General features: G+C 56.6%; 54 protein-coding genes and 1 other annotated feature (2 of these 55 only partly in view). Of the genes, 20 read left to right on the top strand and 34 right to left on the bottom strand.

The window, feature by feature from the left end:
• Positions 1 to 464, bottom strand: the 5' portion of a protein-coding gene (locus QRN85_RS02950; protein ID WP_502870756.1) for a sigma-70 family RNA polymerase sigma factor. It extends 46 nt beyond the left edge of the window; 464 of the gene's 510 nt are visible here — the first part of the coding sequence; its start codon is at positions 462 to 464; its stop codon lies beyond the left edge, outside the window.
• 425 nt (positions 465 to 889) lie between these two features.
• On the opposite strand from QRN85_RS02950, the gene QRN85_RS02945 reads away from it, so the two are divergent.
• From QRN85_RS02945 to QRN85_RS02925, 5 genes are all read left to right on the top strand, one after another.
• The gene (locus QRN85_RS02945) at positions 890 to 2,062 is read left to right on the top strand and encodes an ABC transporter substrate-binding protein (RefSeq protein ID WP_113091770.1); all 1,173 of its coding nucleotides are present in this window, start codon (positions 890 to 892) and stop codon (positions 2,060 to 2,062) included.
• 90 nt (positions 2,063 to 2,152) lie between these two features.
• Positions 2,153 to 3,016: a branched-chain amino acid ABC transporter permease gene (locus tag QRN85_RS02940; protein WP_113091771.1), complete on the top strand. Its 864-nt coding sequence runs from the start codon at positions 2,153 to 2,155 to the stop codon at positions 3,014 to 3,016.
• A gap of 1 nt (position 3,017) precedes the next feature.
• Positions 3,018 to 4,025 (top strand): branched-chain amino acid ABC transporter permease, encoded by a 1,008-nt coding sequence (locus tag QRN85_RS02935; RefSeq protein ID WP_284757168.1) that lies wholly within the window; start codon positions 3,018 to 3,020, stop codon positions 4,023 to 4,025.
• Positions 4,022 to 4,786: an ABC transporter ATP-binding protein gene (locus QRN85_RS02930; RefSeq protein ID WP_284757167.1), complete on the top strand. Its 765-nt coding sequence runs from the start codon at positions 4,022 to 4,024 to the stop codon at positions 4,784 to 4,786. Before QRN85_RS02935 ends, QRN85_RS02930 begins: the two co-directional genes overlap by 4 nt.
• Positions 4,767 to 5,483 carry an ABC transporter ATP-binding protein gene (locus tag QRN85_RS02925; protein WP_284757166.1) on the top strand — a complete coding sequence of 239 codons (717 nt, stop codon included), beginning with the start codon at positions 4,767 to 4,769 and terminating at the stop codon, positions 5,481 to 5,483. Before QRN85_RS02930 ends, QRN85_RS02925 begins: the two co-directional genes overlap by 20 nt.
• Positions 5,484 to 5,669: 186 nt before the next feature.
• Here QRN85_RS02925 and QRN85_RS02920 read toward each other — a convergent pair whose 3' ends face one another.
• On the bottom strand, positions 5,670 to 6,665 hold the full coding sequence (locus tag QRN85_RS02920) for a LacI family DNA-binding transcriptional regulator (protein ID WP_284757165.1): 996 nt from the start codon (positions 6,663 to 6,665) through the stop codon (positions 5,670 to 5,672).
• A 182-nt stretch (positions 6,666 to 6,847) separates the two neighbouring features.
• On the opposite strand from QRN85_RS02920, the gene QRN85_RS02915 reads away from it, so the two are divergent.
• From QRN85_RS02915 to QRN85_RS02895, 5 genes are all read left to right on the top strand, one after another.
• Positions 6,848 to 7,780: a sugar ABC transporter substrate-binding protein gene (locus QRN85_RS02915; RefSeq protein WP_284757164.1), complete on the top strand. Its 933-nt coding sequence runs from the start codon at positions 6,848 to 6,850 to the stop codon at positions 7,778 to 7,780.
• 124 nt (positions 7,781 to 7,904) lie between these two features.
• Positions 7,905 to 9,416, top strand: coding sequence for a sugar ABC transporter ATP-binding protein (locus QRN85_RS02910; protein ID WP_284757250.1), 1,512 nt, complete (start codon positions 7,905 to 7,907; stop codon positions 9,414 to 9,416).
• Positions 9,417 to 9,466: 50 nt separating this feature from the next.
• Entirely contained in the window at positions 9,467 to 10,429 is a 963-nt protein-coding gene (locus QRN85_RS02905) for an ABC transporter permease (protein ID WP_113098132.1), read from the top strand.
• 187 nt (positions 10,430 to 10,616) lie between these two features.
• Entirely contained in the window at positions 10,617 to 10,958 is a 342-nt protein-coding gene (locus tag QRN85_RS02900) for a hypothetical protein (protein ID WP_062587938.1), read from the top strand.
• Positions 10,958 to 11,218 (top strand): hypothetical protein, encoded by a 261-nt coding sequence (locus QRN85_RS02895; protein WP_113217966.1) that lies wholly within the window; start codon positions 10,958 to 10,960, stop codon positions 11,216 to 11,218. Before QRN85_RS02900 ends, QRN85_RS02895 begins: the two co-directional genes overlap by 1 nt.
• Positions 11,219 to 11,309: 91 nt before the next feature.
• On the opposite strand, the gene QRN85_RS02890 is transcribed toward QRN85_RS02895, so the two are convergent.
• The 7 genes from QRN85_RS02890 to QRN85_RS02860 all read right to left on the bottom strand — a co-directional run bounded on the left by QRN85_RS02890 (position 11,310) and on the right by QRN85_RS02860 (position 18,449).
• Positions 11,310 to 12,743: an NAD(P)(+) transhydrogenase (Re/Si-specific) subunit beta gene (locus QRN85_RS02890; RefSeq protein WP_113170145.1), complete on the bottom strand. Its 1,434-nt coding sequence runs from the start codon at positions 12,741 to 12,743 to the stop codon at positions 11,310 to 11,312.
• A 22-nt stretch (positions 12,744 to 12,765) separates the two neighbouring features.
• A complete protein-coding gene (locus QRN85_RS02885; protein WP_284757163.1) occupies positions 12,766 to 14,340 on the bottom strand; it encodes a Re/Si-specific NAD(P)(+) transhydrogenase subunit alpha in 1,575 nt (524 codons plus the stop codon).
• 135 nt (positions 14,341 to 14,475) lie between these two features.
• Entirely contained in the window at positions 14,476 to 15,207 is a 732-nt protein-coding gene (locus QRN85_RS02880) for an amino acid ABC transporter ATP-binding protein (RefSeq protein WP_284757162.1), read from the bottom strand.
• Positions 15,188 to 15,841 carry an amino acid ABC transporter permease gene (locus tag QRN85_RS02875; RefSeq protein WP_062587948.1) on the bottom strand — a complete coding sequence of 218 codons (654 nt, stop codon included), beginning with the start codon at positions 15,839 to 15,841 and terminating at the stop codon, positions 15,188 to 15,190. Before QRN85_RS02875 ends, QRN85_RS02880 begins: the two co-directional genes overlap by 20 nt.
• Positions 15,841 to 16,545, bottom strand: a complete 705-nt coding sequence (locus tag QRN85_RS02870; RefSeq protein WP_113098035.1) for an amino acid ABC transporter permease — start codon at positions 16,543 to 16,545, stop codon at positions 15,841 to 15,843. Before QRN85_RS02870 ends, QRN85_RS02875 begins: the two co-directional genes overlap by 1 nt.
• 70 nt (positions 16,546 to 16,615) lie before the next feature.
• Positions 16,616 to 17,419, bottom strand: a complete 804-nt coding sequence (locus tag QRN85_RS02865) for a transporter substrate-binding domain-containing protein (protein WP_113098034.1) — start codon at positions 17,417 to 17,419, stop codon at positions 16,616 to 16,618.
• Between the two features lie 37 nt (positions 17,420 to 17,456).
• The gene (locus QRN85_RS02860; RefSeq protein WP_284757161.1) at positions 17,457 to 18,449 is read right to left on the bottom strand and encodes a 2-hydroxyacid dehydrogenase; all 993 of its coding nucleotides are present in this window, start codon (positions 18,447 to 18,449) and stop codon (positions 17,457 to 17,459) included.
• Between the two features lie 346 nt (positions 18,450 to 18,795).
• Here QRN85_RS02860 and QRN85_RS02855 point away from each other — a divergent pair, with 346 nt between their 5' ends.
• From QRN85_RS02855 to QRN85_RS02840, 4 genes are read left to right on the top strand one after another with little or no spacing between them, the layout of a single operon-like run.
• Positions 18,796 to 19,998: a mandelate racemase/muconate lactonizing enzyme family protein gene (locus tag QRN85_RS02855; RefSeq protein ID WP_113098032.1), complete on the top strand. Its 1,203-nt coding sequence runs from the start codon at positions 18,796 to 18,798 to the stop codon at positions 19,996 to 19,998.
• A 10-nt stretch (positions 19,999 to 20,008) separates the two neighbouring features.
• Positions 20,009 to 20,779 (top strand): SDR family oxidoreductase, encoded by a 771-nt coding sequence (locus QRN85_RS02850; protein WP_284757160.1) that lies wholly within the window; start codon positions 20,009 to 20,011, stop codon positions 20,777 to 20,779.
• Between the two features lie 34 nt (positions 20,780 to 20,813).
• Positions 20,814 to 21,860, top strand: a complete 1,047-nt coding sequence (locus QRN85_RS02845) for an L-idonate 5-dehydrogenase (protein WP_284757159.1) — start codon at positions 20,814 to 20,816, stop codon at positions 21,858 to 21,860.
• Positions 21,857 to 22,336 carry an ureidoglycolate lyase gene (locus QRN85_RS02840; protein WP_284757158.1) on the top strand — a complete coding sequence of 160 codons (480 nt, stop codon included), beginning with the start codon at positions 21,857 to 21,859 and terminating at the stop codon, positions 22,334 to 22,336. Before QRN85_RS02845 ends, QRN85_RS02840 begins: the two co-directional genes overlap by 4 nt.
• A gap of 71 nt (positions 22,337 to 22,407) precedes the next feature.
• Here the strand turns inward: QRN85_RS02840 and QRN85_RS02835 are convergent, their stop codons facing one another.
• Together QRN85_RS02835 and rhtA are read right to left on the bottom strand one after the other, a co-directional pair.
• Entirely contained in the window at positions 22,408 to 23,508 is a 1,101-nt protein-coding gene (locus tag QRN85_RS02835; RefSeq protein WP_284757157.1) for a GNAT family N-acetyltransferase, read from the bottom strand.
• Positions 23,508 to 25,778, bottom strand: coding sequence for a TonB-dependent siderophore receptor RhtA (rhtA, locus tag QRN85_RS02830; protein WP_284757156.1), 2,271 nt, complete (start codon positions 25,776 to 25,778; stop codon positions 23,508 to 23,510). Before rhtA ends, QRN85_RS02835 begins: the two co-directional genes overlap by 1 nt.
• 160 nt (positions 25,779 to 25,938) lie before the next feature.
• On the opposite strand from rhtA, the gene rhrA reads away from it, so the two are divergent.
• Positions 25,939 to 26,895 carry a rhizobactin biosynthesis transcriptional regulator RhrA gene (gene rhrA / locus QRN85_RS02825; RefSeq protein ID WP_162723345.1) on the top strand — a complete coding sequence of 319 codons (957 nt, stop codon included), beginning with the start codon at positions 25,939 to 25,941 and terminating at the stop codon, positions 26,893 to 26,895.
• A 40-nt stretch (positions 26,896 to 26,935) separates the two neighbouring features.
• On the opposite strand, the gene QRN85_RS02820 is transcribed toward rhrA, so the two are convergent.
• From QRN85_RS02820 to QRN85_RS02790, 7 genes are read right to left on the bottom strand one after another with little or no spacing between them, the layout of a single operon-like run.
• Entirely contained in the window at positions 26,936 to 28,741 is a 1,806-nt protein-coding gene (locus tag QRN85_RS02820) for an IucA/IucC family protein (protein ID WP_284757155.1), read from the bottom strand.
• A complete protein-coding gene (gene rhbE / locus QRN85_RS02815; RefSeq protein ID WP_284757154.1) occupies positions 28,725 to 30,089 on the bottom strand; it encodes a rhizobactin siderophore biosynthesis protein RhbE in 1,365 nt (454 codons plus the stop codon). The genes QRN85_RS02820 and rhbE overlap by 17 nt, the downstream gene beginning before the upstream one ends.
• A 2-nt stretch (positions 30,090 to 30,091) precedes the next feature.
• Positions 30,092 to 30,682, bottom strand: coding sequence for a rhizobactin siderophore biosynthesis protein RhbD (rhbD, locus tag QRN85_RS02810; protein ID WP_284757153.1), 591 nt, complete (start codon positions 30,680 to 30,682; stop codon positions 30,092 to 30,094).
• Positions 30,675 to 32,429, bottom strand: coding sequence for an IucA/IucC family protein (locus QRN85_RS02805; RefSeq protein WP_284757152.1), 1,755 nt, complete (start codon positions 32,427 to 32,429; stop codon positions 30,675 to 30,677). Before QRN85_RS02805 ends, rhbD begins: the two co-directional genes overlap by 8 nt.
• The gene (locus QRN85_RS02800; RefSeq protein WP_284757151.1) at positions 32,416 to 33,900 is read right to left on the bottom strand and encodes a pyridoxal phosphate-dependent decarboxylase family protein; all 1,485 of its coding nucleotides are present in this window, start codon (positions 33,898 to 33,900) and stop codon (positions 32,416 to 32,418) included. The genes QRN85_RS02805 and QRN85_RS02800 overlap by 14 nt, the downstream gene beginning before the upstream one ends.
• Positions 33,897 to 35,303, bottom strand: coding sequence for a diaminobutyrate--2-oxoglutarate transaminase (rhbA, locus tag QRN85_RS02795; protein WP_284757150.1), 1,407 nt, complete (start codon positions 35,301 to 35,303; stop codon positions 33,897 to 33,899). Before rhbA ends, QRN85_RS02800 begins: the two co-directional genes overlap by 4 nt.
• Complete coding sequence (locus QRN85_RS02790; protein ID WP_502870747.1) at positions 35,296 to 36,561, bottom strand: RhtX/FptX family siderophore transporter; 1,266 nt, start codon at positions 36,559 to 36,561, stop codon at positions 35,296 to 35,298. Before QRN85_RS02790 ends, rhbA begins: the two co-directional genes overlap by 8 nt.
• A gap of 330 nt (positions 36,562 to 36,891) precedes the next feature.
• Here QRN85_RS02790 and QRN85_RS02785 point away from each other — a divergent pair, with 330 nt between their 5' ends.
• Both QRN85_RS02785 and QRN85_RS02780 read left to right on the top strand, forming a co-directional pair.
• Positions 36,892 to 37,824, top strand: coding sequence for a 3-hydroxyacyl-CoA dehydrogenase NAD-binding domain-containing protein (locus QRN85_RS02785; RefSeq protein ID WP_113221021.1), 933 nt, complete (start codon positions 36,892 to 36,894; stop codon positions 37,822 to 37,824).
• A 60-nt stretch (positions 37,825 to 37,884) separates the two neighbouring features.
• Positions 37,885 to 38,652 (top strand): GntR family transcriptional regulator, encoded by a 768-nt coding sequence (locus tag QRN85_RS02780; protein WP_082469713.1) that lies wholly within the window; start codon positions 37,885 to 37,887, stop codon positions 38,650 to 38,652.
• Here the strand turns inward: QRN85_RS02780 and QRN85_RS02775 are convergent.
• The 15 genes from QRN85_RS02775 to QRN85_RS02705 all read right to left on the bottom strand — a co-directional run bounded on the left by QRN85_RS02775 (position 38,638) and on the right by QRN85_RS02705 (position 53,329).
• The gene (locus QRN85_RS02775; RefSeq protein ID WP_284757149.1) at positions 38,638 to 40,062 is read right to left on the bottom strand and encodes an MmgE/PrpD family protein; all 1,425 of its coding nucleotides are present in this window, start codon (positions 40,060 to 40,062) and stop codon (positions 38,638 to 38,640) included. The genes QRN85_RS02780 and QRN85_RS02775 overlap by 15 nt on opposite strands.
• Position 40,063: 1 nt before the next feature.
• On the bottom strand, positions 40,064 to 40,840 hold the full coding sequence (locus QRN85_RS02770; RefSeq protein ID WP_113091797.1) for an aspartate/glutamate racemase family protein: 777 nt from the start codon (positions 40,838 to 40,840) through the stop codon (positions 40,064 to 40,066).
• Positions 40,837 to 41,610: an aspartate/glutamate racemase family protein gene (locus tag QRN85_RS02765; RefSeq protein ID WP_284757148.1), complete on the bottom strand. Its 774-nt coding sequence runs from the start codon at positions 41,608 to 41,610 to the stop codon at positions 40,837 to 40,839. The genes QRN85_RS02770 and QRN85_RS02765 overlap by 4 nt, the downstream gene beginning before the upstream one ends.
• 31 nt (positions 41,611 to 41,641) lie before the next feature.
• Positions 41,642 to 43,048: an FAD-dependent oxidoreductase gene (locus tag QRN85_RS02760; protein ID WP_284757147.1), complete on the bottom strand. Its 1,407-nt coding sequence runs from the start codon at positions 43,046 to 43,048 to the stop codon at positions 41,642 to 41,644.
• 62 nt (positions 43,049 to 43,110) lie between these two features.
• Entirely contained in the window at positions 43,111 to 44,004 is an 894-nt protein-coding gene (locus tag QRN85_RS02755) for an isocitrate lyase/PEP mutase family protein (RefSeq protein WP_284757146.1), read from the bottom strand.
• A 61-nt stretch (positions 44,005 to 44,065) separates the two neighbouring features.
• A complete protein-coding gene (locus QRN85_RS02750; RefSeq protein ID WP_062587975.1) occupies positions 44,066 to 44,767 on the bottom strand; it encodes an ABC transporter ATP-binding protein in 702 nt (233 codons plus the stop codon).
• Positions 44,760 to 45,500, bottom strand: a complete 741-nt coding sequence (locus QRN85_RS02745; protein WP_113091802.1) for an ABC transporter ATP-binding protein — start codon at positions 45,498 to 45,500, stop codon at positions 44,760 to 44,762. The genes QRN85_RS02750 and QRN85_RS02745 overlap by 8 nt, the downstream gene beginning before the upstream one ends.
• Positions 45,493 to 46,470 (bottom strand): branched-chain amino acid ABC transporter permease, encoded by a 978-nt coding sequence (locus QRN85_RS02740; RefSeq protein ID WP_062587979.1) that lies wholly within the window; start codon positions 46,468 to 46,470, stop codon positions 45,493 to 45,495. Before QRN85_RS02740 ends, QRN85_RS02745 begins: the two co-directional genes overlap by 8 nt.
• On the bottom strand, positions 46,467 to 47,336 hold the full coding sequence (locus QRN85_RS02735; RefSeq protein ID WP_062587980.1) for a branched-chain amino acid ABC transporter permease: 870 nt from the start codon (positions 47,334 to 47,336) through the stop codon (positions 46,467 to 46,469). The genes QRN85_RS02740 and QRN85_RS02735 overlap by 4 nt, the downstream gene beginning before the upstream one ends.
• A 69-nt stretch (positions 47,337 to 47,405) precedes the next feature.
• Positions 47,406 to 48,623, bottom strand: coding sequence for an ABC transporter substrate-binding protein (locus QRN85_RS02730; protein WP_284757145.1), 1,218 nt, complete (start codon positions 48,621 to 48,623; stop codon positions 47,406 to 47,408).
• A 55-nt stretch (positions 48,624 to 48,678) separates the two neighbouring features.
• Positions 48,679 to 49,296 carry a 3-isopropylmalate dehydratase small subunit gene (gene leuD, locus QRN85_RS02725; protein ID WP_284757144.1) on the bottom strand — a complete coding sequence of 206 codons (618 nt, stop codon included), beginning with the start codon at positions 49,294 to 49,296 and terminating at the stop codon, positions 48,679 to 48,681.
• A 7-nt stretch (positions 49,297 to 49,303) separates the two neighbouring features.
• On the bottom strand, positions 49,304 to 50,710 hold the full coding sequence (gene leuC / locus QRN85_RS02720) for a 3-isopropylmalate dehydratase large subunit (RefSeq protein WP_284757143.1): 1,407 nt from the start codon (positions 50,708 to 50,710) through the stop codon (positions 49,304 to 49,306).
• Positions 50,711 to 50,779: 69 nt separating this feature from the next.
• Entirely contained in the window at positions 50,780 to 51,703 is a 924-nt protein-coding gene (locus QRN85_RS02715; protein WP_284757142.1) for a polysaccharide deacetylase family protein, read from the bottom strand.
• Positions 51,703 to 52,650, bottom strand: coding sequence for a polysaccharide deacetylase family protein (locus tag QRN85_RS02710; RefSeq protein ID WP_200939077.1), 948 nt, complete (start codon positions 52,648 to 52,650; stop codon positions 51,703 to 51,705). The genes QRN85_RS02715 and QRN85_RS02710 overlap by 1 nt, the downstream gene beginning before the upstream one ends.
• Position 52,651: 1 nt before the next feature.
• Positions 52,652 to 53,329 (bottom strand): isochorismatase family protein, encoded by a 678-nt coding sequence (locus QRN85_RS02705; protein WP_062587989.1) that lies wholly within the window; start codon positions 53,327 to 53,329, stop codon positions 52,652 to 52,654.
• A gap of 234 nt (positions 53,330 to 53,563) precedes the next feature.
• On the opposite strand from QRN85_RS02705, the gene QRN85_RS02700 reads away from it, so the two are divergent.
• On the top strand, positions 53,564 to 54,100 hold the full coding sequence (locus QRN85_RS02700; protein WP_284757141.1) for a carboxymuconolactone decarboxylase family protein: 537 nt from the start codon (positions 53,564 to 53,566) through the stop codon (positions 54,098 to 54,100).
• A 53-nt stretch (positions 54,101 to 54,153) separates the two neighbouring features.
• Here the strand turns inward: QRN85_RS02700 and QRN85_RS02695 are convergent, their stop codons facing one another.
• Positions 54,154 to 55,620, bottom strand: coding sequence for a SulP family inorganic anion transporter (locus QRN85_RS02695; protein WP_284757140.1), 1,467 nt, complete (start codon positions 55,618 to 55,620; stop codon positions 54,154 to 54,156).
• A 68-nt stretch (positions 55,621 to 55,688) separates the two neighbouring features.
• Positions 55,689 to 55,744 (bottom strand) — a sequence feature (sul1 is cis-regulatory element that is thought to sense ions involved in sulfur or methionine metabolism; They are found in Alphaproteobacteria).
• 140 nt (positions 55,745 to 55,884) lie between these two features.
• Between QRN85_RS02695 and QRN85_RS02690 the strand changes: the two genes are divergently transcribed.
• Positions 55,885 to 56,127, top strand: a complete 243-nt coding sequence (locus tag QRN85_RS02690) for a hypothetical protein (protein WP_112962254.1) — start codon at positions 55,885 to 55,887, stop codon at positions 56,125 to 56,127.
• Between the two features lie 97 nt (positions 56,128 to 56,224).
• Positions 56,225 to 56,527, top strand: the 5' portion of a protein-coding gene (locus QRN85_RS02685) for a PAS domain-containing protein (protein WP_113091807.1). Its footprint extends 57 nt past the window's final position; 303 of the gene's 360 nt are visible here — the first part of the coding sequence; its start codon is at positions 56,225 to 56,227; its stop codon lies beyond the right edge, outside the window.

Below are 56,527 nucleotides of genomic sequence, written 5' to 3'. Positions count from 1 at the left end.
GCTTTGATGATATGCTTCTCCACCATGTTTCGAGATATGCCGAGCCGCACTGCGATCTCGCCATTGGGAAAGCCATGAATACGACTGAGGATGAAGACTTCCTGGCACCGCTTCGGCAGAGCACTGATTTCCTGTGCCATCACGGCCAGATGCTGTCGCCCCGTGACGATTTGTTCCTGATTAGGACTGTCACAGGCAACCTCAAGCCCGGCTTCCAGCGAAACCAGTAGGGGCCGTTCGCGCACCTGTTTGATGATCGTGAGCCGCGCGACCGATTTTGCGATCTGAAACAGGTAGGCCTTCGGATTTTCAATCGATGTTGTCTGGGACACCTGTAAAACGCGCAACGCAGTTTCCTGCATCGCGTCTGCGGCATCTTCACGATTTCTAAGGCGACTTCGGAAGAACCGTAACAGGCGGTCACTCTCCTGCGTTCTTAAAAGGTGCAATAATGCCGTACTCATAAACGAACAACATCCAACAGCTTCTTCATAAACCGCCCCAGCTTTCCTGCGATGGTCGATAACCAATTTAATATGACTTTATAACTCATGTTAACGGAACGCAATGCGTGAACACCAGATCAAAACAACGCCAGTCTGGACTGAGGGTCGTTATTCTGGGATGCTGTGGCGAAAATGCACGTGCGCAAATCGCTCTCGATCTTCCAAATGGTTTGAACTTATTAAACCGCCTCGGCTCTGCCAGAGCCCCATCTCATGAGGGTAGCGGAAGGAGGTGAAGCGAGCACCCGTAAACATAACCAATAAGTTATATATTCGCGCGTTTATTTCATTTTAAGAATGACACCCCCGGTGACAAACTCGCCATATTAGCATTACGTGCTACTGACCGGCGAGGGAGTGCGCCGACAAAGGGAGAGAAAAACATGAAGAAGCTGCTTTTGGCCGCTGCCGCCGCGCTCGTTTTTGGCACGGTTGCTCAGGCCGATACGATAAAGGTTGGTGTCGTCGGGCCATTCTCCGGTCCTTTTGCTCTGCAGGGCAAGAATTTCAAGGCGGGTATCGACGCCTACATGACGACCAATGGCAACAAGGTTGGCAGCGACACGATCGAGATCATCTATCGCGACTTGCCGGCCGCCGACCCGGCGCAATCCAAGGCGCTAGCGCAAGAACTGGTCGTCAAGGAGAAGGTCCAGTATCTCGCGGGCTTCTATTTCACGCCCGACGCCATGGCCGTAACCCCTATCCTGAAACAGGCCAACACGCCGCTCATCGTCATGAATGCGGCGACATCCGCCATCGTTACCAAGAGCCCGCTAGTGGTTCGCACCTCGTTTACCACATGGCAGACGTCAACGCCCATCGCAAAGGTGGCCTATGACCGGGGGGTAAAGAAAGTCATTTCCGTCGTCAGCGACTACGGCCCGGGAGTCGATGCTGAAAATGCCTTTAAGGCGGGCTTCGAAAAAGCCGGCGGCGAAGTTGTCGAAGCGATCCGTATGCCGCTTTCGACGAATGATTTCAGCCCGATCATGCAACGGATCAAGGACTCCGGCGCTCAGGGCGTCTTTGCTTTTCTTCCATCGGGCCCAACCACACTTGGTTTTGTGAAAGCCTACAATGAAAACGGCCTGAAGAACGCAGGTATTCAGGTCTTCGCACCTGGCGACCTGACACAGGAATCCGACCTTCCAGCCCTTGGCGATGCCGCACTGGGAATGCTGACCAGCTTCCATTACGCGGTTTCGCACGAATCGGCTGAAAACAAGGCCTTTGTCGAGGCTGCGAGCAAAGCAATCGGCAACCCAGCCGAACTGACCTTTCCGGCAGTGGGCGCCTATGATGGGATGCATGTCATCTACAAGATGATCGAAGCCACGGGCGGCAAGCAGGATGCCGAGAAGGCAGTCGAAGCCGTGAAGGGTCTGTCTTGGACAAGCCCACGCGGACCCGTTTCCATCGATCCGGAAAGCCGTCACATCACGCAGAACATCTATCTGCGCGAGGTTGCCAAGGATCCAGCTGGCAAGTTCTACAACAAGGAAATTCAGACCTTCGAGAAGCAGGGCGATCCGGGTCTCGCAGCAGCAAAATAAAGCAGCATTTTGCTCGTCTCAACCGCCTGAAGCACGGCAGTATTCAGGCGGTTTCTCCATCTAGAATTCCTTAAAGCATTGGTTCAACTCATGCAGACTGTCTTCAGCATCGCGGTCGATGCCCTCGCCTACGGCATGGTGCTGTTCGTCATTTCGATCGGGCTTTCGGTAACCATGGGCCTGATGCGCGTGGTGAACCTGGCACATGGCGCATTTGCGATGATTGGTGGCTACATCGCCTCTTACGCCACGCGTGACCTGGGGCTTGGCTACGGCGTTGGCGTGTTGGCCGCTGTCGTGGGCACCATCATCATCGCGGTGCCGATAGAGCGATTTCTCTATCGCCGCATCTACGGAGCGCCCGAGCTGACGCATGTGCTGATGACGATTGGCATCACTTTCTGTGTCATCGGCATTGCCAACTACGTCATGGGTCCCACTCTCAAGACCATCCCCCTGCCTGCAGAATTGCAAGGCTCTGCCGACCTTGTATTTCGGACTATTCCCATGCATCGGCTATTTGCGATCGCCTCGGGCATCGTGGTGGCGGTATGCCTGTGGTTCACCATCGAGAGAACTGGCTTTGGCGTAAAACTGCGTGCCTCTGTCGATAACGCCGCTATGGCAGCCGCCTTGGGCGTGCGGACTGAAATCATCTATGCACTCAGCTTCGCAGTCGCCGTTGGTCTCGCCGCATTTGGCGGGGTCGTCGGCGCTGAATTGCTGCCCGTAGAGCCATATTACGCGCTTCGCTATATGGTCACTTTTCTCGTCGTCGTTTCAGTCGGCGGCGCAGGCTCCATTCCCGGCGCACTGATTGCCTGTCTGGTGCTGGGTGGCATCGATACGACGGGACGCTATCTCATGCCCGAGTTTGGAGAATTTTTCTTCTACCTCGCCGTCATCGCGCTCATCTGCGTATTCCCGCGCGGTTTTGCTGGAAGGAAGAATTAGCATGAGCACAAGTCAATCAGTACAGCACCACGCGCCGTTGGCCGCGCCTCACCGCTCCGTCAGCAAGGATTTCGCCGGGGTTGCTGTCATTATCGCGATTGCCATTCTCGGATACTTCGTCTTTCCAGACAATCTCGCCTTGCTCACCCGCATCATCGGCATTGCCCTGCTGGTCCTGTCACTCGATCTGGTGACCGGTTACTGCGGTGTGGCGACGCTGGGGCACGCGGCGCTGTTCGGCTCAGGCGCTTACGCTGCCGGTATCGTATCTGCTCATTACGGTGTAACCGACCCATTGCTGATGGCGCTGGTAGGAATAATTGGAGGTGCCGTTGCCGGACTGGTGTGCGGCATTGTCATCCTGCGGGCGCACGGCCTGCCGCAACTGGTGCTGTCCATTGCTCTCATCCATCTCTTTCATGAATTTGCCAACAAGGCTTCATCCTGGACAGGAGGCAGCGACGGCCTGAGCGGCATTTCGGCAGACCCCGTGTTCGGCTATTTCGAGTTCGATCTCTACGGCCAGACGGCTTATGTTTTCGGAGTCTGTCTCTTGGTGCTCATCTTTATTCTGTTGCGCTTTCTGGTGCGCTCTCCATTCGGGATGCTCTGCCGTGGGATCAAGGAAGACCCCATTCGCATCAAGGCCATGGGTGCCTCGCCGAAAGCGGCCTTGATAAAGATGTATGTCATTTCAGGCGCCGTGGCGGGAGTGGGCGGAGCACTCAACGCAATCTCTACGCAGGTCGTCGGCCTGGACAGCCTCTCATTTACACTGTCTGCCGAAAGCCTCGTCATGTTGGTACTTGGTGGCACCGGGTCATTGTTCGGCGCCCTCGCAGGCACCGTCATCTTCATGCTGTTTGAAGATTATGTTTCTGCCGCCAACCCGTTTCACTGGCTGACGATGGTAGGCGTTCTGCTCATCGCAGTCGTGCTGTTTGCCCCCAAAGGCCTTTACGGTACCTCGGCCAATTTCTTCAAACAGCGCAGGGAGATACCGCGATGAGCCCGGCCTTCGAAGTCGTCAATCTCAAGAAATCCTTTGGCGGCCTTGCCGTCACCAATGACGTCTCGATCAGCATGGACCCCGGCGATCGCGTTGCTCTGATTGGCCCGAATGGCGCTGGCAAGACGACCTTCGTCAACCTTGTGACTGGCAATCTTTCGCCTGATTCCGGCGATGTTCGCATCGGTGGCGAAACGGTTACGCGCATTGACGCAGCCGGACGGGTCAAGCGCGGTCTTGTACGGTCGTTTCAGGTAACCCGCCTGTTTCAGGAGATGACACCGGCTGAGCATGTCGGCCTCGCCATCCTGCAACGACAAGGCAGGTCGGGAAGGATGTTCGGCAATTTCCTGACGATGCCAGACATCATGACCGAGGTCGAGCAGATGCTGACCACGCTTGGATTGGAAGAACTGATGCATCGCCGCGTGAGCGAGATTGCCTACGGGCAGCAAAGGCTTCTGGAAATCGCTGTTGCAATGGCACTCAAACCAAAGGTGCTGCTTCTCGATGAGCCTGCGGCAGGCGTTCCGCAAAGTGACACCGGCCGGATTGAAAAGGCGCTCGCCGACCTCCCGTCAGATCTCGCAGTGCTGATGATCGAGCACGACATGGATCTCGTCTTCCGCTTTGCAAAGCGGGTTATCGTGCTGGCGGCAGGCACCATCATCTTCGATGGCCTGCCTGTCGATGTTACCAAGGATGCGCGCGTGCGCGAAGCCTATCTGGGGAGCTACGCCAATGCCAGCCATGCCGCTTGAGGTGCAGAACCTGTCTGCCGGTTATGGCCCAACGCAGGTTCTCGACAAGGTTTCATTTTCAGTCGCAACTGGCGGCCGTCTGGCCGTACTTGGACGTAACGGTATGGGCAAGACGACTTTGCTTGCCACCCTGGCAGGGCAGACCCGGCATTACGATGGAAGCATCCGCATCGGCACCAACGATGTGACCGGCCTGGCGAGTGCGGCAAGGGCACATTCCGGACTGGGCTATGTTCCCCAGGCGCGGTGTATCTTTCAGACACTGACTGTGGAGGAGAACCTGTTGGTTGGACTGAAAAACCGGCCCAGGACCGCCATTGAAGAGGCCTTTCAGATGTTTCCGAGACTGAAGGAACGCCGCCGCAACTTCGGAAATCAACTGTCTGGCGGCGAGCAGCAAATGCTCTCAACTGCGCGAAGCATTCTGGGCCGCCCGGCCATTCTTCTGCTCGACGAACCGCTTGAGGGGCTTGCTCCCGTCATCTGCGAGGAGCTTATGATTGCCTTTACGGAATTGGCAAAGACAGGTGACATGACAATTCTTCTCGTTGAGCAGCGTATTCAAAGCGCACTCGACTTCGCCGATCAAGTCATAATCCTCGAGCGCGGCCGCGTTGCCTGGAGCGGCACGCCAAAAGCCCTATCGAGCGACCATGAGGTTGTCGACCGTCTGCTTGGCGTTGGCGGACTGCACTAGCTGAGTGGGTCATAACAGCGCTGCCAAACACGGGTTGTGGCTAAGAAATTGTCGTCACCATAAGGCGCTTTGAGGTTCCGATCTCATGGCGGCAATCACCGTCGAGGCAAAGTCCGGCGCCAGAGTGTCTTGATGCAAACGTTTCAGCGCCCACGCAACGCGGCCGTTTTGGAAAGCTGGCCGCGCTCAGGATAAAAACGCCGTTGATTCTCTTGTTATGATGCTGGGAGGAAGCAGAATGGGGCCGTCGATTGATCGCTGCTCCAGCACTGCGCGCACGGCGATTTCCGCGATTTGCTGAACAGGCTGGCGGATTGTTGTCAAGCGAGGCAAAACAAGGGACGCGAGTGGTATATCATCAAAACCAACAATGGAGAGGTCTTCCGGCACACGGATACCCATGTCGCGTGAACATCTGAGCAACCCGATTGCCTGTTGGTCGTTGGCGGTCGCGATTGCTGTCGGTCTCATCTCTTCCGGAACGGAGAGCAGACGCCTACCCATCTCTTCGCCGGATTTATAATCAAAATGGCCTTCTACCGACGTAAACTGAATCTCTCCGCCAAGCCGGGTTTGCGCCGAAACAATTTCATCGCAGAAACCTTGAAGTCGCTGAAGCGAAACCTCTGTGGTGCTTGGGCCAGCGATGTAGCCGATGCGTCGGTGGCCGAGTTCCAGCAGGTGTTCGGCAGCCAGGCGTCCTCCCTCAACATTGTCCACCGATACGAGGGAATAGCCTGCAAGCGGGCGGTCGACTGTGACGCAGGCCACACCTTTCGATAGTCGCTCACCTGCAAAACTGTTGCTGACGGGAGCAATTACAATTCCCGCTGGGACGCGCCCAAGCAGGCTCTGAACCTGGGTCTTTTCAGCTTCCGGGTCATCATGGGTATTGGCAAGCAACACAGAATAGCCTGCCGCTGATGCTAGGACTTCGAGATGTTTTGCGAGATCAGCAAAGAATGGATTGGTGATATCGGGAATCACCAGTGCGATGATATCGGATTTGTTCAGCCGCAGGCTGCGCCCAAGACTGCTGGGACTGTAACCAAGTCGCGCGATCGACTCTTCAACGCGCTGCCTGATGCCTTCGTTGACGGTGGCGTTCTTTGATAGGACACGCGACACCGTGCCAATCGATACACCCGCATCACGTGCCACGTCTTTAACAGTCGGCTTCAAGCTTCACTCCTATGTACCGACAGACCGCTGCAGCGGGTGAAGACTTTATCAATTAATTCCTTATGAAACGTTTCATATTGACGTGTCAAAAATTTGGCATTACCAAAATCCTACGTTGTCATAGAGCCTATGAAACGTTTCACCGATGGCTGGAGGGCTATCGGATCAACGGAGGAATGTTCATGAAAATTTTCGCTATTGCATCGATTCTCACACTTTCACTGACGACAGCCCTGCCCACAATCGCAACGGCTGCAGACAAACCTGTGGTTGGTCTTGTCATGAAGTCACTGGCCAATGACTTTTTTAAGAACATGCTTGAGGGCGCTGAAGCACATGCCAAGAAGCGCGGCGATTATGAACTCAAAGCGATCGGAATGCAGAACGAGACAGATTTCGAAAGTCAGGTAAACGGCGTCGAAAACTTTATCACCCAAGGTGTCGATGCCATCGTTATTGCTCCTGCCGACTCTCGCGCAATGGTCGCTCCTCTGAAACGCGCTATGGATGCCGGTATCACCGTCGTAAACTTTGACGTCGCTCTAGACGAACAGGCTAAGAAGGATGCCGGTGTGAACCTCGCATTTGTCGGTCCTGACAACCGCGCCGGCGCCAAGATGGTCGGCGATGCGCTTGCTAAGGATCTTGGCGAGGGCGCAAAGGTCGTCATCATCGAAGGAAACCCTGGTGCGGACAACGCAGCCCAGCGCAAGCTAGGTTTCGACGATGCCATTGCAGCTGGCAAGCTGAAGCTTCTGGATTCGCGCACAGCCCACTGGGAAACCGAAGAAGCCAATTCGGTCTTCTCGAACATGCTGACTGCACACCCTGATATTCAGGGCGTTCTCGCTGCCAATGACTCCATGGCAATCGGCGTCATCAAGGCTCTGGATGCTGCTGGCCGCAAGGACATCAAGGTCGTCGGTTTCGACAACGTTCCGGCTGTTGCTCCTCTCTTGAAGGATGGCAAGCTGCTCGGCACAGTCGATCAGTTCGGCTCGCAGATGGCGGCGAACGCCATTGACAAGGCACTTTCCGTCGTCGCCGGTGGACCGAAGCTTGAAGGCTGGATCAAGACCGACATCGAATTGGTTACAAAAGCCAACGTGAAGTAACACACCCCCATACACCGCCGCGCCGGACACACCCGGTGCGGCAATTTCCGGAGGGTCTTCTGTGACAATCTCACAATCCGGCGTTACTTTGCTCGCCTCACAAGAGGGTGCAGAGCAAAAGCCAATGCTTGAACTGCACGATATCAAAAAAAGCTTCGGCGGCACCATTGCGCTTAATGGCGTGAACCTTTCGGTCAACGCTGCAGAAGTCCATGGCCTCATTGGCGAAAATGGCGCGGGTAAGTCCACGCTCATCAAGACTCTTTGCGGGATCGTGAAGCCCGACTCGGGCGCAATCAGGCTAGCGGGAGAGATCTATGCCCCGCAGACGCCAAGAGACGCGAAAGCCAACGGCTTGCAGGTCGTCCATCAGGAATTCAATCTGCTTCCTTTTCTTTCCGTGTCAGAGAATATTTTCATAGAACATTTGCCGCGCAACGCTTTCGGTGTGGTGAAGCGACGGGAAATGAATGAACGGGCGCGCGCCGCGCTCGATGCAATCGGGCTTAGCGATATCGACGTGCGCTGGCCTGTTGAACGGCTTGGCATCGCGCACCGCCAGTTGGTGGAGGTCGCCCGTGCTTTGATGACGGACAGCAGGGTTCTCATCCTGGATGAGCCGACCGCGACCCTGACGTCGCGAGAAACCGAGCGACTTTTCTCAATCATCGAAGGGCTACGCGTCCGTGGCGTTTCCATCATCTTCGTATCTCACCATCTCGATGAAATTTCCCGTATCTGTGACCGGGTGACTGTGCTCAGAAACGGAATGACGGTGTTTTCAAGTGCGATTGCCGATACCGACCAGAACGAGCTGGTCCGCAGTATGGTTGGAAAGCAATTGCAAAGAGAGATGGCGAGCGATGTCACATCCAGCGCCAAAAGCAATGTGGTCCTCTCCCTTGATAAATTCCGCCACGCCCAGTCTCCGCACGAGGATGGCATATCCTTCGACTTGCATCAGGGAGAGATTCTGGGGATTGCAGGCCTTGTAGGCTCCGGCCGAACGGAACTTCTGCGGGGTATCGCAGCCGCGGAATTGCCTATATCCGGGCAGCTCACCCGTGATGAGAGAGTTGTGGCGTTTCGCTCGCCGAAGGATGCGATCGAGGCAGGCATCGGCTTCGTTACGGAAGACAGAAAAGATCAGGGCTTGATTCTCTCCATGGCAATCAGCGCCAACGTAACGCTGGCTTCGCTTGGTGAAGTGTCGAAATTCGGTCTGCTCGACAAAAATGCTGAGGTCGACGTGACACGTGAGCTGGGGTCAGATCTGCGCCTCAAATATGGTGGCCCCGCAGATAATGTTCTGACCTTGTCAGGCGGTAACCAGCAGAAGGTCGTTCTGGCTAAGTGGCTGGCACGCAGTCCTCGCGTGCTGCTTTTGGATGAACCGACCCGTGGCGTCGACGTTGGCGCTAAGGCGGAAATCTACGCCCTTATCCGCCGTCTCGCAGAAGATGGCCTGGCTCTTCTGGTCGTATCTTCCGAACTTCCCGAATTAATGACGCTATGCGACCGCATCCTCGTGATGTCTCAGCACCGCGTCGTCGGCGAAGTGGCGCGACCGGAATTTTCCGAAGAAAAAATATTGACTTACGCCTATCAGGGCGAACGGCGAAAGGCGGAGCATTGAAAATGGACGCAGCTGGAAACACGCCCTCTGCAGGGAACAAAGAGAAGCCCATGGGGAAATTTTCAATGAAGCTTGTGCTGCGAGACGCCGGGATCGGCATAGCCCTACTTGTCCTGATCGCTATCTTTTCATTCAGCACGCAGCATTTTCTCAGTCCCAATAACATTTCGAATATTCTCACCCAGATAACCATCAATCTGATCCTCGCCATCGGCATGACCTTTGTTATCCTGATCGGCGGCATAGATCTGTCTGTTGGCTCCATGCTCGCTTTGTGCGCGGTGGTTGGCGGAACTGTTCTGACAATTCCAGATCTCGACGTCTGGCAAGCCGTGGGCCTCGCCACGCTTGCAGCCATGGGCACCGGTGTCGTCTGCGGCTTCATGAATGGCTGGATCAGTGCCTTCTGGGGGCTTCCGTCCTTCATCGTGACCTTGGGCATGCTCAACATTGCCCGTGGCGCAGCACTGGAAGTGACGGACGCACGCACGATCTATTCGTTCCCGCAGGCATTTAACGCCTTTGGGTCGAAGATGTTTTACGGCGTTCCCGTTGTTTTTCTGATCGCGCTCGCTTTGGTCGTCGTTGCTTGGTTCGTCCTATCAAAAACCGTTTTCGGCAGACTTCTCTACGGGATCGGCAACAATGAAGAGGCTGTGCGCCTCGCCGGCCATTCGCTCATGGTCTACAAGGTTGCAGCCTTTACGATTGCCGGTGCGCTGGTCGGTATCGCTTCGATGGTCTATATGGCGCGCCTGAATATCGCCAGCCCGATCATCGGCATCGGCTTTGAGTTGAATGCCATTGCCGCAGTAATTATAGGCGGAACGAGCCTGAGCGGAGGCAGAGGAACGGTCATCGGCACCTTGCTCGGGGCAGCGATTATTGGCGTCCTTGCAAACGGTCTCATCCTGTTTGGCCTAAGCGATTTCATGCGGCAGATGATTACCGGCGTCGTTATCATCCTCGCTGTCATTATCGATAAATACCGCGAACGTATCACTGCCATGTAACTCAAACTTCAAACGGTGAGCCTGATATAGAGGGCATACCGTTTCAGTCTGCGCAGCCGCAAGATGTCGCGGTCGCGCAGAGCCCCCCCCCCCGAAACTTGCAGTTTCATTCGGCATTCGTTGATCAATCTTGCCTTGGGTGATAACTGATTGGGCCACGCAACGAAACAGCAGCCAGAGTTTCCCCATGATGAGCGAAGACCAGCAGGTTTCAGGCAGACAGATTGCGGCGGCACGGGTGCTTCTTGGCATGGAGCAGGCGACGCTTGCCGCGTCGTCACAAGTTCCTGTCGAAGCCGTCATGGACATTGAAGATTTACGCCAGGGTGGGCATGAACATCTGCGGGCTGTAATCAGTTTTTTGCAGTCTTCTGGCATTTCCTTCATTGACGACAACAAGACGTCTGCGGCTGGTGGGCCAGGCGTAAGGCTGTTGAAGTCACCAGACGAATTCGATACCGATCAGTCTCAGACTGTTCAATATCCCGAACATTTGGCGCCGGATGCGCCGACAGGTGCAGGTGGCTGATGCCAAAGAAACAAAAGATCGAGCACTCGGAATTTTCAGGCGAGTTCGAAGATGACGGCGTTACCGTGCTTGTCGATATCTTCCGGCCTGCCGGGACGCAGCAGGATTGGCAGATGGAGGTCGTCAGCGAGGATGACGACGTGACCTCATGGGACGAACCTTTTGCGACCGACAAGGACGCATGGGAAGAATTTCTCGCCACTGTCGAAAAAGACGGGATACGCACGTTCCTCGAGGGCGAGGAACCGGCGGTTCACTGAAGCGCTCCGCGATTGCTTTTAACGAAATGAGGCCAGACGGGACATCCTGTCTGGCCTCACTGTTATTTGTCGATTTCCCGCCTTCGCGACCTCAGTCGATCTTGGCCAGAAGCTCCGAGACCGACTTTTTGGCGTCGCCGTAGAACATGCGCGTATTGTCCTTGTAGAACAACGGGTTTTCGATGCCGGAATAGCCTGTACCCTGCCCTCTCTTGGACACGAAGACCTGACGCGCCTTCCAGACCTCAAGCACCGGCATCCCAGCGATTGGTGAGTTGGGGTCTTCCTGCGCCGCCGGATTTACGATGTCGTTCGATCCAATAACTATCACAACGTCGGTTTCCGGGAAGTCCTCGTTGATTTCATCCATTTCGAGAACGATGTCGTAGGGCACACGGGCTTCTGCCAAGAGAACATTCATGTGACCGGGGAGACGCCCTGCGACCGGATGGATGGCGAAGCGGACGTTCTTGTTGGCTGCGCGCAGCTTGCGTGTCAGCTCCGAAACAGCCTGCTGGGCCTGCGCAACCGCCATGCCGTAACCGGGCACGATGATGATGCTGTCAGCATCATTGAGCGCAGCCGCCACGCCATCGGCATCAATAGACAGCTGTTCACCGGAAATCTCCATGGCTGGACCTGTCGTGCCACCGAAACCGCCAAGAATGACCGAGATGAAGGAGCGGTTCATGGCCTTGCACATGATATAGGACAGGATGGCACCAGACGAACCAACCAGCGCGCCGGTGACGATCAGCAGGTCATTACCGAGCGTAAAGCCAATCGCGGCAGCTGCCCATCCTGAATAGGAATTGAGCATGGATACGACGACAGGCATATCCGCGCCGCCAATACCCATGATGAGATGGTAGCCAATGAAGAAGGCAAGCAGCGTCATCAGGATGAGCGTCCACGCGCCCGCGCCGTTCAAATACATGAGCATCAGGATCAGCGACAGGATCAAGGCGCCCGCATTGAGAAAGTGCCCGCCGGGCAGCTTCTTCGCCTTGCCGTCCAGCCGCCCGGCAAGTTTGCCGAATGCGACCACGGAGCCGGTGAAAGTGACGGCACCAATGAAGACGCCGAGGAAGACCTCAACCTTCATGATGGCGAGTTCGACAGGTGTCTTGTGGGCAAGAATGCCTGCAAAGCCCACAAGGCCCGCGCGCTCGATGGCATCCATTCCAGCAACGCGCCATGCTTCGATATGCGCGTTGAAGCCGATAAACACGGCTGCGAGGCCGACGAAAGAATGGAGCGCAGCGACAAGCTGCGGCATTTCCGTCATCTGCACGCGACGCGCCAGATAGGTCCCGAGAGCCGCGCCAGCTGCAATCATCAGGATGATGATAAACAGGTTTTCAACGCCGGGGCCAAAAATGGTGGCGATGACCGCGAGCGCCATGCCGACAATGCCATACCAGATGGCGCGGCGCGCGCTTTCCTGACCGGAAAGACCGCCTAGTGAAAGAATGAAAAGGACAGCCGCGGAAATATAGGCCGCCGAAACGATACCAGTTGTCATGATGATGCTCCCCCTAAAATGCTCAAGACTTCTGGAACATGGCGAGCATACGCCGTGTCACGAGGAAGCCACCGACGATGTTGATCGTCGCGACAAGCACCGAGAGTGCTGCAAGGATCACCACAAGCCAATTTCCCGATCCGACCTGAAGGAGCGCACCAAGGATGACGATTCCAGAGATGGCATTCGTCACCGCCATCAAGGGCGTGTGCAGCGAATGCGAAACATTCCAGATGACCTGGAAACCGATGAAGCAGGACAGGACGAACACGACGAAGTGGCTCATGAAGCTTGCAGGTGCAACAGCACCGACCAGCAGCAGCAAGCCCGTGCCCACGGCAAGCAATATGCCCTGATTGCGCGATTGCGTCTTGAACGCAGCAAGTTCCTGAGCGCGTTTTTCCTCCGGCGTTGGCTCCTTGGCCTTTGCCTTCGGTTTTGCGGCGGCAATGGCCTGCACCTTCGGAGGCGGTGGCGGGAAGGTTATGTCTCCAGCATAGGCAATCGTCGCGCCCCGGATAACATCATCCTCCATATTGTGAACGATCTGCCCATCTTTCGCTGGCGTCAGATCGGCAATCATATGGCGGATATTGGTGGAGTAGAGCGTCGATGCCTGTGATGCCATACGGCTTGGAAAGTCAGTGTAACCAATGACGATCACACCATTGTCCGAAACAATCCGCTGATCGGTAACCGTCAGATCGCAATTGCCACCGCGTTCTGCGGCTAGGTCGACAATGACCGAACCGGGCTTCATCATCGCAACCATATCGGCGAGCCAGAGTTTCGGCGCATCGCGACCGGGTATCAGGGCCGTAGTGATGACAATGTCGATCTGCGGGGCAAGCTCACGAAACCGCGCCAATTGCTTCTCGCGAAACTCCGGTGAAGATGGGGCGGCATAACCTCCCGTCGCAGCGCCGTCCTGGTGCTGGTCGCTGAAATCGAGATAGACGAATTCGGCGCCCATGCTCTCGATCTGCTCGGCGACTTCCGGGCGCACGTCGAATGCGTAGGTGATCGCTCCAAGAGACGTGGCAGTACCGATTGCGGCAAGACCGGCAACGCCCGCGCCGATGACCAGCAGTTTTGCCGGAGGCACCTTTCCCGCTGCCGTAACCTGACCCGTGAAGAAGCGGCCAAAATTGTTGCCAGCCTCTATGACCGCGCGGTAACCGGCGATGTTGGCCATGGAAGACAAAGCGTCCATTTTCTGCGCGCGCGAAATACGCGGCACCATATCCATGGCGATGACATTGGCGCCGGTGCTCTTCGCCGCTTCAAGGAGTTCCTTGTTCTGGGCTGGATAAAAGAACGATATCAGCGTCTTGGAAGCATCCAGCCGGTTGAGCTCCTCGGCCTCCGGCGGGCGGACTTTTGCAATGATGTCAGCTTCTGCGAATAATTTCTCGGCAGTTTCAACGACGGTTACGCCAGCGTTTCTGAAGGCTTCATCGGAAAAGCCTGCACTGATACCTGCGCCGGATTCGACCAGGCACTGGTGACCCAGTTTCTGCAACTGCAGGGCACTGTCAGGCGTTAATGCGCACCGGGCTTCCCCCGGATATTGTTCTTTCGGTGATCCAATTTTCATTTCTAAACCTTGGTAAAATGCCACTCAAAAAGACGCACGAAGAAGAGCGGCCCAGACAATACTGATGCCGCAATCAATCTTGTCTTTCCGAAATCGTCAACCACACCTTGCCGTCACATTGGCAGTGTCGCTACGTTATTTGACACCATTTGAGAGGAATGCCTGCAACTCCGCTGTCTGTGGATTCTCGAACAGCTCTTTGGAAGGTCCCATTTCCCAGATCTTGCCGTGATGCATGAAGACGGTGACATTCGCCACGCTGCGGGCAAAGCTCATTTCGTGGGTAACGAGCAACATCGTCATCCCTTCCCTCGCGAGCTGTTCCATGACCAGAAGAACTTCTCCCGTCAATTCCGGATCGAGAGCGGAGGTCACTTCATCGAACAACATGACTTTTGGCCGCATGGCCAGCGAGCGCGCTATGGCGACGCGCTGCTGTTGCCCGCCAGACAGCATATCGGGAAAGGCATCGAACTTTTCTGCCAGACCGACCTGGGCCAGCACCTTGCGCGCCAGCGCCTCGGCCTCACCATGAGACACGCCCTGCGTTATCCGCGGCGAAAGCATGATGTTCTGCCCGACATTGAGATGCGGGAACAGATTATAGCTCTGGAAAACGATACCGACGTCCTTGCGCAATTCCTGCAGCTTTGCCGGATTTTGCTCGACCCGATGGCCAGCGACCGTAATCGCTCCCGACTGGAATTGCTCCAGACCGTTGATACAGCGAAGCATGGTGCTCTTACCTGAACCGCTTCGCCCGATGATGGCGACCACCTGCCCTGCTTCGACGGTAAGAGAAACACCTTTCAGGACTTCGAGCGCGCCATAGCGCTTATGGACTTGGTCAATGGCTACGACCGACATGGAGAACCCTTTCAAGATGGCGACTTAGACGCGACAGCGGAAAGCAGATTGCGAAATAGAGGATGGCAACGACGAGAAAGACCTGGAACGGCTTGAAGGTCGCGTTGTTGACGAGCTGGCCGGCGCGAGAGAGTTCGACGAAACCGACGACGGAGACAATCGAGGTATTCTTCACGAGCTGAACGAGGAAGCCGACCGTCGGCGGCAGCGAAATGCGCAGGGCCTGCGGCAGGATGATGTATCGGTACTGCTGGAACCTCGACAGTGCCAGCGAGGCGGAGGCCTCCCATTGCTGCGAAGGAACCGCCTGGATCGATCCACGCCAGATTTCGGCCAGATAGGCAGATACGTAAATGGACAGCGAAATCGACGCTGCGAACAAAGGTGGGATTTCAACACCGAACAGTGTCAGCCCGTAATAGGACATGAACAGGATCATGAGCACCGGAATGGACTGAATGACGGTGATGTAACCCGCCGCTATGGTCCGCAAGACGGAACTGCGGGCAAGGCGCATGATGGCAAATATGCCGCCTGCGATGGTACCGAAACCGAACGCGATGGCCGTCAGCACAATGGACCAACCGGCGGAGCGCACCAGGAACATAAATTCTGGCCAACCAAATGTAGACATCAGGCAACCCCTCCTTCAACGGCCAAGGGCGCGGTGACGACTGTCCTTCGGTTGAAGAGACGATAGCCGATCCAGAACAGGACAAGCTTCAAGACGAGTGCCATGCACAGATACAAGATCGTGACCACGATGTAGGTTTCGAAGCTTCTGAACGTCCGCTGCTCGATGATCGAGGCGGCGCCGGAAAGTTCGGGAACTGAGATGAATGAGCAGATACTGGAGGCCAGAAGCATGAGAACGAACTGGCTGGACAGTGCAGGCCAGACCTTGGAAATCGATGGCTTTAGCACGACATAACGGAAGACCTGCAAGCGACTGAGTGCCAGCGAAAGACCCGCCTCAATCTGAGAACGGTGTATGGATTCGACACCCGCACGAATAATCTCTGTCGCATAGGCCGACAGATTGAGCGTCATGGCCAGCAGCGCGGCCTGCGTGCCGGACATGCGCAGCCCAAGCAGCGGCAAGCCGAAGAAGATCATGAAAAGCTGGACAAGAAACGGCGTGTTGCGAAGCAACTCCACATAGGAGTCCACCCCGAAGCGCACCGCACCATTGCCCAGATGCCGCAGTGCGACAAGCAGGATTGCAACACAGGTACCAAGCGCAATAGCCGTGGCGGAAAGCCCAATAGTCAAGGCAATGCCACGCATGATGAGATCGGATTCCGCAAAGACGGATTCGAAATGCAGTGAGAAATTCATGAAATTACTTCCTCCCGGTAATCCCGTCCTCGCGGCCTACCAGGCGCGCGAGGACGTTCGTCAGGCCGACTTAGAAAGTCGGGAGTACCGGCAATGGCGATCCGACCCATTTGCGGGCGATGGCATCCAGTTCGCCGTTCTGCTTGATGTAGTAGATCGTGTTGTTCAGCCACTGATGCAGGTCATAGGCGTCCTTGCGGACCGTCATGGAGTTGGGCTGGACCTGGAAGATGAACTTGACTTCACTGGTCGTATCGCCGCGCAGACGCATGGCAGCATTTGCCTGCGCGTCAGGTCCTGCGATTGCCTGGACCTGACCGGAGAAAAGCGCCTGCATGGTGGTGGCGTCATCGTCAAACCGAAGGATCGTCAGGCCCAGCTCTTTCTCACGATTGACGAACTCCCTCTCGACGCTTGATCCGCGATTGACGCCGACAGTCATGCCCTTGAGGTCTTCCCACTTGGAAATGGCCGTATCCTTATGGGCGTAGATGCCGACCTGGAATGCGCTGTAAGGGTTGGTAAACATCACCACCTTGGCGCGTTCGGGCGTAGGCGCCAGCGTCGCAACCAGAAAATCGACCTTGCCGGATTCCAGCGCTGGAATACGCGAAGGCGGCGTCAGCTGAACCATTGTCACAGGAACGCCCATGTACTTGCCCACCAACGCAGCCACATCAGCATCATAGCCAACGGCATTGCCCTGCGCATCTACGGAGCCGAATGGAGGCGCACCAACAAGCACACCAATCTTGACCGAACCGCGCTTGACGATTTCGTCAACGGTCTGCGCATTTGCAAACCCGCTGGTCAAAACGCCTGCACACACGGCTACCAAGGCTGCTGCTGTTTTCAAATTTCTAAAGAAGCTCATCACTCTCTCCCTTTTGATTGAGCTATTGATCAAGTCATCAACGTTCCGATTGCGCCCTCTGAATGATGTTGACGCATTCACGGCCCTCCAGCCGCCGGTTGATATTGTCCGCAATTGTCTGCTGGCGACGGCGAACCGTGCCGCTTGTCCAGCCGGACATGTGCGGTGTCATCACGACATTGTTCAGTTCGTGAAACGGTAGTGCCGAGGGCAGTCGGTTCGGTTCGCCCGGGCCTGGATAGGCGTACCAGGTGTCGATGACTGCACCTGCAATGCGACGCTCGCTCAACGCATCGAACAGAGCCTTTTCATCGATGGTCGGACCACGACCCACATTCATCACAACGGCGCTCGGCTTCATCGCGGCAAAGGCGCTCTGGCCGACAATTCCCTGCGTAGAAGCGGTGAATGGCACTGAAACAATGATAAAATCTGCTGACGGCCAGAAGTTTTCGAGTTGGTCCAGCGAATAGGATTCATCCAACAGCTCAGAAACATCAACACGGGTGCGGTTTGCCACGCTGACACGCATATCAAAGGCTTTTGCCCGCCGCGCAATGGCCTTGCCGATATGTCCAAGACCCAGAAGACCAATTGTCTTTCCAGACATTTCGTCATGTAGCCTGTCTGGAGAGCCAGACCAGTAGGCCCAGTCGCCCTGACGCAATCTGCGGTCCGCATCGACAAGCGGCACGTGCCTGTTCAAAATGGCCGCAAAAACATATTCCGCAATGGCCGGATCGTGGCCGAAGCAATTGCAGACCGTAGCGGTTTTAGGCATCATTTCCAGATTAACGGGATCGTAGCCCGCACCCGGCACGTGAAACAGCTGAAGCCTTTCCGGCGTGGGCAGAGATGCGTCGAACTTGACGCCAACAATCACACCTGCCTGCTGGTAAGCCTGACGCTGATCCTCGGTTTGAAGGACGTCTGGAAGCAGAACAATCTCCGCTCCACCTTGAACAAGACTGGCGAAATCGCTGCTGAAACTGGCAGCATTCTCTCCATGGAATATGATCCGTGGCGACATAAGCACCCCCCAATTGGAATTCTAGAACCTTAAATTTGATGCAGCACAGGCCGCAAACGACCGGAGGCCCGACCTATCCGTCTCGCTCACCATGTGGCGAAGGTAGGTGCCGGCAAAGTTTGCCTCGCCTGCAAACCGCAGCGCGGTGAGGTTGAAGACGTGCCTAAACCTGATTTGTCTCTGTGTCATGAACGACCTCCCCGTACGCTCATTCCTCCATCTTGAGAAAACTCATAAAATATGTTGTGAAATATTACAAGCGATATTATTGTCGCGGCGAAGGCGGCCTGAAGCGCGGCCCACGGGTGGGATCGGTCTGGCTTCAGCCGGATGGGAGGAATTTCAAATGAAGATAACCGCAATAGAAACCTTGCGGACGGAAGAGTTCGCCAATGTTTTATGGGTGCGCGTCCACACGGATGCGGGACACATTGGTCTTGGCGAGACATTTTATGGTGCGGGCTCGGTGGAAGCGCATATCCATGACGTTCTCGCCGGTCGACTGCTTGGCAAGGACCCGTTACGCATCGAGGCCCATGCGAGAGAACTTGTCAATCTACCAATGGCACAAGCGTCCACGGGTGCCGAATACCGGGCGGCATCGGCTATCGATCTGGCACTCTGGGATATTTTCGGAAAGGTCTGCGACCAGCCCGTCCATCAGATGCTGGGTGGCCTGTGTCATGATCGCATTCCCGTTTACAACACCTGTGCGGGCTATGGTTATGTCCGCTCCAATAAGATCAAGCCTGTCGATACATGGAATTTCCGTGACAATTCGGAAGGCCCGTATGAGGACCTTAAGGGCTTCATGACGGACGCAGGTGCTTTGGCGGAAAACCTGCTGGAGCAGGGTATTTCGGCCATGAAAATCTGGCCCTTCGACCCCGCCGCCATCGAGAATGACGGTCGCTATATCACAAGTGAACAGCTGCGCACGGCCATCAAGCCATTCGAGCAGATTCGCAAGCGCGTCGGAGACCAGATGCGTATCATGGTCGAATTCCACAGCCTGTGGAACCTCCCGACCATCAAGAGAATTGCGCGAGAACTGGAGGCGTTCGATCCAACCTGGTACGAAGACCCGATCAGAATGAACTCCGTATCGGCACTCTCGGAGCTTGCAGCATCAACAAGCGTGCCAATTTGCGCATCCGAAACACTGGGCTCCCGCTTTCCCTACAAGGACATGCTGGAATCTGGCGCCATCGGAATCGTCATGACCGATCTCGTCTGGACGGGCGGACTGACCGAAGGTCGGAAGATCGCTTCCCTCGCCGACACGTATCACCGCCCCTACGCACCGCATGATTGCACCGGCCCCGTTGCCTATGCGGCAGCCGTTCACTCCTCGTTTTCACAAACAAATACAATGATCCAGGAGTCGGTGCGCGCCTTTTACACCGGCTGGTACAGCGAACTGGTGACCAATGTTCCGGTGATTGAGAACGGTTACGTTCTGCCGATGGAAGGACCAGGACTTGGCACCGAGCTGTTGCCACAGGTTTTCGAACGGCCGGACCTGACTGTTCGGCGCAGTGCCCTTTGAGGAGATGAATATGACAAAATCTGGGATTTTCGATCTGTCCGGGCGCACCGCTCTCGTAACGGGATCGTCGCGCGGACTTGGGCGCGCGATGGCAGAGGGTCTGGCCAATGCAGGGGCTCGCATTCTCATCAATGGAACTGATGCTTCGCGCGTTGCACAAACGGTGAAGGAGTTTTCGGATAACGGCCACTCCGCCGAAGCCGCGCCTTTCGACGTGACATCAGAAAGCTCGATACTGGAGGCTTTCAGCCGTTTCGATGCGGCGGGCATTGAGATAGACATCGTCATCAACAACGCCGGTATCCAATTCCGCAAGCCGATGGTCGAACTTGAGACCGCTGATTGGCAAAGGGTGATCGACACCAACCTGACCAGCGCCTTCATGATTGGCCGAGAAGCAGCCAAGCGGATGATTCCACGCGGCTACGGAAAAATCATCAACATCGGGTCCCTGACAAGTGAACTGGCCCGCGCCACGGTCGCACCCTACACGGTGGCCAAGGGCGGCGTGAAGATGCTGACCCGGGCCATGGCGGCGGAATGGGCGCAGCATGGCATTCAATCCAATGCCATCGGCCCCGGATACATGCTGACCGACATGAATCAGGCACTGATCGACAATCCGGAATTCGATGCCTGGGTAAAGGGACGCACACCATCCCGGCGGTGGGGGCGACCTGAGGAGTTGATTGGAACAGCCGTGTTCCTCGCCTCATCTGCGTCTGACTACGTCAATGGCCAGATCATCTATGTCGACGGCGGAATGTTGGCGGTTCTCTGAGCCCCATTGCCAAACTTATCGGGAGGATAAGACCATGCGAGGTGTCATCATCCACGCACCAAAAGACCTGCGCATTGAAGACGTCAAGGAGCAGCCGATCCTGGCAGACGAAGTGCAAGTGGCAGTCGTGACCGGGGGAATCTGCGGTTCAGACCTCCACTACTACCATCACGGCGGCTTCGGCACGGTCCGTGTGCGCGAGCCAATGGCCTTGGGCCACGAATTTGCCGGCGTGATCGTGGAAACGGGTGGTGACGTTTCTCACCTTGTTCCGGGAATGCGGGTTGCCGTCAATCCATCACGCCCCTGCAACACGTGCCGCTATTGCCTTTCGGGAATGCAAAACCAGTGCATCGACATGCGTTTCATGGGAAGTGCAATGCGCACGCCCCATATTCAGGGCGGATTTCGAGAGACCGTCGCCGTTAATGCGTCGCAGGCAGTGCCGATCTCAGATCGCCTGACCATGGGCGAAGCCGCGATGGCGGAACCCTTGGCTGTTTGTCTGCACGCCGCACGTCAGGCCGGTTCTCTGCTTGGAAAAAAGATCCTTATTACCGGTGCGGGGCCGATCGGAATGCTGGGCGTCCTCGTAGCAAGGCTCGCGGGGGCATCGCACATCGTCGTTACTGATGTTGCCGATGCACCCTTGAAACTTGCCGCCCATATCGGAGCGGATGAAGCGGTCAACGTCCTGCGCGATCCAGCAGGACTTGAGCCATACAAAGTGGAAAAGGGCGTATTCGACGTCGTGTTCGAAGCATCCGGCAATCAGTCCGCACTTGTGTCTGCCCTCGATGTCCTGCGGCCCGTCGGCACCATCGTTCAATTGGGCCTGGGTGGAGAGATGACACTCCCCATCAATCTGCTTGTTGCAAAGGAACTGCAGCTGAAGGGCACATTCCGCTTCCACGAGGAGTTCGCCCAAGCAGTTGACCTGATGGGACGCGGCCTGATCGACGTCAAACCGCTGATCAGCGCAACAGTGCCGTTCGAAAACGCTCGCGACGCCTTCGAGCTCGCAAGCGACCGTTCACAAAGCATGAAGGTTCAGCTTCAGTTTCAGGATACCCACGCATGACCGACATCGTCGCCCAACAACTCACAGCAGAGGCTTTTGCCCCTTTCGGATATGTTTCAGAAACGGGAGATATCAGCTCCCAGCTGTCTGTGACCCAAGCCTACGAAGGTGCGCAGGAAGCCACACTCCCTGTCTTGAACATCGTCCGCATGAAGGGTGTCGCAGAACGTGCACAAGTCTCGCAGCTGGAGATCCACCCCTACTCAAACCAGACATTTTTGCCGTTGGACTCAACGCCATCGATGATCGTGGTTTGCGAAAAAGCACCTGATGGAACGCCAGATGTTTCATCCATCAAGGCGTTCATTGCCCAGCCGAACCAGATCGTCACCCATCGCCAAGGCGCGCTGCACCATCTCCTCACGCCCATTGGCGCAAAGGGCCTGTTTGCCATGACCATGCGCCAGACAGGACGGGGCGATGACACGGTTCTTTACGATTTGGTGAAACCGGTTAGCGTGACAATCCCGGACTAAAGTGGCTTGATCGCCGCGACGAAGTTGCCGTCCACCGTTCGAGACAGTTAAACCAATGCTCAAGGCGAGATTTATGCTGCGGGATGCCACAGTCGGTCGGCGAAGAATCTTTGCCGACTGATCGCCATTATCGCGGCATGTTTCGTGGGTAAATCCACGCTTCTGATATGCGAAAAACCGGATTTCTGTAAGTTGCGCAGCTGCCGGTGATGCCCGCTGCTTGGTTCCTGCACGATCCGTTGCGTGCGCGGATCGTCGAGAAACATGAAATGCAGGAGCGAGGGAAGCCATGCGGTGAACCAGTCTCGCCCGCGGCAGTTTTCTTCGCCGACGATTACATGGCAGCCCCGATCGTAATCACCCGCATCACAGAAGGTACCGACAATGTCTTCCTTGGCCCAATAGACCTCGAAATAGGCAAATGCCCGGTTATCGAAGCGGCCGATCAGAGGCATGATGTGAGGATCGGCAAACATGCCTTCGAGGTACTGCCTATGACGATCTTCATCCCCTGCCTCGTGCCAGAATTCGTTGACGCGCGGATCATTCATCCAGCGATGCACAAGAGGCAGGTCATCAAGCGTAGCGACATCCAGGGAAATTACGCCATCTAGCCATGGAATTTGACGCGCATAGACGGTTCCAGATGGTTTTGGCGGGCGCAGCGGGTGTGCGATTTTTCCGTCGAAGACGCCATAGTGAGGAAAGACGGATGTTAGAGATGGCGACCATAATCGTGAGGTCTGCCAGAACATCTCACCCATCAGGACGTGCTGCATTTCCCTGGCCTGCGTGAACCAGATGCCATTAAGGTTCAACTCGCCCAGTAAAGGCGACCACGCCTGACCGCTGAGCGAAAGCGACTGCAAGGAAGGCAATGTTGCAAACAGATACTCGAATGCGGCACTCGTCAGACGCCAGGCACGATCTGGTACGTTTGATATGTCCAGAAGCTCGATTTGCGCGTGAATATCATCCGGCACGAGCCGAAAAACGGCATTCAAACCCTGGCCTGCGTCGGCAAGCAAGGTTGAACCTCGCTTGCGCAACACGACTGCATTTTCGCCTTCGTTACAGAAAGCGCGATACACGAGGGGATCGGACGCCCAGCCCGAAAGCGGGCGCCCGGCGGGATTGACGATACCGTGCCGTATGTCACCCTGATGGTTCATCAGAAAACTTTCGTCAGCGAAACGGCGAAGGTGCGGCCGCGTCCTCTGTAGTCGAAAATTTCGTTGCCAACTGCCTGTCCGACTGAAGCGCCGTACAGAGCTTTGGCGCGAGAGCCCCAGATGGTGGTGTAATCCGTATCGAAGAGGTTCTGAATGCCGAAATTAAGCGTCGTGCTGGCAGTCTCGAACTTGTATCCGCCTGTCAGATCAAACAGCGTATACCCGTCAATCTTGAAGTTATCGGCATCGGTCAGATCGAAGATATGTTGGCCGGACAGCCTGACGCTCAATGCATCATTGGTCCAGCCGACATAGCTGCCAAGCTTGGAAACGCTGGCATTCTGGATCGTGGCCGTTTTCCAGCCGCCATTGCTCTTAACGTCCGTCCTTATCCATTGGCCCAGAAGGCCGACGTCGAAACCATGGTCGAGTTTGGCTCCGATCTTTCCTTCCAGACCATAGACGCGCTTGTCTTCGTTCAGTACGTTCACAGCCAACGATGTACGATCCAACGTGATCGACTTATCGGACAGTGAATAAAATGCTGCTGTCTCTACCGTGTAAGTGCCGTCGTCGAAACGATATCCGGCTTCAACCGAATTCGTCTTGATGGCCTGCAGTGCGGACTCGGCGACATTGACGCTGTTGCCAAGCACGTATCTGCCACCAACGAGGGTGTAGCTTCCGATGCCGTAGTATTTTGCAGGATCCGGAAGTTCGAAGCCTTGGCTGAAGTTTGCGTAAACCTGCTGCGTGTTGTCGATCTCGTAGGTCGCACCCGCATTGAACAGGAAGTCGTCATAATTGACACTGCCTCCAGAAATCGTATCGGCGGATGTCCCACGACCCTGCAATATGGCAACTTGCTGCGAAGCACCGATAAAATCGCCAACATCGGTGTGAACGAACTGGTACCGCACGCCGCCGTTGAGGGTCAGCCGATCGGTAGCCTCATAGGACGCCTCTGCAAATCCTGCGACTGTCGATACCTTTATTTCCGGATAAAGGCCGGTTATGCCAAGCGTGCTGAAATTCATCCCGCCGCTGGTAGCCGCCGTTGTGAAATCAAAGACATTTTGATGCGAAGACAGTGCGTCGTGATCCGCATCGATACCATAGGTGATCTTCAGCCTGTCGGTGGGCTCCGCGACAAGGGCAGCCTTGCCGGAAAAATAATCGGTTTCCTGGTGGCTGCCCCCAAAATACAATCGACTGGGCAGCAGCGCGTTGGATGCCGGGAATGGGGCGAAGGAAATGCGCTCTTTACGGAAGGCACCTTGCAGCAAAAGTTGCTGCCCCAGGAAATCCTCGTCCGTGTAGGTCGCATTAAACATTGTGCGCTGCGTACGGGGATTAAAGTCCGAATTGTAACCGTCGCGCGTTTGAAAAAGGGCCGGATTGCCAGTCGAAAGGCCACTCAGACCAGCACCGTAATAAAGCCCGAAATCCGAATCCTGCTTGCTGTCGTAATATTGACCGGACAGCTCCAGACGTCTGGTATCATCGATCTGGAAACCGACCGAGCCCATGAAGTCCACCCGCTTGTTGAAAGCGGTCGACGTCTGGACGATGTCAGGCGTTACCATCGTGCCGCTGCCATCATAATAGGCGCCGCTACGATCACCTGAAATGGACAAACGCGCGTCCCAGTTTTCGGCGTTGTAGGTCACCGCGCCCTTGGCAAAGCGATCAAAATCCTCAGTGCCGGCAAATCCGGTTTCGGCGCCCGTGGTCACTTCACTGTGAAGGCCTTCCGGGGCGTCCTTGCCCTTCTTTGTGATGATATTGATGATCCCGCCCGTGGCATTGCCGCCATAGATTGATGTTGCGCCCGAAAGGACTTCGATGCGCGCGATATTGAAGGGATCAATCGAGTCGAACTGTCTGCTCAATCCACGTGCTGAGTTCATGGAAACGCCGTCGATCAGCACAAGGGCGGTACGTCCGCGAAGGTTCTGGCCATAGGATGTTCGGGCCCCGTCGCTTGCCGCATCGAAACTCGGAATGCTGTCGGCAAGGATCTGCTGCACGGATTTTCCGGCATTCGCCTGTGACGTAATCTCTTCGCTTTCAACAACATAGACAGTTTTGGCGGTCTCTGATATCTGTTGTGGCGACCGCCCACCTGTCACCACGACTGTCTCGAGGACCGTCGTCCCCTCGGTCGCATCCGAATTTTGAGATGCATCCTGCGCCTGCGCCGAAACGTTGACGCCCGTCGCAACGGCAACCGCCAACAGGCTTACGCTAAAATTCCACTTCCTGATCATTCCGTCCCCAACCCACTAAAAAATTTTCGCAGCCGTCCAACTACGGTAATACCCTACTATTTTCATCATGTTTTATGAGCTAAGAATGAGATGCGCTTGGATGTGCACGAACAGGTTTTGGACAATTGCGAACATCAACAGAAAAGACAGGTTCATTCCGATGGAAATAATTCGTCCTCTCAAACTCGGAACAATTTCGCTTCCCGATGCGGAAAGCAGGCTTGTCTGCCGCACGATCTTGCTGGACATGCTGGGTGAAGCGACCATTACGGTGGACGAAGGTGATCTGGGAGGCGTAACCGGCCTGTTCTGGAAACACGTCGATCTGTCGCTCGCCACACTCTACCTGCCAAAAACACCCCTGCGTCTCACGGCCAATGGCATCGGCACGCCGGGTATTGTCATTCTGCGCGCCACCGACGGACCGATGATCGTGCACCACCGCCAGCAGGTGTTTACCTTGGCATCGCGCGATGTCATCCTGCTTCCCGCCGATACATCGTCGGAAATTGTGCTCCCTGATGGCGGCAGGTTCGATTGCGCCCATCTACCGCATTCCGCCATCGCGCCGCTGCAAAAATCTCTCGATCGTCTGTTACTGCGAAAATTCCACGCCGAATGCCTGCCGCTGCAGCTATTGACCAACTATGCCGGGTATCTTCTGCGACAGGACCATCAGGACAAGGACCACGCCAGCATGATGGTGGCGCATTTCTATTCCTTGCTTCCTGTTCTGGCTCAGGAGGTGGCTGAAAACCCGTCTGTCCCGGACTTGCCGCAAAATCGTGTCGAGTCGATAAAGGCGCTGATTGAGGCAAATCTTGCCGATGGCTCTTTCTCGATTGCCGACGTTGCGAAGGTAGAAGGTATCACGCCTCGGGCCATCCAGAAAATATTCAGCCGTACTGGCACAACCTTCTCGCGCTACGTGCTGGAAAGACGCCTCGTTCTGGCAAAGACGATGATCCTCTCAGACACGGCATCACGCCCCATCAGCCAAATTGTCTACAGCGTCGGCTTCAACGATCTGTCCTACTTCAACCGCACATTCCGCAGCCGGTACGGCATACGTCCCACCGATCTGCGGCGCATGAGCGGGCAGACGGGGGACGCATGATCTGCGGCCGTTGGGGGCCTTTTAGCCCCCGTATCGGCAGTCAGGCCGCCGCTTTTTTCCGCTCGAAGTAAACCAGCGGATTGCTGACCATGCCTTGAAAGTCCGGCACCGGGCGCTCATCATCGTCAGCATAGCCATGCGTAAACAGCCGGACGCGGTTCAGGCACAGGCGGGGATACTCGTCATCGAACAGACCGAATATGTCGAAGCGATCTGCCATATCAGGGAACCGTGCCTGATAACGGCGCACACTCTCTCCGGCCAGACTCCAGAAAGTCTCCTCCGAAAGCCCCGCCCTCCGGTCCAGCAAGACGGACATGTAGCGGAAGACGCAAATGAAAAGGGTCGTCTGGATGAAGTGGATCAGGAAGTCCGGCGGCAGCCGTAGGAGCACGTCCTGTACCTTGGGAGGAAGTGTCGCTGTTTCTGGAAAGTCCTTGTCGCAAACGATGACATCATCGATGAAATCCCTCAGCGCCAGCCGTTCCGGCAGTCCGTTCTTCAGGATGAGCGTTGCATTCTGACCGTGGGCGGAAAATGCAAGGCCGTGGCGTGCAAGCAGGTGATAAACGGGCGGGATCACCACGTCGAAGAAGCACGACATCCAGTGATCAACGCTCGCGCCGGCCTTTCTGGCAAGCGCCTGAACGACGGGTTCGCCATCGCTGCCGGAATGCATGAAGGCAGCCAGCGGTAGTCCGGTTTCATCCGCTTCCAGATAGTTGGCAAGGCTATCTCGCCAGAGGCAACCCAGCATCTCGTTGAATTGATAGGGCGCACCGGCGATCCGGGAAAACTGAGGGTGGACATAGTGCATTCCGGCTCTTTCGCCGAGAAAGACAAGGCGGCAATCCTGGGAAAGAAACGTGTCATTCTTCAGCAGTTCATCCAGCCAGGTGGTAAACGGCGCAGCCGTCAACGCTCGCTTGCCAGGAATGCCGCGATAGACTGCGGTATTGAGGATCGTCATGCACAGCTTCAGAGTTGATTTTGCGGGGTTTGTCACATTCGACATCGTTCTGACTGACTGCTGCGGCAGATAGAGATCATCTCCCTCGCCCAGAAGAACGATGTGCCCGGACGCCAAATCTGCGGCAAAATGCGGCAGGATCATATGGTCCCACTGCCACGGATGGACTGGCATCATGTGGTGCGTCGCCAAGGACGCGCCTGAGGCCTGAAGCTTTGCGATGAACGCCTGGAAGGTGGCATCACCAAGAGCTTCCGTAACGAGATGCTCATTGGTCACACCATGTTCGGCCACAAAAGTGGCGCGCTCCATGCTGACACCGATCCACACGACCTTTGAAGCGTGGCGATTCTCTGGGGTGTAGGCCAGGTAATCGTCATAACCCAGACCAATACGACCCTTGCTGACCGTGACCCACGGATGCCCCGTGGTTTCACCTTCCATGCTGAGATCATCGAGTTCAGCCAGCTCGGCACCGGTCTTGGTGGCGCGAGCCGCAATATGGGCGTCCGCAACCAGGGTATTGCCGAGTTCGCGGATGAAATGCGCGACAGTCATGGGTTTGACCCCGAGTTCAGGCAACACTTCGGCACAGAAGGCGAGCGGATCGTGAATCGGTGTCTCTACCCCGCCCGATCGCTTGACGATGCTGGAGGGCTCGACAGAAAGATTGTCGAACACATAACGCTTGGCGCGAAAGCCGTAGGAGGCATCGGCAAAAATGATCCGGTAATGGCCCGGCTTTTCCTCGGTGACCGGGAAAACGCGCTCATAGGCAAATTCCTCGATAAGTTTGGCGAGCAACCGAAGCGAGGTTTCTTTCCACAATCCCGGAGCGAAGGCGGGCTGGAATGGTGGCTCAAATTGCGCGGGCATAGACATCTCCTGAAATCTTCGTGGCTCGGGACAGGTTCTGCGGTGTTCCGAAAGTCTGGAACGCCGACCTTGCATCGACGCGGTACTGCTCTCGTTGCAGCAGTTGATTGATGATGACCGCATTGCGGAACGGCCCGAGACCAAGATCCGGCGCGCCGACTCCGTGCTGGAAGGTTTCCGCGTTTTGGACGAAAATGGCACCTTTGCCGCCGTCCTTGCGCTGCGCCCTGAAATGGTCATCGACGATGAGGTCGCCGCGTTCGCAGGTCTCGAGAACTTCGCCCTTCAACTTCTCCAGCCACTGAGGCCAGGCATGGCGGTATCCCGTTGCCGCCACGATCGCATCAGCCTCGACCGTATTTCCTTCACCTGAGAGGTTGTGCCGGACGCGAACGTTCATTCCGCCGGAAAAGCCGCTAGCTTCCACATTCGTAACCTCGCAGTTCGATGCCAGCGCAAGCCCCGGCTCACGGCCGCCGATGGAGCGTTCATAGAGAAGGTCGAATATTTCGGAAATCGTGGAAAAGCTGATGCCCTTGTAAAGGAGGCCCTGATCGGCCACCACGTCTCGCCGCTTTGATCGCGGTAGCGTGTGGAAAGCGCGCATATAGTCGGGCGTGAAATATTCCAGCCCGAGCTTCGAATACTCCATGGGGAAGAAGCCCGCCGAACGGGTAATCCAGAGAATCGAAGCACCGGCGGCAATTCTTTCCGGTGTCAACTCGTTGAACAGCGCCAGCACGCATTCAGCAGCGCTCTGGCCGGAGCCGATAACGGTTACGCGGCGTGCCTTGACCAACTCTGCCTTCTTCTTCGCAAATTCGGCAGAGTGGAAGATGGGCGCGCTGCCCTGAATGGCCGCCCATGCGGGCAAATGAGGGGTCGTCCCAATCCCCAGCGCCAGATTACGGCTGAGATAGCTGCGGGATGCGCCGGTCTGGCTGCGTGTCTCCGTCAGGAAGGCGTCCGACTGTGCATTATACTGGACATCGACAACAGTTTCGCCGAAGCGGCAGCTTTCAAGCTGCTGCGATGCCCAGCGGCAATAATCGTCATATTCCTGCCGGGGAATCTGAAATTTCTCATAGAAATAGAACTTGTAGAGACGGTCATGGACGGCAAGATAATTGAGAAAACTCAGGGGGTGGGTGGGGTCGGCCATCGAGACGAGGTCCGCCAGGAATGGTACCTGAAGGGTTGTCCCCGGAAGGATCAGCCCTTCGTGCCATCGAAAGCCGGGCTTGCGTTCAAGGAATGTCGCCGAAACTTCCCGATGGGATGAGAGCAGTGAGGCAAGGCCGAGGTTGAACGGGCCGATGCCGATGCCGGTCAGGTCGAGTATGGTCATGATCAAAGTCCAAATTGTTCGGTGAAGCGCTGTCTGTGGCAAAACATCAGTTTTGCGCGCTTGTCCGGAAGGTCGATTTCACCCTGCTCTTCAAAGGCGCAAATCGGCGCGTAGCGAAGCAGGCGGCGGGCCCCAACACTCGGTTCGCCAACGATTTTTTCGGTGGCGAGGTCATCCAGAAACAGAAAACGGGTGAAGGCCCTGATAACGGCGGGCGCAATACCGCGGCCAAGAAAGGAAGGCTCACCCACCAGCATGTGCCAGCCTCGATCCTTCTCATCCGCATCATAATAGCGACCTAGAATGTCGTCCTTCGCCCAATAGGCTTCCCAGTAGCTCATGGGCGCGCCATCAATGAAGCCGATATAGGGGTCCTGATGGGGGTCAGCGAGATTGCTATCAATGTAGGCGGCGATCTCCTCCTTGGGCTTTGCCATCTTCCATTGCGGGACCACATGCGGCTGGTTCATCCAGCGCCAGAGAAGGTCCAGATCACGGTTCTTATCCAGCAGCCGGAAACTGACCGTGCGGCCAATCTCCGGATCATATCTGGAATAGGCAAATTCGGTACCTGCTGCGGTAAGATCAGCCATGGGCCTGCGCCTGCACATTCTGAAACAGAGGATTGTCTATTTCGAGATAGACGGACTGCGTTTCCAACGGGCCAACCAGTTCATCCATCTGCGCAAGCCGTGTTTTCAGGTTCGCCTTGCATTGCAGAATAGTGGCCAGCATCTTGCTCACCAAACGGGACTGGCTACCCTCCCTTCGGTCGAGATCAACAAGCGTGTCGCGCAGCATGTCGATCAGCCGCTGCTCATCGATCAGCCCCTCGCGGCCCAGCGCACCGATCATGCCCAAGGTGGAATTGATGAAGCCGTAATAAAGAATGCGCTCGTCGACCGCGTCTTCGCCGAAAACCGACTCGCTGCGTACACCAAACTCAGGCAGGGCCTCATGCAGCGCAGCATGAGCACGCTCATGATGGAAGAACCCCTGATTATCCCGGTAGAAGGCTGCGACTGGGTACCCGTTTTCGATTTCCAGCACCATGTTCTGCTGGTGCGCTTCTATCGCGATGCCGTGCCGCAGATACAGCGCAAAGACCGGTGTGACGAAGACCGAAAGGAAACGCGAAAACCAATCTTCCGAAACCATCTCGACAGAGCGATTTTCAGTCTTGGCAGAGGTGCGGATCAGGGCGCCTATGCGGCTGCCTCGTTCCGGCAGATGCTCGCATAAGGATGCCAAAAGCGTAACATTTCTGTCTGCATTTTCGTCGTGGAAAGGATTTTCCCGCATCGATACGGAAAGACCGTCGATAACATGCCCATCGACCGCTACACCCATGTAGGCCGGATCAGCGATCCAGTTCAGCCCCGGATAATCCGCAGCAAGATCTTTCCATAGTCTATTTGCCCTGAAACGATACATGTCGTCACCGCGCAAAAGCTCGCGTGCAAGATTTATGCGCACAGAATTGGTGATGCCGATGCCGAGTGAGAGTTTCAGCATGAATGGCGCGTCGGGTCGGTAAAGTGTGCGTACGGACGATGTTGGAAACCACGGGCGCCCCGCTTCGCCACAATCAACGATCTGTCCTGTAGCGACAAGAGCCGCGATCTGCGCATCTTTTAGCATCGCATCCGCCTGCCAGGGGTGGACCGGCAGAAAGGCGAAATCCGCATGCGGAAGCCGACCCCGCAATGCAGAAAGCGTATCGGCCTCCACGGCCTCCAGCCATTCTTCTGCGGAGGGCGATCCATCGGAATGGCCGGTGTGGTAGAGATCACGCGAAATGGCAAACCAGCGTAGCGGAAAGCTCGCTCCAAACTCGGGTGAGTAGCGTCTGCTCTCCCCCTCCGTCATGCCATCGCGACTTTTCGGGCAAGGATGAACGCCGTGTCCTGCAAGCAGGCCCTGTTCCGCCTCGATAAAGCTTAGTTCTGGGCCGACCAACTTTTTGAGGTCCGATTGCCGCTCTGAGAGCGAGGTTTCGATCAAATGGCGACTGGATTGCGCGCGCTGGTGAAGGTCAGCGCGACCTTCCTGCGAAGCATCGGGTTCAAGGCGGTCAATAATGACGCTCATCGCGGCTGAAGCGCTCAGGTTCTGGACACCGCTATCGTCCGTCAGCACCATTGGTTCGCCGAACAGGTGGTGCCCGGTGACCGAGCGATAGGAAACGGGGATTTTCAGGCTGCCGCCTTTTTCGGGGAAATTCAGGGTCAGCTTTTGTCCGCCACTGTCCGTCGTCCAAACGATGCGATTTGCATATTCCCGGGTGACGCAGTTCAGAAGGGATCGAATGGCGAGTGTTGCGGCTTTATGGGCGTACATCTTCGTTCTCCAGTTCGCGCGCCATTGTTGCAACCGCATCCAGAACGCGGTCGATGACGTCGGGGGTGGAATTCGGGTTGAGAAGCGTCAATTTGAAATGAACCCGTCCTTCGTGGACGGTTGTTGCAAGTGCTGCAGTTCCACTGCGAAAAAGCTCCGCACGGACAGCCAGCGTAATGTCATCGGAGCGCTTTGGCCCCTGTTTTGAGACGTAACGGAACAGGACCGTCGACAGCGACGGCTGCTGCGCCAGCTGAAGATAGTCTCGTGACTGCACAGAGGCGGCAGCGGCAACTGCATTTTCCAGCGTCTTGCAAATAAGAGCGTCCAGGCCATCGCGACCAATCGAGCGCAGCGTCATCAGCACCTTCAGCGCATCGCTTCGCCGGGTGGTCTGCAGCGAGGATTCCACGTAATTCGGAACATTCCCGAAGACCGAAACTTCGGGGTTGAGATAATCGGCCTTCATTGCCAATGGCGCAAACCTGACGCCATCACGCAGCAAAAGCGCGCCGCAACTGATGGGTTGGAACAGCATCTTGTGAAAATCGAGCGCGATGGAATCCGCTCTCTCAATGCCTAGCAAAAGATGACGATGCCGGGAGAAAAGCAGCCCGCCGCCATAGGCCGCATCCACATGCAGCCACAGCCCGCGTGACAAGGTCAGGTCGGCGATCTCGTTCAAAGGGTCAATTGCACCAAGGTCGGTTGTTCCAGCCGTCGCGACCACAGCCAAGGGAAACAATCCCTGCGCCTCGGCATGGTCGATTGCCTGTCTGAGCGCGGATGCCGACATCCGCCCCTCCTGATCCGTCGCAACGGTTACGACGGCCTCGGATGAAAATCCAAGAACAGCCGCACTTTTTCGAATGCTGAAATGCGCCTGCGCGGATGTAAAAATCACGCCCTTTCGTCTCGCGGCCTGACTGTGCTGCTCGCTCGCCAGATAGAGTGCAGTCATGTTTGACTGGCTTCCACCACTGGTAAAACTGCCGCTCGCCGTTTCCGGCAAGCCCGCGAAAGCGGTAAGCCATGCCAGAACACGCTCCTCCACAAGGGTGGCAAAGGGCGACTGGTCCCAGGAGTCAAGTGATTGGTTCGTGGCGGAAATCAACACTTCCGCCGCAAGCGCCGGCAATGCCACCGGGCAATGCAGATGCGCCATCGTATTGGCATTGCCGACATCAAGCGCATGCCTGACCGCAGGCACGCCTATGTCGACAAGCGCTTTTGAAACGCCGGTTCCCATTTCAGGAAACACGTCCATTGAAGACAGCATGTCGCGCAAAGCCTCGACATCTGCGCCCCCATGCACCTTTTCAATGCAGGAGTTCTCGATCACGATATCGACCGCAGCCTGCATGGCTTGCCTGTATGCCGCCTGTGCCTGGACACCGGGACCAAGGAGCACACTTACCGGCTTCCTCTCCGCAACCAGCGTCTGGTTGTTTTTCCACAACGGAATATTCATGCAGCGTTGCGTCCGAGGCGCGAAAATGTGTCGGAAAGAATGTTCGACACCTGGTCGATCTCCGCATCCGTGATGGTAAGGGGCGGCAGGAATCGCAGGACGCTGCCATGTCTTCCACCGGTTTCGAGAATAAGCCCGGCCCGGAACGCTTCTGCCTGCACGAAACGGGCCATTTCGCCACCGTGGGCTGGGTGTCCGGATTTGTCCGGCCTGCCACCGGGATCGATCATTTCGACACCAAGCATCAGCCCCTCGCCGCGCACGTCGCCGATATGGGATGTATGGGCCTGAATGCGTTCAAGATTTGCCCGGAGCCTGCGTCCGGCTATTGCGGCCCGTTCTACCAGACCGTCTCGCTTGATGATTTCAAGCGTCTTGGACCCCGCTGCCATGGCAAGCTGGTTGCCCCGGAACGTTCCGGCATGGGCACCCGGCTTCCAGAGATCAAGATTTTCCCGGTAGATCATCACGGCCATTGGCAACCCACCGCCAATCGCTTTCGAAAGCACGATGATGTCAGGAACGATGCCCGCCTTCTGGAATGCATAGAACGTTCCCGTGCGGCCGACACCACTTTGCACTTCGTCAAGGATCAGGGGAATATTGAGCTCGCGCGTGACCTCGCGCACCCTGCGCAACCATTCGACTGGTGCAGGTATGACGCCACCCTCGCCTTGAACCGCCTCCAGAATAACGGCGGCAGGAAGGTTCATCCCGCCTTCCGGGTCGCGCAGGGCGGTTTCGAAATAGTCAGCTGCAAGCGTCGCCGTCTCTTCCCCGCCCCTGCCGAATGGGCAACGATAAGCATAGGGGTATGGGAAGAAATGGGTGCCCGGCACCAGCTGCCCGACTGCCGCCTTGGGCGCAAGTGAACCCATGAGAGATAACGAGCCCTGCGACATGCCGTGATAGGCGCCCCGGAAGGCGATGACATCGGTTCGCCCGGTCGCCGTTTTGGCGAGCTTAATTGCCGCTTCGACAGCATCGGTGCCGCTCGGTGAGCAGAATTGAATTTTCGCTTCCTCCCGCAGGCCGGCGGGAAGCGTATCGTAGATGTCGGAGGTGAACTGGTCTTTCACGGGCGTTGCAAGGTCGAGTGTATGCAACGGAAGCCCCGAGGCAAGGACGTCCTGCAGTGATGCGATAATTTCGGGATGGTTGTGCCCGAGCGCCAGTGTTCCGGCTCCGGCCAGGCAGTCCAGATAGGTCCGTCCCTCGACATCCGTCACCACGCAACCCGATGCCGATTTGAGCGCGAGGGGAAAGCGCCTCGGATAGCTGCGGGCATTGGATTCCCGGCGGGTCTGCCGCTTGAGATAGAATTCGTTATCGTGGCGTTGGAACGTGTCCATGAGATCAACTCCAGTGGAATTTTTCGTGGAATTCGCGTTCGCTTCAGACACCTGCCGTAACAGGTGCCTTCGAACAGTGCCCGATCCGTCGCAGAAACCAGACAGACAGGGCCATGCCAGCCAGCGAGATGACCGTTGCCGTGGAAAACAGTGCCGGGTAGCCCAACTTGTCGGCGAGGAGCCCGGCTATAGATGCGCCCGCCATGTAGATGATCAGTTCGGCACAGGCGAGAATGGTGAAATCGGTCCCCGGCTGGTCATTCGATGAGGATTGCATGAAGAAGGAATAGATCGCCACCAGTTCCATATAGCGGATCAGCGTCTGGAAGGCCGATGCCGACAGCGCCACCCATATTCCCGGCATAATGCCCAGCGCATTGAGCGCGAAGGCAAGGAAGCACAGGCTTCTGAGACCACCGAGCAGGACAAGCGTTGCGGTCAGTCCGGCCTTCCGGATCAGGAGCGCGGCAATCGCTACACCCACAAGACCAGCTGTGGCTGCCGCCCCTCCGGACAGATAGCCGATCCAGTCCGTTGGCACCTTGCTGTCCACCAGATATGTTCCCTCCATGCCCCTGACCAAGCCTTCGCTTGCGCGGTAGGTCAACGCAAAGCCGAGGATCAACCAGGCATTTGGGCGTCGAAAGAAGGCAAGAAGGCTTGCTGGCTTAATGCGATCATGGGCGGTTGCCTGCGGTTCTGGCGGCATCGCCAAGGCTGCCAGCAGCGGCAGCAAGGACAGAGATGCGACGAGCAGGATCATCGTTTGCCAGCCCGCCACATGAAATATGACAAGCGCCGCAGTACCACCGATGATGACACCCAGTGCCACCGCACCCGCCTGCACGGCATTGCCCATGGAGCGGCTCCTATCGGTCAATTGACGTACGGCATAGCCATCCGTTGCAATGTCCTGAACCGACGAGACCACGGTGATCGAAATGCAGATCGCAAACAGGACGGCGACATTGCTAGGCTCGACCAGCGCCATGGAGGCGATACCAGCGCTAACAAGCAACTGGGTCGGCACAATCCAGCCGCGACGATGTCCAAGTCCTGGCCATGGCGACCAACGATCCACCAACGGCGCCACGAGAAACTTTAGAATCAACGGCAGCATCAACAGCGAAAACAAACCGATTGCCGTTCTCGATGCACCGCTTTCACGCATTATAGGCGGTAAGGCGACAAGCAGCAGATAGGTCGGAATACCCTGCGCAAGATAAAGTCCGCCCAGCACGCCCATAAGCCGCCGCTCCCATGGCGACGTCAAGATAGAGCCGCTGGCGATGTTATCGATATGGGCCATGAAGCAACCGAATGTTGGGCCGCGGACGCATCTGGCGTTGTCAAGGCCCTAGCCTTTCCACGCCGACGCATCCCGGTAGTTCAAACAGGAGTGTTAAAGTCATGTTTATTTCAGGAAATTTTCAGATGCTTGGATGTGAGCGAACTTGGCTAAGACTACAGCGAACTTGCAACATTAGGATGATTCCAGAATATTTAAATCAACCTTTGATAATCTCTCCAAACTCAAACAAATGGTATAAATGGCATAACCTTATAATCTTTTGATTTGCACCTTGTCCGGTGCTGTGCGACTGTCGCCGTTGAGACGAAAGATGGCAGGGCAAGGCGAATGGACGACGTGACACGAAACGACAAAACCGTTGCTGTAGTCGGTGGTGGGCTGATTGGCGTGAGCTGGTCGGCTCTCTTTCTTGCCCATGGATATGACGTAGCGCTGTTTGAACCTTCGGTCGCGGGACGTGCGCAAATTGCAGATCGCATCAGTTTGGCCATGGGCCAAGTTGCGGAGATTGCGACCAGCCTGCCACTTCCTGGCAAGCTGACCGTGACCGAAACGTTGGCAGAGACGGTCGCTGGCGCAATCTGGGTTCAGGAGAATGCTCCTGAGAACGTTCCCCTTAAGCGCGAGCTCTATTCCGCCATTGAAAAGGACGCACCGCCCGGCGTAACGATTGCTTCAAGCACCTCATCGCTTGTCTGGTCAGAACTGAGCGCAGACATGGATGATCCGTCACGATTGATCACCGCGCACCCGTTCAATCCGCCGCATCTGATGCCGCTCGTAGAGCTTTTCGGCAGCGATAAAAACCGCGTCGAACGCGCGGCGGCTTTTTATCGAACGGTTGAACGCTACCCGGTGAAACTGAAGCGCGAAGCCATCGGCCACATTGCCAACCGCCTCTCCTCTGCCCTTTGGCGGGAAGCCGTCAACATGGTGGCCGAGGATATTGCTGATGTGGACGATATCGATGCGGCGCTTGTGTACGGCCCCGGCCTGCGATGGTCAGTTGTGGGCGCTCACATGGCTTACCATCTTGGTGGCGGAGAGGGAGGAATTGCCCATTACCTTTCTCATCTGGGTCCGAGCCAGGAGAAGCGGTGGAAAGACTTGGGCACGCCGACCCTTGATGAAGCCACACGAGGCAAACTTGTCGAAGGCATTGAACAGGAAGCCAGAGGCAGGGACGTTGCGCAGCTTGAAGCCATACGGGACGACGCTTTGATTGCTGCGCAACGCGTATTGCACGGAAGGCGTGTTTGAACTAACCGAAGTTTCTCACCCTATATCGTTGCCGAATGCTCACTTCTGTGGACTTGCCTGATGCCTGACCGACATTCTCCCACACCACTCTATCATCGGGTTTACGCAGTGATGCGTGAACGAATCGTCAAGGGTTACTATCCCGCTGACGTTCCGGTGCCGAGTGAGGCGGAACTCTCCGAGAGCTTTTCAGTCAGCCGCATTACCATCCGCAAAGCCATGGAAATGTTGACGGCGGAAGGACTCGTAACACGCACGCGTGGACGGGGAACTTATGTCACGGACCGCACGAAGGACAACAAGCTTAACCGCGTCGTCGTTTCCAACATCAACAGCCTGTTCAGCTATCTGAACGCCGTTGGAAAAAGCACACGGTTGAAGGTTGTAAGCCTCGACATGGGAGAGGCGCCTCCCCGCATTTGTGAGCAAATGGGCGTTGCTCCAACGACCGAGCTGGTCCGTGCTGTGCGCGTGCGCTCGCTCGACCGCCGCCCGTACTCCCTCTCAACAGCCTACCTGCTGCCGGAAATTGGGAAAACGCTGGAGCGTAACGATCTCGCCACGACGAATATGATCGATCTCGTTCAAAAGACCGGGACCGTTGTCGAACAGGTCGAGCAGACTTTGACCGCGACCCTCGCAGACGACTATGCCGCAAAACATCTGGAAATACCCATCGGTGCGCCACTGATGCTGGTGAACCGGCTGTTCTTCAACGCGGAACTCAAACCCTTCTATGCAGCCGAGATATTCTATCGCGCGGATCGCTACGAATACCGCGTCTCCCTCAAGCGGGAAGACGGCAAGGATTTCTCACTCGGCAATTGACGCGTCCAATCGCAATGGATGCCTGAGCAAGCCGCCCAACTGCGTCACCAGATCGTTGCGAACATTTCCTTCGACACTGTCAACAAGGGCAAACAGCTGGGCGCGCTGGCTTTTGTCCCAGACAGAATCAACGAGACGCTGAGCCTTCAGATCAACGTCCGAACGTGAGAGCGACTGGTTTCCATCCCCCTTCGGCACAAGAACCTCGGCACTTTCGGTCTTTCCATCAATGAGGATGAGGCGCACACGCGCCGGGCGATTGGCGGGATAGAGTGCGTCAAACTGCTCATCGACCTGAAGTTTGATTTTTCCGACAAGTGCCAAAACGTCAGGATGCTCCAGTCTCTCTTGTCCGAAACCATCATGCTTTAGCGGGCCAAAACAAATGGCCAATGCCGCAGCGTGGCGAAAGCTGAATCTTGCTGCGAGATCACTTGAAGGGTTGGAAGAGTCGTATTGGAGTGCGGTTGCATAGGTTTCGACGCGTATCTCAGCCACCTCGCTCGGATCGAAAATACCCAACCGCACCCTCAAAAGCTCGATACAATCCAGCATGGGACCAAGATGCGCGCAGACCGGGTGCCATTTGAGATAGGCATTGGTAATTTCGTAGTGAGACCAACTGCCGTCTTCGCCAATTCCTTCGAGCATCACCGCAGGGACGAATGCCTCGCCCGCGCGTGGACCGAAGAAGCGTTCAAGCGTTGCATTGGACGGCAACAATCCCGCCTTTGCGGCCTTGGCAGCCACAATGCCGTTCTGCACGCCGAGACCTACGAACAGGTGATGTGCACTGGCGCCTTCCATACAGGTATCTCGAAACGGAAAGAGAGCGACCGCAGCGGCATTGCCAATGGCATTCTCGATAAGCGACGCGCGAGAAGAGCTATCACGTCCCTCCCCCAGTAGATAGGCAGCGGACACGGCCGCACCGATGCAGCCGAATGTCCCGGTGTCGTGCAGCAGGGGCTGCATACCACCCAAAGCCGAGCCTATCCGCGCTGAAACTTCGTAGCCGGCGATAATCGCATTGAGGAAAGATGATGCCGAGGCGCCGGTCTCCTCGCTTATAGCCAGAGCAGATGGCAGGACATGGCTCATGGGATGACCGCGAGCACGGCGATGTCCGTCCTGCAACTGCAACACGGTCAGCGCCATACCATTGACGAGCGCCGCCGTTCCGGCAGGCCCGGACGATGAAAATCCAACAGCAGATGATTTGCCGCTACCGCCAGTCTGAAACAGTGCGGCCCGGGCTGCGGAGATGGAAGGATGCGCCGCTCCAGCCACCATTACGGCTAATGTGTCTAGTATGAAGTTGCGATAGGCAGCCCGCACCGAGCTGTCGGTAGTACCGAAATTGCTCGATGCGGCGGCTTGCGCAAGCGCTGTGGCGGCACTCTGCACCATGTCAGCCTTTCGCAGCGCGCTCGGCTTGCGCGCCCGCTTTCATCATCTCGCTCAACATATCGAGCCTGGGTTCGACCGGTGGCGGATAGACTTGCCTGCCATGGCTTAGGCCCAAGGCGAGGAAGGTTTCTACCAGCTTGTAGGTCAAAGGACCGGGATTAACGACCGGCACGGGCAGGTTGGCTGCAAGGTATTCTCCCGCCTGATGCATCGTCGTTGAACCAAGGCAGATGACTTCCGCTCCATCCTCTTCGATGCACCGCATCGCGACATCACGCATCCGGGGGAAAACGCTGTCTTCCTTCCCGCCGAGCAGGTTGGAGAAGTCCGGCGGCTGATCGAAACTACGCACCGAGGCGCATTGCCGGTCGAAGCCATATTCACGGATTGCCTTTCGGTATCGCGGCAGTGCTGGCGCCCACTGGGCAAGCACTGAAAATTTCCCGCCAAGCGTCAAGGCATAGAGCATCGATGCCTTGCCTGCGCCGATGACCGGAATTGAAAGCACCGAGCGGAGCATGACCATTCCGCTGTCGGACATCGTGTCGATGCAAACCGCATCGAAACCTTCGTCTTGAGCCCGGCATCCGGCCTCAAATATAGCAAGGTCCATCAGTCCCCAATCATGCGGAGACATGAAGGAGGTCGGCCCGCAGGTGACGGGCCTGTAGGTCAGCTGCCAATCCGCGGGCAATGGCACATAGCCTGACTGAGCCTCGCGGTTGCGAATACCTTCAGCGTCCAGAGCGAATGGAACGATGACGAGAATGCGGGTCATTGCTTGCCCTCCAGATAGGCTGCGCCTGCCGCGCCGATGGCGCGGATCATGTCATGCTTGGGCGAAAGCGGTGTCGGCCAAGTCGCCTTGCTGTGGGTGAGGTTCAGGTCGAGCGCAATCGATGCCAGCTTGTAAGTCAGCGGACCGGGATTGATGACGGGAACGCCGATCCTCTCAGAGAGCCAGGAATGCGCCTCATGCATGGTCGTGGAGCCGAGGATCAGCACCTGCGCGCCATCCTCTTCCACACATTTCTCTGCAGCCTGCAGCAGAAGCGGAAAAACCTCATCTTCCTTGCCTGCAAGCAGACTTTTGTTATCAGGCGTCACGCCAATCGAGCGCATGGAGGCGCATTTGTGCTCCATGCCCAGTTCGCCGAGTGTCTTGGTGTAGAGCATTTTCCAGCGATCCCACATCATCAGGATCGAGAACTTCTCGCCCAGCATCTGCGCCAGAAGCATGGAGTGGCGACCCGGCGCAATAACAGGTATCGTCAGGACGGAGCGCAGCATCGACATGCCGCTATCGGACATCGTATCGATGCAAACGGCGTCAAACCCCTCTTTCTCCGCATCGAGCCCCGCATCGAGGATCGAGAAATCGGCGAGCGCCATATCGTGCTGGCTCGAATAATTCTTCGGCCCGACCCGCACGGATCGATAATGGAATTCGATGCCAGGGCCGAGGTTGACGGCCTTCATTTGCGCCTGTCTGCGGGCCAGATCCTCCTGCCCCATGGGAAACGGTACGATGACCATAACTTTTTTCATCACGTCCTCCTCGTAAATTGTTTATGCCGCCTCAGCCCTGAGTTTCAGCCGCGATGCGGGCAGCCGTAGCGCCTGCCAGACGACCGAAGCTCGTTGCAGTCAAAAGACCGTTGCCCGACAAATATCCGTAATTGGCATCCCCGGACACGCCTCGGGCTGCGCCGCCGCCTGCAAGAAGATTGGGCAGAGCGGTGCCATCTTCGCGCAGCACCCGGGCTTCCGCATCGATGACCAGCCCGCCCTGTGTATGAAACAGCGCGCCATTGACCTTCACCGCATAATAGGGAGCAGCAAGCACCTGATCCTGCGTGAAAACCCGGCCAAACCTGTCCGGCACGCCAGCGCGCACGGAGGCTTCGATAGCCTGGAATTCATCACGAATGGCGTCAAGTGAGAGACCCGTTACGGCACTGAGCTCTTCCAGGCTGCCTGCCGCCTTGACTGCTCCGAGCTTGCGGATTTCACGGTAATCGTAAAAGCCCATCCCGGCCTCGTCACCCTTGGCATCATAGATATCCCAGGCGGTGTGACCGGGCTGCGCAGCCACTTCGGCAGCGTGTTCTGAATAGCCTCGCATCTCGTTTGAGAAACGGCGACCTTCCTCATTAAGGAGAATGCCGCCTTTTGTGATGACCGCCCACGTCAATGGCAGCGCGTGCGGATGGGCAACGGACCCATGGCCCTGATAGGATCCCATATCGGCAACTGCCGCACCGATCTCGAGCCCCCATTTTACCGCGTCGCCGGTATTGGAAAGATGGCCGCAACATTCGGCCTCGGCGATTTCGGGAATGTATTTCTGCACCAGCGCGACATCGCCAGCAAATCCGCAGGAAGCAAGAACCAGAGCCTTGCAGCCGAGCATTTCAAGCGCACCATCGGGTCTGCGGAAGCGCACACCCTTCACGCGGCCACTTTGGTCCACATAGAGGTCCTCAACCGATGCTTCGGTGACAAGGTCAATCCCCGCCTCGGAAACGGCTGCCAGAAGCGACTGTTCGAGATCGGCACCTGTTCTGCTTTTCGGACCATGCATACGAAGCCGCGAGTGGCCGGGATAAATGAAGCCCGTTACCAGTTCGAATTCGACGTGATGCTTATCCATAAGCCAGTCGATCATTGGACCAGCTGTCTGCGCGGCAACCAGCGCCATATCAAAGGGCGTGTGATCGTGCGTCTTGGCGACGAGGTCACTAGCAAATATTTCCGGGCTATCTTCGATGCCAGCTTCCTTTTGCAGACGCGTGCACGGCGCTGGAATAAGCCCTGCGGACAGGGAGGTGGATCCGGTCGGAGTTTCGTCACGTTCGAGGATCATCACCTCCTGCCCGGCATCATGCGCTGCAAGCGCCGCAACCAGACCACAGGCCCCTGCCCCCACAACCACGACCGGCATTTCGAAATCGAATGTCACGCCCTCGGCATTCAGCACTGCCATCGTTCAATCTCCCTTGATGACGGGAGGGCGAGACTGCCTGCCCTCCGTCAAATGCTTGCTGCTCAATACGTCGTACGATTTGCTTCGGGCGTGCCGTAACGTGCTTCCAGTTCCTGAATCTCCGGCATCCGCGCCATGTCGAAGAATTCCTTGAAATTCATGACGTTGGCAGCAACCGATGCGATAGTTTCCTCGGTTTTCAGAACCTGAAGCGTTTGGCGTGCCGCTTCGCAGGCCGAAAGCAGGAGCCAGTTGGGATAGATGATGAGTTTGAAGCCCAGCGCCTCAATTTCCGAGCGTGTCAGAAACGGTGTCTTGCCTGATGTGGCCATGTTGTAGAGAAGCGGAATACCCTCAAAGCGCGGCGCGATATACGGCAAATCATCCGGTCCGGGACTTTCGATGAAGATCACGTCCGCGCCAGCCTCGCGGTACATTTCCGCACGGTCGAATGCGGCGTTGCGTCCATGCAGCGCCAGAGCATCCGTGCGGGCGATAACGACGAAGTTCTCATCGATACGCGCGTCAACGGCCGCCTTGACCTTCGCGACCATGTCCTCTGCCGGAATGAGTTGCTTGCCCGCGAGGTGGCCGCAACGCTTCGGCAGGACCTGATCTTCAAGATGGACCGCAGCCACTCCGCCGCGCTCGTAAAGCTGGATGGCACGGCGCACATTAAGCGGACCTCCAAAACCATTATCCGCATCGGCAATCAGCGGAATGTCAGAGGCATCGGCGATGCGCGTGGCGTTGTCGACCATTTCCGTCATGGTCAACAGGCCAACATCCGGATAGCCCAGCCGGGTTGCCGAAGTGCCAGCACCGGTCATGTACATTGCGTCAAAACCGGCTTCGGTGACGAGGCGAGCATACATGGCATCGACGACGCCTGGAGCCATGAGGGCTCGTTCGCCTGCAAGCAGCTGCCGCAGACGTTGGGTACGTGTAAGGGACATTGTATTCTCCGTTTCTCCGTAAATTATATGCGCCCCGGCAAAATCCGTCCGGGGCGACTTGTCACATTCCGAGGTAGGCCTGGCGCAACTGAGGATCGGCAAGCAGCGTGGCTGCGTCTCCCTGCATCACAAAGCGGCCCTGCTCGATGACATAGGCGCGCTTGGCGACGCTCAGCGACTGCATGACGTTTTGCTCGACCAGCAGCACGGCGACACCATCGGTGTTGATCTTGGTAATCAGGCCGAACATTTCCTCGACCATGATGGGTGAAAGGCCGAGCGACGGCTCATCCAGAATGAGAAGTTCGGGCTCAGACATCATACCGCGCCCGATTGCCAGCATCTGCTGTTCACCGCCGGATAGCGTCCCGGCCAGCTGGTTTAGACGCTCCCGTAGACGCGGGAAAATCTCGCAGATCCGCTCAAAATTCTGTTTCGTGTTGTTTCGTGCGCGGCGAAAGGCGCCCAGCTTGAGATTTTCGCCGACCGACAGGTTCGGAAACACTTTCCGACCTTCCGGAACATGGGCGATGCCCAATGCCACGATGTCCTTCGGCTTCTTGCCCGTAATCGTTTCACCCTTAAAGGTGATCGATCCTGCACTTGCCTTGATGAAGCCGGATATGACGTTGTTCAGGGTGGTCTTGCCAACACCGTTGGAGCCGAGCAGAGCAACGATCTCTCCTGCCTCGACACGCATATCTATTCCCTGCAAGACACTCATCGAGCCGTAGCCTGCGCGGATACCTGAGATATCAAGCATGATTTTCCTCCTGCAGGCGGGCGGCGGCGCCGTGGCCGAGATAGGCTTCCACCACGGACGGGTCCTTGACGAGTTCGCGAGGTGTTCCATGGGCGATCATCTTGCCCTGGTTCAGCACATAGGCCGTTTCGGCAAGTTGCATCACCGCCTGCATGACGTGTTCGATCATCAGGAACGTATGCCCCTCGTCGCGGATCTTCCTGATAATACCAACGATTTCGGTGATTTCGGACGGGATCAACCCTGCCATCACTTCATCAAGCAGCAGAAGCTTCGCGCCGGTCGCAAGTGCACGCGCAAGTTCTAGGCGCTTTCGTCCCGCGATGGTCAGGGAGGAAGCAGGACGGTCGAGCATGGCGCCCATACCCAGCCGCTTGCCGACCTCACGCGCTACAGACATCGCCTCCCGGCGATCATGGTGATGGAGATAGGCACCGACCGCGATGTTTTCCTGAACCGTCAGGCCCGCGAAGGGCTGGACGATCTGGAAAGTGCGGATCATGCCAAGGGCGCAAATGCTATGCGGCGCAAGACCAGTGATATCCTTGCCCTGAAATCGCACCGTGCCTTCGTCGGCTTTGGTAAAGCCGGCAATCATCGTGAAACATGTTGTCTTACCGGCACCGTTCGGCCCTAACAGCCCGACGATGGAGCCCTCGGGAACATCGAGCGATGCGTCAGTCACCGCCTTCAATCCGCCGAAGCGTTTGGAAAGATTGCGAACCTCAAGCATTGTCGTCCTCCTTCTTCTTGAAGGTACCGAGCTTGCCAGCGAGGCCGACAAGGCCATTTGGCAGGAAGCGCAGCGCGCAGATCAGCACGATCGCATAAAGCACGAAGTTCAATCCCGGTGCATTGGGCAAGAGATGCTTGGCACCTTCGCCGAGAAGATGCAGACCGAGCGTTCCCAGGAGCGGCCCCCAGATCGTTCCGGCACCGCCGATGATCGGCCCGATCAGCGCTTCGATCGAAACGGCGCTGCCATAGACCACGTTGCTATCGATGAAGAGCCAGAGCTGGAGATAGAGCACACCGGCCAGACCGCCGAAGGCACCTGATATCGCCATCGCCTGCACCTTGATCTTGTAGGTGTCGATGCCAAGCGCGCGGGCTGCATCTTCGTTTTCTCTCACCGCGATGAGATAGGCTCCGAAGCGGGAGTACTTGATGAATGCGGTCAGCCCCATAACGACAGCAACGACAACCAGCAGAGCCGTATAGGCGATGGTCCGATCATTGAACTGGAGATTTGCCACGCCGGGTGCAAGCGTCAGCTGAAGGCCGCTGCCGCCACCGGTAAAGTCAAATGATGAGGCACAGATACGCAGCACTTCGGCAAAGGCCAGCGTCACCAGCGCGAAGTAGGATCCGCGCAAACCATAGCGAAAGGCGAGCGCGCCAATGAACACTCCCATGAGCGCACCGGCAAGAATGCCAGCGCCGAAGCCCACCCAGGCATTGACACCATATTTGACTTGCAGGATAGCCGAAGCATAGGCGCCGGTGCCGTAAAGCGCGGCATGGCCAAAGGATGACAGTCCCCCGAAACCGCCGGTGATGTTCCACGAGAGCGCGACGACCGCGACGATCAACGCGTTGATGGTAAAGCCCATCCACACGGGCGAGGATGCGAAATAGACCCCGAAGAGATAGGCAAGGGCTGCCGCAATGAGGGCGATCTGCCCGATTGATTGAGGTCTCATGTTCTTGCCCTCCCAAGAAGCCCTGACGGTTTGAAGAGCAGGATGAGGATGAAAGCGAGGAAGATGCCGATCTGGCCAAGGCTTTCGCCAAGGAAAAGACCGCAGAGCGACTCGATGACACCGAGAAGAAGACCGGCCACCAGTGCGCCCAGCAAGCTTCCCATGCCCCCTAGAACGACTGTGGTGAAGGCAACGAGGACGAAGGTGTAGCCAACCTGAGGCGTGATGTAGAATGTCGGCAGCAGAAGACACGCAGCCAGAGCGACACAGGCGGTGCCGATACCAAAACAGACGGCATAGGTATGGTTGACGTCAATGCCGACCAGTTCCGCGCCACGCTTTTCGATAGCGACAGCCCGGATGGCCGAGCCTGTGCGGGTATAGGCCATGAAACACCATAACAGCGGTGCGACGGCGAGGGCGGCGCCAAACGCTATCACGCGACCAAGCGGCAGATAAGCGCCCAGAATTTCGACCGTGTCATATGCGTAGGCGATGTCGGCGGTGCGGGTATTCGACGTCCAGAAGTAAAGCGCGAGATTGTCGATGATCATCGATGCCGCGAGCGTTATGAGCAGCACGTTCTGCTCCGAACCGCTGCTCATCGGCGCTATCAGGCCACGTTGCAGCACATAACCGAGCGCAAAGAAGGCTGGCAGCACGATTGGAATGGCAAGATAAGGATCGACGCCGAAATAGGTGTACAGGAAATACACGGAATAGAGCGCCAGCATCAACAGGCTGCCATGGGCAAAATTAATGATGTGGAGCACGCCGTAGATGAGCGTCAGCCCCAGCGCCACTAGCGCATAGACTGCTCCCATCATAAGGCCGCTCAACACGGCGGGAAATATCAGACTTGACATCAGGGCTCGCCTCTCTGTCGTTTGAAGAGCGCCCCCAGGGACGAAGCCGTCCTTGGGGGCGAGACCGTGTCAGTTCTTGGCAGGAATGGGGAATACCGCTTCGGTCGTCGCATATTCCTTCGGGAAGACCAGTTCGATCTTGTCGCCACGGATCTGCGTGTTGACCGGCCGCGAGTTGACGTTGTCGCCGTTGACGAACTTGGTCGGGCCATAGGGCATGATCGACTTGTCGAAGGTCGATGCCGCCAGCGCTTCCATGACTTTCTGGCGATCAGCCGAGGCGCTGCGCTCCAGAGCATCGGCAATGACCTGGATTGTCGCGTAGGACACCATGACATCATAGGTCAGATCGAGCTTTGCAGCGGCAACGCTTGCCGCAAGCGCCTTAGACTCGTCCTTCGATGGGTCGTACCAGTGATTGCAGTCCATTACATATTGAGCGACTTCCTTGTTTTCGCGCACGAACTTGATGTTCGACGCAGCCCCACCAAGGATCGAATAGATCGCCTTCAACTCAACACGCTGCTGGTTCAGCGCCCTTGCCATCAAGGTGTATTCATTGATGTAATTGGACGGAATAAGGATGTCCGCCTTGGATGCCTTGACGCGCAGCGCAATATTGGAGAAATCGCGCTGGGGTGTCGGATGCGAGATGGTTTCAACGACTTCAATGCCCTGCTTGGGAAGCTGCTCAGCAAGGATCTTCGCCATATTGGAGCCAAAAGGGCCATCTTCGTGAACAATCGCAGCCGTCTTGACGGTGTTGCCCGCGCTGGAATTAAGCAGCTGGAGGTTTTCCAGAGCGACGCTGGTGCACTTGTTGACGCCCGGCGTGAAGCGGAAAACATTCGGCAGGCCGCGCTGGACGACCGTTTCTGCGGTACCGATGGAGAAGACCTGCGCGAGATTGTACTTCGCAGCCGCCTGAGAGGATGCAAGACCAAGCGCCGATGCCGTTGCACCGGTAAAGGCACAGGCTTCGGCCTGCACAAGGGTGTCGACAGCAGAAGCAGCGGCTTCCGGACGGCTTTGCGCATCCACCACCACGAGCTCGATCTTTGCGCCGCCCATGCTCTTGATGCCGCCTGCAGCATTGATGGCATCAGCCGCAAATTTGGCGCCCGCCGCGCTCTGCGTACCATTATAGGCAAGATTGCCGGTCAGCGGTTCGATGACGCCCACCTTTACGGTAGCCGCCTGCGCGCGCAGGATGGATGGCGCTGCCAGACCGACCGCAAGTGCGCCGGAGACTTTTAAAAGATTACGTCGTTCAATTTTGAATGTCATTTTTGTGCTCCCAGTTTTTTTGTGAGACGGCGAAAGAAACTCGCTGGTCCGCCCGTCAACGGCCCAGCCAGGAATGCGACGCCATTCGATCGGTTTCGAATGCCGAAATCTGCTCCATAAACGTCAGGGTCATCTCGATCTCATCGAGACCGCGCAAAATGCAGTCGCGTGCAAAGGGATCGATAATGACGGGGTGAGTGCCGAGATTGCCCGGCAGAACCACCTCTCCCGCCTCCAGATCGACTGTGACCTGTGCATCGGGAAAGCGAGAGATGTGCTCGGCAAGCGCGTCGCAGGTCTCCGCCGACAAGCGGACGGGTACCAGCCCGTTCTTCAGCGCGTTGTTGAAGAAGATATCACCGAAGCTTGGCCCGATGACGGATCTTATCCCGTGATCCACGAGGGCATAGACCGCACCTTCGCGCGAAGAGCCACAGCCGAAGTTATCCTCGACGACCAGTATTGTGGCAGCATCCGCACCGGGTCGGTTCAATGGAAATGCGGGATCGAGCTCTTTCTCTTCAGTACGACGGATGTCATGAAACAGGAACTGGCCGTAGCCCTCCGCACGGTCCGCCTTCAGGAAGCGTCCCGGAATGATCTGGTCCGTATCGCAATTGACGCCAGGGATAGCGATTGCTTTGGACGTTTCGCGTGTGAATGCCTTCATCATATTGCCCTCACATCCTTCTAACGTCGGTCAGACAGCCGCTGATAGCGGCAGCGGCCGCCATGGCAGGGCTGACCAGATGGGTACGAGCCCCCGGCCCCTGACGCCCGACGAAATTGCGGTTCGAGGTTGAGGCGCACCGCTCGCCGGGACCGACCACGTCACCATTCATGGCCGCGCACATGGAACAGCCGGACTCCCGCCATTCGAAACCGGCATCACGAAACATGCTGGCAATGCCTTCGGCTTCGGCCTGAGCTTTAACCTGGGTTGAGCCTGGCACCACGATGGAGGGAATAACCGCCTTGCGTCCCTTCAGAATGGCTGCAGCCGCGCGAAGGTCCTCGATCCGGCTGTTGGTGCAAGAGCCGATAAAGACCTTGTCCAGCTTCAGGCCGTCGAGCGGCGTGCCCGGCGAAAGCTCCATATATTCGAGCGACTTCGTTGCTGCCTTGCGCTTGTCAGCGTTATCGAAGCATGTTGGATCGGGTACCCGACCCATGATGGAAACGGCATCTTCTGGACTGGTTCCCCATGTCACCATCGGTGCGATATCTGCGCCATTGAGACTGACTTCGGCATCGAAAAACGCTTCGTCATCGCTTGAAAGCGTTCGCCAGTGCGCGGTTGCACGATCCCATTCCTGTTCGGACGGCGCAAAGCGACGCCCCTTCACATAGGCAAAGGTTGTTTCGTCCGCGGCCACCATGCCAAAGCGGGCAGCAGCTTCAATCGACATGTTGCAGAGGGTCAATCGACCCTCTATCGAGAGATCCCGAACGACCTGCCCGGCGAATTCAATGGCATGTCCACCGGCGCCTGCCGCACCGATTTTTGCAATCAGCGCCAGCATAACGTCCTTTGCCGTCACGCCCTGGCCCAGCACACCGTCAATCGTCACGCGCATGGTTTTCGGGCGAGACTGCCACAGCGTTTGAGTGGCGAGCACATGAGCATTTTCGGACTGGCCGATGCCGAAAGCGATTGCGCCGAGCGCGCCTTGCGTTGACGTATGGCTATCCGAACAGACGATGGTCAGACCCGGCAGCGTAATCCCCTGTTCAGGTGCAACGACGTGCACAATGCCCTGCTCCCGGCTGGAAAGCCCGAAGTGCCGCATTCCGCCCCATTCCATATTCTCATCGAATGTGTCGATCATATGCGCGATTGCAGGACTTGCGGCATCGCCAGACGTTCTCCCGAGCGTCGGTACGTAATGGTCTGCAACGCCAAAGATCTGCTGCGGACGGCGAGGCTTCAACCCGCGTCTTCTCAGATCAGCGAAGGCATGAAAGCTGCCCTCGTGAATCATGTCACGGTCGATATACAGAAGCGACGGGCCAGCCGGATGTCGCAATATCTCATGCTCATCCCATATCTTGCCCAACATTGTGCGCGGTGCGGATGCTTGCGCCATAAGCTGATCTTTCTTTATTCAAAGGCTTTCCAGAAAGCGGCTTTCGCCGCCTCCGGATGTGTCAACGCATCACTTGCCCGCGCGGAAAGCCGCACAGATGTCTCCCACAGGGGCATTCCAGACGCCCTCGTGGGACAGGATGTAATCCAGCGCTTCACGCAGATATTCGACGCGGTAAGGCATTCCGGACACCCAGCTATGCAGCGGCAGGCTCATGACGCGACCGCCATATTGGCCGCTTTCGCGGTAGAGCACGTCGAAGCGGTCCTTAACCTGCTGCACCCATTCGGCTTCCGACTGAAAATATTCGTCGGCAACCACGCGGTCATCGGTCTCATAAGCCATCGGCATGGCAAGCAGAGTGCCATTGCTTGTCTGCATCTCGTAAGGAAGATCGTCATTGGCCCAGTCCAGGCTGTAAGCAACGCCATTACGAGCCAAGAGATCGGGCGTCTTGAAACCCTGCGCGCGGCCGGGCGACAGCCAGCCTTCCACCTTCTGCCCGCTCGCCTCGCGCAAAAGGGAGAGCGCCTCGGCGATGATTGCGTTTTCCTCCTCCTCGCCAAGCCCCGAGTGGTGGACCTTGCCCATATCAAGACCGTGCGCGATGATTTCATGCCCGCCTCTGACCACGGCATCGATGAGAGCCGGGTATCGCTGTGCGATCACGCCGTTTATTGCAAAGCTGGTTTCAAGGTCTTTTTCAGCAAGCAGCTTGAGAATGCGGAAAATTCCGATCCTGTTTCCGTAATCCCGGTTGGTGTAATAGCGGAAATCCGGATAGGGCATGGACAATGCCCCTGGCGCCTTGAATGGCTTGGACGGCATATCAAGCGGAAAATGCTGGACATGCGTTACAATCGAAAGCGCGATGCGAGCGCCATCTGGCCAGACAACCGGCTTGCGGGCGAATAAATCGCTCCACTCGTAACGATCATGATCCATGCCATAGCGGCGGGCGGGATAGTTGAGATAGTCTTCAGGCATAGACATCAGCGCGCACCTTTCCCTGAATTGTGGGCAGCCATGGCGGCATTCATCGCGTCATAGGCACCGCTGGAATGGTAGGCTGCGGCGATTTCGCGACCTGTCGTCTGCCATACGCCCTCATGCCCTGCGATGTAGTCGATGGCTTCGGCGAAGGCATCGATGCGGTGTGGCTGTCCGACCAGATAGGGATGCAAGGGAATGCACATGACCGTGCCGCTCTCGCTACCTTCCTTGTAAAGCTGATCGAACTGACGCTTGATGATTTCGCCGTAATGGCGCGGCGTAACCTTCTGGCTGTTGTAAACGATCACATCGTTCATCTCGAGCGAATAAGGCATCGAAATCAGCTTGCCGGATTTGACCTTGACCGGCATGGGCTGGTCGTCGTGGAACATGTCGCAGGTATACTGAATGCCCGCTTCAGACAGGATATCCATCGTCCAGAAATTGTTGGACAGAGCCGGAGACAGCCATCCAGCCAGTTCCTGACCGGTGTGTTTGCGCACCGTATCGAAGGCATCGCGAATGATCGCCCGCTCCTGCTCGATGTCGAGATTATAGACATAGCGCGTGTTGTAGATGCCGTGGGAGAAGAACTCCCAGCCACGGTCCGCACAGGCCTTGATGATTTCCGGATGGTGATCGCAAAGGGCGACATTGAGGGAAACAGAGCCGCGAAATCCGGCATTATCCATCGCAGCCATCATGCGCTGCCAACCGGCCCGGTTCCCGTAATCCCGGTGGGAGTATTGAAGAACATCCGGATTGGGACGAGCCCACGGCGTGCGGGTAGGATTGTTTGGAGGATCATACTCATAGAATTCGATATTCGGAGCGATCCAGACGGCGATCTTCTTGTTATCGGGCCAGACGATCTTCGGGCGGTTGGGCCACGGCAGATAATCGTAAAGACCCAGATCCGACTTCATGTCGGTTTTTTCGGCGGCCATCTTAGCGGACCTCCGGCTGATAGTTTTCATACCAGGCAATGGCGTCCGATACCGGGATCACATCGCCGTATTTGACCGAAATGTCATAGAGATTGGCGAAATGCGGGCTCTCGTGCTTATCCGCCACGCATTCCTCGGGAACGATGACGCGATATCCGCGCGAGATCGCATCCACCACACAGGCACGCACACAGCCGGATGTGGAGCCACCCGTGAGAATGACCGTATCACACTGATGCCAGACCATCAGCGACTGGAGATTGGTCTCATGGAAGGGCGAAGCCATGCGCTTGTTGATAATGATGTCCTTGACGTGATCGATCTGCAGGCGCGGATCGAACTCGGCACGGCGCGAACCAACCTTGATGTTCTGCAGGGAGTCCGGCGTATCGGTACGCGTTCCCCAGACGCCGCAGTCCTCGCCAGATTCCATATAGGCCACATAGGTCCAGGTGATGGGGAGACCCTTGGCGCGAGCAAGGTTCGAAAGTGTATTGACGTATTCGAGCTGCTGCGGATCGGTCTCATAGGCAGAGATAAACTCACCGACAGAGGTGTAGGCACATTGCAGATCGATATTGATCAGCATTGGCTTGCGCCCGAACCCAAATCGTCTGCGGGTTGGGTTTGCCTTGGCCTTCTCGTACAATTGACGGGCGGTTAGCGATGAGATTTCCATGACGACCTCCTATGCACTGCAGCCTCCCCGCGCGGTCCATTACACAGACCACTTCCTCAGCAGGAAGGATGCTCTATTATTTCTATTGTTATCACTTTATATCATTTGTAAAGCTCATTTCCGACCTCTCGCCATCTTCTTTTAGGAGTCGCTTTCTGTCTGTGCAAATGCCTGCAACCCTTGGCTAAAATGCTGATGAATTGAGCAACGAACCCACCATCGACGGAGGAAAACATGCCAATATCGCCCTGCCCGCCTATTGAAGATTCTGATTGGCCAAGCTCCGTCGCCGACATGCGAGAAGGATTCGCGGGCAAGCTGAACGTCTATCGCACCATGGCGCACCACCCCTCCCTCTTGAGAAGTTGGGCACCGCTTCGCCAGCATATCGTCGTTGACAATGCACTGGGGCCGATCAGATCCGAAATCGTGATTTTGAGAACTGGCCACCGGCTTGGATCAAGCTATGAGTGGGCTCATCATGTGAGCAGGGCGCGGTCTCTTGGCCTTAGCGATGAGCGCATTCGAGCTGTTGCTGCGATGCCTGAAGGAGAGGACGGCTTGATCGTGCAGGCGGTCGACGCTCTTTTTGACCTGCGTCACATTCCTGCTGCGCTGGAGCGCGAACTCGCAGACAGCATTGGCCGTGAAGCCATTTTTGATCTGATCGCCACGGTTGGCTTCTACATCACACTAGGCGGCATCCTGATGACGTATGAAACACCTATCGATGACGCGATCGCGTCCGAACTGGAAGCAAATCCAATTTAGGCGGTTCGGAGGACGCGAGCCTTCGCGTCCTCCAGAAGCATTGCAGGGTGCTGTCAGACTTCTTTGAGTTTGACCGGACCGTTCAGTTGCTCGATCAGTGTTGAACTTGCAGCGTTCAAACCGATCACCTTGACCGCAACGCCGTGCTTTTCAAAACGCTCTGTCACCCTTTCGAGCGCAGCGACCGCGGTGATATCCCAGAAATGTGCCTTTGAGACATCGATGAGGACAGACATACCCTCGGCCGCTTCCGTGTCGAAAGCATCCACAAACACATCTGCGGAGGCGAAGAACACCTGACCGGAAACCGTGTAAGTCACACGGCGCGCTTCTTCATCGGTTTGGGTTTCCACACGCAAAAGGCGCGCGACCTTGAATGTGAAGAAGACGCCGCTCAGCAACACGCCAACGGCAACACCAAGAGCGAGGTTCTCGCTGAGAACAGTCACGATAACAGTTACGCCCATGACGGCGCTCGACATTTTCGGATGCACGACAAGGGTCTTCACCGACGACCAGTCAAACGTGTCTATGGAAACCATGATCATGATCGCGACGAGCGCTGCGACAGGAATCTGCGAAACCCAAGGCTTCAGCAGCACCATGAGGACAAGCAGGAAAACGCCCGCGAAAAGCGTGGAAAACCGGCCCCGGGCGCCGTATTTGAGGTTGCTGACCGTCTGCCCGATCATGCCGCACCCTGCAATTCCGCCAAAAAGGCTTGCTGCGGTGTTGGCTATGCCGAGGCCGGTACATTCCCGGTTTTTCGAACTCGGCGTTCCCGTCAGATCGTCCACAACACTTGCTGTCATCATGGATTCGAGCAAGCCGACCATTGCGATGGCCAGCGCAGGCCCTGCAATAATGCCAAGTGTCTCAAGGGTCAGCGGAACGGCAGGCCAACTGAAAATGGGAAGAGAATCCGGTAATTTGCCCAGTTCTGCAACCGTCATGACAGGAAGATCAAACAGGATTGCAGCACCGGTCAGAACCAGAATGCAAATCAGGGGTGACGGTATCGCGTCCGTCACTCTTGGGACGATGTAAATCACCGCCAGTCCTGCAGCCAACATGCCGTAAGCCAGCAAATCGCCGCCAAGAATGTGCGGAAGCTGGGCAGCGAAGATGAGCATCGCAAGCGCGTTGACGAAGCCAGTGCGTACCGACTTGGACACAAAGCGCATCAGGACGCCAAGGCGAAGGATGCCGAACAGAATTTGTATCATGCCGGCCAGAAGGCCTGCAGCAAAAAGGTACGGCAAGCCATGCGTATGCACCAGAGGGGCAGCAACCAAGGCGACCGAGCCTGCGGCAGCAGAAATCATGGCCGGACGACCACCGGTGAAGGCGATCACGATACCGATAACAAAAGAAGCGAAGAGACCCACTTGAGGGTCAACGCCGGCCACGAACGAAAAGGCGATGACTTCGGGGATCAGCGCGAATGTCGCGACGGCTCCCGCGAGCATTTCGCGAATAGGATTGGCAGACCAATCCCGACGGAGAGATGTGAGTAGCATGTGATGAAATCTCGCAAAGCATGAAACGGACGCATTGGGCGTCGGTGGTATTTGTCATGCAGGTTTTGCGTTGTCTGGCGGATCGGCGGCCAGAAGAGCCACCCGGAGTTTCACCGGGTCCGTGGTGAGTAAGCTCCTAATAAAGGATATCGTGTGCGATGCAACATGAAAATGCGTGCGCTCAACAGCCACGCAACCTTGTTTTTACAGGGGAACCAATCGCGACTGACAGGGTTAGGGGTTGTCAAAGGCAAGGAGAACCCCATGAAGATCTTGAGCTTGGCGATCTGCGTTGTATCCGCTGGCGTGCTCAGCGGCTGCGTCGATGACAGAGGCTACCGAGGCGGCGGCTATTATTCTTCGTCCGTCCATAGCCGTGGTTACGATGACAACCGCTACTTCCGCGACAGAGACTTCCGACGAGACCGCGACCGTGACTGGCGCGACAATCGCGGCGGATACCGAGGCGGCGATAGAAAGATCGTGTACGGCGTCATCCGGCGTTAACAGACCACTGGAGAAACGAAACGCCGTGCGGTAGCACATCTCGTCGGTCACTAGGATTACCGTTGCGTTTCGTGGGTTGGGGAGTGAATTGGTGTATATGGAGAGGCTGGAAAGCTCCGAAATTGAAGCCGGGATTTACACGTGGTCGATGGAAGACGATCGGCTGTATGGGGACACCGCGGTTGCCGCTCTGTTTGGGCTGGACCCCTTGCAGACCGTCAGGGGTCTGCCCTTGGCGTCGTACATGGAACGTGTCCATTTGGACGACAGGCCCGGTCTGGCTGCGCTAATAGCGAAAGCGGTCAGGGATGGTCGACCACATAATGCTGAATACAGGGTTCGAAACGCACATGGTGAATTCGAATTCGTGATGTCGTCCGGCCGGTGTTTCCATGGCCCA

The sequence above is a fragment of the Agrobacterium sp. fls2-241-TYG-188a genome, from assembly GCF_030209845.1.
The sequence above is the reverse complement of the archived record's forward strand: the minus strand, read 5'-3'. Positions and strand labels throughout refer to the sequence as shown.

What these genes read in the sequence shown, in the direction of transcription:
- rhrA (WP_162723345.1), top strand. Translation starts at nt 25,939, where the DNA reads ATGGAAATAATTCGTCCTCTCAAACTCGGAACAATTTCGCTTCCCGAT.
- QRN85_RS02900 (WP_062587938.1), top strand. Translation starts at nt 10,617, where the DNA reads ATGATGAGCGAAGACCAGCAGGTTTCAGGCAGACAGATTGCGGCGGCA.
- QRN85_RS02835 (WP_284757157.1), bottom strand. Translation starts at nt 23,508, where the DNA reads ATGAACCATCAGGGTGACATACGGCACGGTATCGTCAATCCCGCCGGG.
- QRN85_RS02840 (WP_284757158.1), top strand. Translation starts at nt 21,857, where the DNA reads ATGACCGACATCGTCGCCCAACAACTCACAGCAGAGGCTTTTGCCCCT.
- QRN85_RS02715 (WP_284757142.1), bottom strand. Translation starts at nt 51,703, where the DNA reads ATGTCTATGCCTGAAGACTATCTCAACTATCCCGCCCGCCGCTATGGC.
- QRN85_RS02860 (WP_284757161.1), bottom strand. Translation starts at nt 18,449, where the DNA reads ATGTCGCCACGGATCATATTCCATGGAGAGAATGCTGCCAGTTTCAGC.
- QRN85_RS02800 (WP_284757151.1), bottom strand. Translation starts at nt 33,900, where the DNA reads ATGAATATTCCGTTGTGGAAAAACAACCAGACGCTGGTTGCGGAGAGG.
- leuD (WP_284757144.1), bottom strand. Translation starts at nt 49,296, where the DNA reads ATGATGAAGGCATTCACACGCGAAACGTCCAAAGCAATCGCTATCCCT.
- QRN85_RS02690 (WP_112962254.1), top strand. Translation starts at nt 55,885, where the DNA reads ATGAAGATCTTGAGCTTGGCGATCTGCGTTGTATCCGCTGGCGTGCTC.
- QRN85_RS02730 (WP_284757145.1), bottom strand. Translation starts at nt 48,623, where the DNA reads ATGACATTCAAAATTGAACGACGTAATCTTTTAAAAGTCTCCGGCGCA.
- QRN85_RS02755 (WP_284757146.1), bottom strand. Translation starts at nt 44,004, where the DNA reads ATGTCCCTTACACGTACCCAACGTCTGCGGCAGCTGCTTGCAGGCGAA.
- QRN85_RS02905 (WP_113098132.1), top strand. Translation starts at nt 9,467, where the DNA reads ATGGGGAAATTTTCAATGAAGCTTGTGCTGCGAGACGCCGGGATCGGC.
- QRN85_RS02735 (WP_062587980.1), bottom strand. Translation starts at nt 47,336, where the DNA reads ATGTCAAGTCTGATATTTCCCGCCGTGTTGAGCGGCCTTATGATGGGA.
- QRN85_RS02700 (WP_284757141.1), top strand. Translation starts at nt 53,564, where the DNA reads ATGCCAATATCGCCCTGCCCGCCTATTGAAGATTCTGATTGGCCAAGC.
- QRN85_RS02805 (WP_284757152.1), bottom strand. Translation starts at nt 32,429, where the DNA reads ATGTACGCCCATAAAGCCGCAACACTCGCCATTCGATCCCTTCTGAAC.
- QRN85_RS02865 (WP_113098034.1), bottom strand. Translation starts at nt 17,419, where the DNA reads ATGAGCTTCTTTAGAAATTTGAAAACAGCAGCAGCCTTGGTAGCCGTG.
- rhbE (WP_284757154.1), bottom strand. Translation starts at nt 30,089, where the DNA reads ATGACCATACTCGACCTGACCGGCATCGGCATCGGCCCGTTCAACCTC.
- QRN85_RS02945 (WP_113091770.1), top strand. Translation starts at nt 890, where the DNA reads ATGAAGAAGCTGCTTTTGGCCGCTGCCGCCGCGCTCGTTTTTGGCACG.
- QRN85_RS02885 (WP_284757163.1), bottom strand. Translation starts at nt 14,340, where the DNA reads ATGAAAATTGGATCACCGAAAGAACAATATCCGGGGGAAGCCCGGTGC.
- QRN85_RS02855 (WP_113098032.1), top strand. Translation starts at nt 18,796, where the DNA reads ATGAAGATAACCGCAATAGAAACCTTGCGGACGGAAGAGTTCGCCAAT.
- QRN85_RS02890 (WP_113170145.1), bottom strand. Translation starts at nt 12,743, where the DNA reads ATGACAACTGGTATCGTTTCGGCGGCCTATATTTCCGCGGCTGTCCTT.
- QRN85_RS02790 (WP_502870747.1), bottom strand. Translation starts at nt 36,561, where the DNA reads ATGGCCCATATCGATAACATCGCCAGCGGCTCTATCTTGACGTCGCCA.
- QRN85_RS02915 (WP_284757164.1), top strand. Translation starts at nt 6,848, where the DNA reads ATGAAAATTTTCGCTATTGCATCGATTCTCACACTTTCACTGACGACA.
- QRN85_RS02740 (WP_062587979.1), bottom strand. Translation starts at nt 46,470, where the DNA reads ATGAGACCTCAATCAATCGGGCAGATCGCCCTCATTGCGGCAGCCCTT.
- QRN85_RS02765 (WP_284757148.1), bottom strand. Translation starts at nt 41,610, where the DNA reads ATGAAAAAAGTTATGGTCATCGTACCGTTTCCCATGGGGCAGGAGGAT.
- QRN85_RS02870 (WP_113098035.1), bottom strand. Translation starts at nt 16,545, where the DNA reads ATGAATTTCTCACTGCATTTCGAATCCGTCTTTGCGGAATCCGATCTC.
- QRN85_RS02910 (WP_284757250.1), top strand. Translation starts at nt 7,905, where the DNA reads ATGCTTGAACTGCACGATATCAAAAAAAGCTTCGGCGGCACCATTGCG.
- QRN85_RS02845 (WP_284757159.1), top strand. Translation starts at nt 20,814, where the DNA reads ATGCGAGGTGTCATCATCCACGCACCAAAAGACCTGCGCATTGAAGAC.
- QRN85_RS02785 (WP_113221021.1), top strand. Translation starts at nt 36,892, where the DNA reads ATGGACGACGTGACACGAAACGACAAAACCGTTGCTGTAGTCGGTGGT.
- QRN85_RS02750 (WP_062587975.1), bottom strand. Translation starts at nt 44,767, where the DNA reads ATGCTTGATATCTCAGGTATCCGCGCAGGCTACGGCTCGATGAGTGTC.
- QRN85_RS02710 (WP_200939077.1), bottom strand. Translation starts at nt 52,650, where the DNA reads ATGGCCGCCGAAAAAACCGACATGAAGTCGGATCTGGGTCTTTACGAT.
- QRN85_RS02780 (WP_082469713.1), top strand. Translation starts at nt 37,885, where the DNA reads ATGCCTGACCGACATTCTCCCACACCACTCTATCATCGGGTTTACGCA.
- QRN85_RS02895 (WP_113217966.1), top strand. Translation starts at nt 10,958, where the DNA reads ATGCCAAAGAAACAAAAGATCGAGCACTCGGAATTTTCAGGCGAGTTC.
- QRN85_RS02930 (WP_284757167.1), top strand. Translation starts at nt 4,022, where the DNA reads ATGAGCCCGGCCTTCGAAGTCGTCAATCTCAAGAAATCCTTTGGCGGC.
- QRN85_RS02745 (WP_113091802.1), bottom strand. Translation starts at nt 45,500, where the DNA reads ATGCTTGAGGTTCGCAATCTTTCCAAACGCTTCGGCGGATTGAAGGCG.
- QRN85_RS02925 (WP_284757166.1), top strand. Translation starts at nt 4,767, where the DNA reads ATGCCAGCCATGCCGCTTGAGGTGCAGAACCTGTCTGCCGGTTATGGC.
- QRN85_RS02760 (WP_284757147.1), bottom strand. Translation starts at nt 43,048, where the DNA reads ATGGCAGTGCTGAATGCCGAGGGCGTGACATTCGATTTCGAAATGCCG.
- QRN85_RS02820 (WP_284757155.1), bottom strand. Translation starts at nt 28,741, where the DNA reads ATGCCCGCGCAATTTGAGCCACCATTCCAGCCCGCCTTCGCTCCGGGA.
- QRN85_RS02875 (WP_062587948.1), bottom strand. Translation starts at nt 15,841, where the DNA reads ATGTCTACATTTGGTTGGCCAGAATTTATGTTCCTGGTGCGCTCCGCC.
- QRN85_RS02880 (WP_284757162.1), bottom strand. Translation starts at nt 15,207, where the DNA reads ATGTCGGTCGTAGCCATTGACCAAGTCCATAAGCGCTATGGCGCGCTC.
- QRN85_RS02705 (WP_062587989.1), bottom strand. Translation starts at nt 53,329, where the DNA reads ATGGAAATCTCATCGCTAACCGCCCGTCAATTGTACGAGAAGGCCAAG.
- QRN85_RS02695 (WP_284757140.1), bottom strand. Translation starts at nt 55,620, where the DNA reads ATGCTACTCACATCTCTCCGTCGGGATTGGTCTGCCAATCCTATTCGC.
- QRN85_RS02935 (WP_284757168.1), top strand. Translation starts at nt 3,018, where the DNA reads ATGAGCACAAGTCAATCAGTACAGCACCACGCGCCGTTGGCCGCGCCT.
- rhbD (WP_284757153.1), bottom strand. Translation starts at nt 30,682, where the DNA reads ATGGCTGATCTTACCGCAGCAGGTACCGAATTTGCCTATTCCAGATAT.
- QRN85_RS02850 (WP_284757160.1), top strand. Translation starts at nt 20,009, where the DNA reads ATGACAAAATCTGGGATTTTCGATCTGTCCGGGCGCACCGCTCTCGTA.
- rhtA (WP_284757156.1), bottom strand. Translation starts at nt 25,778, where the DNA reads ATGATCAGGAAGTGGAATTTTAGCGTAAGCCTGTTGGCGGTTGCCGTT.
- QRN85_RS02775 (WP_284757149.1), bottom strand. Translation starts at nt 40,062, where the DNA reads ATGGTGCAGAGTGCCGCCACAGCGCTTGCGCAAGCCGCCGCATCGAGC.
- leuC (WP_284757143.1), bottom strand. Translation starts at nt 50,710, where the DNA reads ATGGCGCAAGCATCCGCACCGCGCACAATGTTGGGCAAGATATGGGAT.
- QRN85_RS02940 (WP_113091771.1), top strand. Translation starts at nt 2,153, where the DNA reads ATGCAGACTGTCTTCAGCATCGCGGTCGATGCCCTCGCCTACGGCATG.
- QRN85_RS02770 (WP_113091797.1), bottom strand. Translation starts at nt 40,840, where the DNA reads ATGACCCGCATTCTCGTCATCGTTCCATTCGCTCTGGACGCTGAAGGT.